Origin of the sequence: Nocardioides sp. GCM10023255 (assembly GCF_042653125.1) — a bacterium.
In the GTDB taxonomy this organism is placed as follows: domain Bacteria; phylum Actinomycetota; class Actinomycetes; order Propionibacteriales; family Nocardioidaceae; genus Nocardioides.
Genome location: NZ_JBHSHU010000013.1, coordinates 272,982 through 327,102, shown reverse-complemented (window position 1 = coordinate 327,102; position 54,121 = coordinate 272,982). Strand labels below are relative to the sequence as shown.

Genomic DNA, 54,121 nt, shown 5'->3' with positions numbered 1-54,121 from the left:
GCTCGGCGCACACGGCCTCGTACGTCGGCTCGCTCACCGGCCCCGGCGCCGCCGCCTGCCACGTGGGCCGGCGCCCCTTGCGCGCGTCGCCGTAGAGGGTGAACTGGCTGACCACCAGGATCGGGGCGCCCACGTCGGAGGCCGACTGCTCGTCGCGCAGCAGCCGCAGGTCCCAGAGCTTCCTCGCGATCCAGGCGACCGCGTCGTCCTCGTCGTCGTGGGTGACACCGAGGTAGACGAGCAGCCCAGGCTCCGAGATCGAGCCGACGATCTTCCCGTCGACGGTCACTGACGCGCGAAGAACTCGCTGGACAACGGCTCGCATCGGGAAATCCTCCGCTCGTCGACTCGATGGCGCGGGTCACACTCTGACAGGATGGGCGGGTGAGTGCCGTGCCTGCCGACCGCATCCTGATCACCGTCGCCCCCACGGGCGCCGAGACCGCCAAGGCGGACTGCCCCCAGCTGCCGACGACCCCCGAGGAGATCGCCCGGACTGCGGCCGAGTGTGAGGCCGCCGGGGCGGGCATGATCCACCTCCACGTGCGGGACGCCGAGCACCAGCCGACCCTCGACGTCGGCCTGCTCCGCGAGTGGGTGGCCGCGGTCCGCGACTCCTCCGACCTGGTGGTGCAGCTCTCCACCGGCGGCTCGGTCCACGACCCGCTGGAGAACCGGCTCAAGGTCCTCGACGCCGAGCCCGACTCGTGCAGCCTCACGATGGGGACGACCAACTTCGGCGACGATGTGTTCTCCAACCCGTGGCCGTTCGTCTGCGAGCTCTACCAGCTCAGCCAGGAGCGTCAGGTGGTGCCCGAGTTCGAGCTGTTCGACCTCGGCCAGGTGCACGCGCTGCACCGCCTCCTCGACAAGTTCGGCCTGCCGTACGGCGGCAAGGTCCACTGCGACTTCGTGATGGGCGTGCCCGGCGGCATGCCCGGCACCGCCGATGCCCTGGTCGCCGGTGTCGCCACCCTGCCCGAGGTGGTGACCTCCTGGTCGGCCACCGGCATCGGCCGGACCACCCTCCCGGTGGCCCTCGCGGCCCTGTCCAAGGGCGGCCACCTGCGGGTCGGGATGGAGGACGTGCTGACCATCAGCCGTGGCGTCCCGGTGGAGAACAACGCCCAGCTCGTGGAGCGCGCGGTCTCGCTGGCCGCGCTCGCTCAGCGCAGCCCGATGGCGGCCGCTGAGGCGCGGGGGCTCCTGGGGCTCGACCAAGCTGACTTGTAACGATCAAGTGAACTCTGGGACGGCGGTGTCCACAATGACCCCTCCGGGGTGCGCATCCCCAAAATTCGTGAAAGAGTGTCGTCTCCACCCGTCACATGAATCACATGGGGAGATCCAGTGAAGAAGTTCCTTGTCGGCCTCATCGCCGCCCTGATGGTGGCTGCGGGCTTCGTGGCCTTCTCCGGCACCGCCGCCAACGCCAAGGCATGCCCCTACGGCGGCTGCCTCCCGACCTACACCAACATCGACGCGCCCAACAAGGTCGTGAAGAACCACCGCGCCACGATCTGCGTCAAGATCACCTCTCAGGGCAGCGGCACCCCCAAGGGCAAGGTGACCGTCCGCGTCGTCCGCAGCACCGGCGGCTACCGGTTCATCGACACCAAGAACTACTCCGGTGGCAAGAAGTGCTTCACCACCACCAAGCTCCGCAAGCTCGGCGACTACAGCGTCAAGGCTCTCTTCGACCGCAAGCCCGGCTCGCGCTGGCAGGACTCGGACAACCGCGACGAGTTCACGGTCGTCCGCCACCGCTGATCGACCGATTTCTGCACGTCCGCTCCTCGGCCCCGTTCGCACCCGCGGCGGGGCCGAGAGCCATTTCTGACAGGATCTGCGCGTGGCCAACCGACGACGACTGCTCTGGGCCGTCCCGCTCCTTCTCGTGATCGCCGCCGTTGGCTATTCCGCCTGGCTCGCCTGGCAGGTCCAAGGCTCACTCACGAAAGCCGAGGACGACGCCTCGCGCCTGCGGTCGGCGCTCGACGAGCGCGACTCCGACACTCGGGACGAGGCGGTGTCCCGCCTCCGTGACCATGCCTCTGCGGCGGCGGATCGCACCGACGGCGCCTGGTGGGGCGCGTTGACCCACCTACCCGTGGTCGGTGACGACGCGACCGGTGTCCGGGCCCTGAGCCAGTCGCTGGACACCGTTGCCCGCGAGGGCGTCCAGCCGCTTGCCGAGTCGATGGACCGGCTCGACACGATCACCTCCGGCGGGCGGATCGACGTGGCGGCGGCTGGCAGCCTCCAGGCCCCGGTCGCGCAGGCGAGTCGAGCGTTCTCGCGGGCCGATGAGACGGTCGGCGACCTCGACAGCTCCGGGTACGCCGGCCCACTGCGCAGCCGATTCGACAAGTACGTCGACCTGGTGCACGAGGTGTCCCAGTCCCTCGCGTCCGCCCGCATCGCCGCTGAGGTCGTGCCGACGATGGTGGGCGCCGACGGGCCGCGCGACTACCTGCTGGTCTTCCAGAACAACGCAGAGATCCGGTCCACCGGAGGCCTGCCCGGCGCGTGGGCGCAAGTTCACGCGGAGGACGGCAAGCTGAATATCGCCTCTCAGGGTGCAGGGAGTGACTTCGGCAGAAGAGCCACCCCGGTGTTGCCGCTGTCCGCGGCCGAGCGCGAGGTCTACGGCGCCGAGCTGGGCACCTACTTCCTCGATGCGGGCTTCACACCGGACTTCCCCAGAGCCGCTCAGCTCATGTCCGCTCGTTGGGAGGAGCGTCACCCCTCCACGGCGCTGGACGGGGTGATCGCGCTGGACCCGGTGGCGATGTCCTACCTGCTCGACGGGACGGGACCGGTCCGTGTCGGCGACACCACGCTGACGCGCGACACCGTTGTAGACCAGCTTCTGAGTGAGCCCTACAAGACTCTGGATCCGGATGCGCAGGACGCGCTGTTCCAGGTGGCCGCCGGCGCGATCTTCGATGCCGCCACCGGTGACCTGGCCTCACCCGTGAAGTTCGTGCAGGGCCTCAGCCGGGCGGCTCGCGAGGGTCGCTTCCTGGTCACCGCGTTCGACCCCGACGTCCGTTCGGCGCTGGCCGGCACCCGGGTGGAGGGCGCGCTGTCCGGCGACGACGGCGACACCCCCCACGTCGACATCGGGCTCAACGACGCCACCCAGTCGAAGATGTCCTACTACCTGCGCTACTGGGCCGATGTGAAGTCGACCGGCTGCGACCAGGGGGTGCAGGCACTCTCGGCGTCGATGACCGTCAACCAGCGGATCACTCCGGCCGAGGCCGCCAAGCTTCCCGAGTCGGTCACCGGCGCCGGCGGGTACGGCTTCAAGAGAGGCCTCCAGCTGCTCCTGATTCGCCTCTACGGGCCCTATGGTGGCTCGATCGACCACCTCACTTTGAACGGCAAGTCGATGGGCAAGCACCCGCACGTGACCGAGCTGGAGGGGCGGCCTGTCACGACCGTGTTCCTCCAGCTCGACTCGCGCAAGGACATGGTCGTCAGCTGGACCATGCACACCGGCGAGGGCCAGACCGGCGACGTGAAGCTCGGGATGACCCCCAGCATTGTCCCGGGAGACAACGACTCCGTCGCCCGGTCCGCCTGCTGAGGCCGTCACAGCGGCCCGTCTCACCCGGAGCGGGTGAGGTCCAGCGACTCCGTCTGGGTGAGCGTGGTCCTGTCAGCCCCGCCTGTCGGAAGGACGAGCCGTGACCACGAAGATCGACTTCGACGAGGACGAGTGGGCCCGCATCCTCCGGGCGCCGATGATCGCCGGCCTGGCGATCACGCTGGCTGATCCGGGCGGCCCGATCGAGGCCGCCAAGGAGACGATGGCGGCGATGAAGAGTGCCACCAGCCCGCCGAGCCGCGAGCAGCTGCTCGCCGAAGTGGCGCTCGACGTTCAGGGCCTGATGCAGGCGAAGCAGAACCCGCTCAGCGGCTTCAAGCCCGACAAGGGCTCGCCTCCGGGCGACCAGGTGCTCGACGAGCTCCGCGCCGTCCAGGGGCTCGTCTCCGCCAAGGCGACGGCGGAGGAGACCACAGCCTTCGGCGAGTGGCTCGTCGCCTCGGCTCAGGCTGCGGCCGAGGCCGCCAAGGAGGGCGGCTTCATGGGCTTCCACGCGGTGCGCGTCAGCGAGCGCGAGCAGGCCATGCTCGACAAGGTGCGCGAGGCCGTAGCTGCCTGAGGCCTGATCAGTACACGATCGCCTGCACGCCGTCTAGGAGGATCTCCTCGGCGAACACTGCCGCCCCGGCGATCCGGACGCCCGGCATGACGTCGTCGAGCCCGATGGATCGCCGATCCGCGCACTGCGTGCACAGCGTCACCTGTCCGCCGGCCACGACCGACTCGAGCAGCGCGTCCAGTGGCGCTGCGAGCGGCAGTGAGAACTCCGCGGCTCGCCCCGGCAGGGCGAACCACGCGGACTCGCCGGTGAGCCACAGGCTCACCTCTGCTCCGGCAGCGACCGCCGCGGCGGCGACCGTGAACGCCTGGTTGCAGCGTTCGGGGTCCTCGGAGCCGCAGGTCACCTTGACGACGAGCTTTCGGGCCATGGCCCGAGACTAACTAGACTCCCGTTTCATGCCGTTCGAGCTCCCCGACAACCTGCACCCGGACTGTGGCCCGATCGCCTGGATGCTCGGCACCTGGCGTGGCAACGGCCACGGTGACTATCCGACCATCGAGCCGTTCCAGTTCGGCCAGGAGCTGATCTTCACCCACGACGGCCGGCCGTTCTTCCACTACATGTCCCGCGCCTGGATCGTCGACGAGCAGGGCCAGAAGGTCCGCGACGCCGCCATCGAGACCGGCTTCGTCCGCGCCCGCCCCGAGGGCCGGGTCGAGGTGGTGCTGACGCACAACACCGGCTTCGTGGAGATCTGGTACGGCCACGCCGAGGGCGGCAAGCTCGAGATCGTCACAGACGCGGTGGCGCGCACCGAGAGCGCCAAGGAGTACGTCGGCGGCAAGCGTCTCTACGGCAACGTCGAGGGCGACCTTCTCTACGCCTACGACATGGCGGCCATGGGCCAGGAGCTCCAGCCCCACCTCTGGGCGCGCCTCCAGCGCGCCTGAGGCCTCACAATGGACTCATGACCCAGGACTGGCGCGAGAAGCTCCGGGGAAGCGGCTACCGCCTGACTCCCCAGCGCGAGCTGATCCTCCGCGCCGTCGAGGAGCTGGGCCACGCGACCCCCGATGAGGTCCACGCCAAGGTCCGGGAGCAGTCCTCCGCGGTCAACGTCTCGACCGTCTACCGCACGCTCGAGGTGCTCGAGGAGCTCGGCCTGGTGCGCCACGCGCACCTCAGCGACCGGGCCCCGACCTACCACTCCGTGACTGACCATGAGCACTTCCACCTGGTCTGCCGGAATTGTCACCGCGTCGTCTCCGTTGACCCTGAGGTGTTGCAACCGCTCCGAGATCGTTTGGTCGCGGAGCATGCGTTCGTGGTCGACGTCGGTCACCTGACCGTCTTCGGCCACTGTGAGGAGTGTGAGAGCCGTGCGTAGTCCGCTGCTTGACCTGCCCGGAGCTGTTTCCGGCGACGGGATCGACGCCGACGTGGCGGCCCACTACGGCTCCTTCAACGGGGAGCAGCGAACCTTGGAGGCCGGCGAGGGCTTCGTCGACTTGTCGCATCGCGACGTGGTCCGCATCGAGGGCCCCGACCGCCTCACCTGGCTGCACTCACTGACCAGCCAGTTCTTCACCAACCTTCAGCCCAAGCAGTGGACCGGTGCGCTGATCCTCAGCCCGAATGGCCACGTCGAGCACGCCTTCTACGGCTACGACGACGGTGAGGCCTTCGTTGCGCACACCGAGCCCAGCCAGGCGGCCGCGCTCGTCGAGTTCCTCGACCGGATGCGCTTCATGATGCGCGTCGAGGTTTCCGAGGTGACCGCCGAGCTCGCCGTCACCTGGCGGCCGGCCGCGGGCTCCGACGCCCCGTACTCCGCCTACGAGTTCGTCCCGCGGAGCCAGCTGGCGTCGTACGCCGACGCGGCGGGCCCCACCTGCGGCCTGTGGGCCTTCGAGGCGCTGCGCATCGCCCGTGGCGAGCCCCGCCTCGGCATCGACACCGACCACCGCACCATTCCCAACGAGGCGGGCTGGATCGGGCCGGCCGTCCACCTCGACAAGGGCTGCTACCGCGGTCAGGAGACGGTCGCGAGGGTCCACACCCTGGGTCGCCCACCCCGCCGGCTCACGCTGCTGCACCTCGACGGCTCGGAGAACCGGCTGCCGGCCATCGGGTCCGAGCTGAAGCTCGGCGACAAGGTGGTCGGCTTCGTCGGCAGCTCTGCCCGCCACCACGAGCTGGGGCCGATCGCGCTGGCGATGGTCAAACGCAACGTGGACCTCGCAGTCCAGCTCGACGCGGACGGTCTGCCGGCCGCGCAGCAGGTCCTGGTCGACCCCGAGGTTGGACTGCACGTGCGCCCGTTGCGGTAGTAAGCCCATCGTTCGTATGTGCCGCCTAGACTCGATCAACTCCCGAGGCGACAAACGGCGGTCGCTTGATCGCCTGATGATGTCGCGATCGGGCTCGCGTCCCCGGCTAGATGTACCCGGCCAGGACGTTGGTAGCAGCGGAGATGTCTCGACGTGAGGAGAACCCCCGGTTGGGGTGTGGCTTGCCTAGGACCCACTCAAACCGGAGGTTCTCGTGTCTCACGGTAGTGCGCGGCTGACCGTTCAAGGTCGGCTGCTGATCGTTCAGCTTCACCAGCAGGGCTGGAAGAAGGCGCATATCGCCGCCGCCATGGGGGGTGTCACGAAGAGCGTGCGGACCTGGATCGACCGGTACGGCGCCGAGGGCGAGGCCGGCCTGCGCGACCGCTCCTCACGTCCGCACTCGACCCCGACCCGGACCTCGGCGGAGGTCGAGCAGCGGGTGGTCGAGGTCCGCCGCACCGAGCGCCGTGGCCGGCACCGCATCGGCGACGAGTTGGGTATCCCACCGCGCACGGTGTCGCGGAACCTGGCCCGCCACCAGATGCCCCGGCTGGCCGAGTCTGACCCGATGACCGGTGAGCTGATCCGGGCCTCGCGGGCCACCACGCACTGCACGAGAAGAGCCGTCCGGGCGAGCTGGTGCACATGGACGTCAAGAAACTAGGCAGAATCCCCGACGGGGCGGCTGGCGCGCCGAGGGGCAAACCACCCTCAACCATCGGTCCCGGCTGAACAAGACCCGGCTCGGCTACGACTTCGTGCCCTCACTTGTCGGCGACTACAGCCGGCTGGCCTACTCCGAGATCCTGCCCGACGAGAAGGGCGCTACCTGTGCGGCCTTTTGGCCCGCGCCGCCGCCTACTTCGCCGCTCATGGCACCACCCGGATCGAGCACGTCATGACCGACAACGCTTGGGCCTACAAGTCGTCCCTGCGCGAGGTGTGCGCCGAGCTCGGCGCCGGTCAGGCGTTCATCAAGCCGCACTGTCCGCGGCAGAACGGCAAGGTGTGGAGCGCCTCAACCGCACCCTGCAGGTTGAGTGGGCCTACCGCCAGGTCTTCACCAGCAACGCCCGAACGAGCAGCAGCCCTTGCCCCCTGGCTCGAGGACTACAACACTCGACGCCGCCACAGCGCACTCGGAGGCCTTCCCCCGATCAGCCGTCTGTCACCAACCTGATGGCCGGGTACAGCTGATATGTAGGCACCTTCTGTCAACAGGCAGGGTGAGACGCCCGTCCCGGCAGTCGGGGCGGGCGTCTCGTGCTTCGTCGTCGGATCAGGTGGCTGAGCGTGTCGTGGTCGACGCGCGGTCAGGCTGATATGCGCGGGTTGGTTACCGCAGGACGGGCTGTTCGGCTGGAGCGGGTCGCGTGTCTAGGGTCGAGCGTCGTTCTTCGGCGGAGGGCTGCTCATAGCTGGTTCGCGGGTCGCTCCTCGCGCTGCTGCCACTGGTCGGGTCGACGAAGCAGATCGTGGCGAGCTACTCCTCGAGCACGGCCAGGGACCAGCGCCAACCGGCGAGCTCGCGGGCGATCGCGATGTTGGCGACCACGTGACGCTTGTGTCGGGCCCGCATGGTGTTCCAGCGGTGGTGCAGTCGCCGGTTGCCGTCATCGCCGCGGGCTCGGGCGGCTGGTCCGGCCAACTCCCACCGGTCACGCATGGTCTTCCCGATCCGGTAGGTGGGTCGGTGGTGCCAAGCCGCCTCGACGAGCAGGCGGCGTAGGTGGCTGTTGCCGGTCGTGGTGATCGACCCCTGGCTCCGGGACTGGCCCGAGGAGTAGTCCGATGGCAGGAGGCCGTTGAACGAGCCGATGGTCTTGCCGGTGAACCGGTCCCAGTCACCGACCTCGACCGCCAACGCGAACCCGGTCAGGGTGCCGACCCCGCGCAGGCAGCCCAGGCGGTGCAGCAGCGGGGTCAACTCGCAATCCGCGGCCATCTGCTCGATGAGCATGTCGAGCCGGTCCCGGCGTGCCTTGACTGCGAGCACGGCGTCGTAGTCGGACTCGAACGTCGCCCGGGTCGCCGCCGTGGGCAGTTCCCGCCCGATCTGTCGCAACCAGGCGTCGTGCTTCCCGGTCCACGCCTGGCCGCCGGAGTAGACGTGCCCCTGGCGCAGCAACGGCTTCGACAGCCGGTGCCGGGCTCGCATCAGGTCACCTCGGGCGTCCTCACGGGCGCGGACCAGATCCCGAGCCGATTCCTGCTCGACACTCGGGACCACCACCGGGGTGATCTCGTCCAGGCGCAGCAGCCTGGCCAAGTGGACCGCGTCGCGGGCATCGGTCTTGACCCGATCCCCGCTGGGTCGCTGTAGCTTTGAGGGCGCCACGACTACGCATCGGATCCCGGCCGCATTCAACGACCGGGACAACCCGAACCCGGTCGGGCCGGCCTCGTAGGCCACCGCCACCGGACCCGGCAGGTCCCTGATCCACGACCGGATGTGCCCGTGTGACGGGGTCAGCCTGGCTTGCACGAGTTCGCCCGTGACGCCATCGATCGCCGCCGCCGCGACAGATCGTGCGTGCACGTCGAGCCCAACGCTCGTACGCTCGGTGAACACCGGGGCCTCCCACAACTGTTGGATAGGCCGAGCAGGCAGCCCCTACTCGGTAACCCACGACCATTTGTGAGTGAGGCCCCGGCCCGCAACCCCGTCACGGCGACCGGGTCACCTCATACCGTCTAGACGCACTCCTATCCGCACGGTGCAACAGGATCTACTTCTCGGGGGCAGTCGGCCCTGCCGCGGCTTACCTCCCTGCAAACCGGGGTCGCCCCACTCTGGGTGCCCGTTCAGAGGCGTGCGGCTTTGTCCGTCGACGTCGCCCCGCGGGTGTCGAAGAAGAGTTGGGCGCTCTCCGCGAGCTCATCGACAGGGTAATACTTGTGGTTTTGCACGAGGATGACCAGGTCGGCCGCCGCATTGGCGGACTGAAGGTCTTCTACTGGGGTCAGTATGTGTTCCCCGACAAGCCACTTGGTGACATAGGGGTCGTGAAATTGGACGGACGCGCCCATCTTCTTCAAGTGCCGAGCCAGGTCGACCGCTGGGGACTCTCGTTGGTCAGCGATATCGGGCTTATATGTTACGCCAAGGAGTAGAACAGTCGCTCCATTCAGGGCTTTCCCTGCGTTGTTGAGGAGGTCCTGGCCCCGCCTAACTACGTACGCTGGCATCGTCGCGTTGATCTCCTGGGCGAGTTCCACGAACCGGAACGGATAGCCAAGTCGGCTACGGACGTTGTGGCTTAGGTAGTTGGGGTCGATCGGAATGCAGTGACCTCCCACACCCGGGCCCGGATAGAAAGCCTGAAAGCCGAAAGGCTTTGTCTTCGCGAGATCGATGACATTCCACAGGTCGATGTCGAGCTCGTGGCAGAAGCGTGCCATCTCGTTCATAAGCGCAATGTTGATGTGACGGAAGGTGTTCTCGAGAAGTTTGGCAGTCTCTGCCTCGCGGGTGCCCCGCGCCGGAACCACGACATCGATGAAGCGACGGTAGAAGGTCGCCGCTCTTTTAGTGCATTGAGTCGTGATTCCTCCGACGATCTTCGGGGTGTTCTTGACGTTGTACGTCGGATTTCCGGGGTCGACGCGCTCCGGAGAGAATGCAACGTTTACGTCGACTCCCACACGGAGCCCACTCTTCTCCAAGAGCGGTACGACGAGTTCCTCCGTCGTACCGGGGTAGGTGGTTGACTCGAGAACGACGAGACTCCCAGCCTTGAGGTTCTCAGCGATCATCGACGTGGCCGCCTTTACGGCACCTAGGTCCGGGCCGCCGTCCTCGGACAGGGGAGTAGGCACGCAGATGACGATGGTGTCAGCGGTGCGTAGGGCGGAGGCGTCGCACGTTGCTGTGAACCCGCCGGCGAGCATCGCAGAGATGTCATCGTCGCTGAGGTCGTCGATGTGGGAGATACCGCCGTTGAGATCGGCTACGACCCGCTCGTTGACGTCAAGACCGCGAACTGTGAGGCCGGCGCGCGTGGCCTCTAGAGCGAGGGGCAGTCCGACGTAGCCGAGACCCAAGACAACAAGATCATTCACAAGCAGATGCTCCGTCGACATCGTGGTGAGGCGGACGCGCCTGCGCCGCCGCTATCGCTTGCATCCTAACTGCGATGCTGACGGACGCCGGCCATTCGTTAGGCAGTCTTCGTCTCCGGACGGTGGGCGAGTTTGCGCCGAGCTGACTCGCGCTTGCCCGTGGACGAGGGGGCAACCCGGATGGGAGCCAAGCCCGACGGGCTCGGCTCCCATGGTGACGACGCGAGCCAGCCCGCCACTGCTACCGGGAACGCTGTAGGTTAGGCCGTCGCCGAGCATCCAGGAAGCAGAGGCCATCAGTGACGACATCAGCAAACGGTACAGGCGTTGGCGACATCACTGACGTTGTTCGCAGAGGGATGTGCGTTGGTTGCGGCGGCTGCTCAGTCGCGACCCAAGGTGCGATCCCCGTCACACTCCGGCCCTTCGGGCACTACGAGGCGGACCTCAACGGAGTGAACGCGGAACAGCGAGCGGCGGGCTCGCGAGTATGTCCGCTCTCTGATCATTCGAAGAACGAGAACGTGCTCGCCGAGGAGCGCTTCGGCACCCCCGAGCGTGCTCATCCGGTGACCGGCGGATACAGACGCATCTTCGCGGGGCGCGTGGCCGACTCGGTTCAGGTTATGGACTCGTCGTCTGGGGGAACGACGAGTTGGCTCGCTCGTCAGATGTTGCGAGACGGGTCGGTGGACGGTGTGATCCAAGTTGGCCCGTCCTCGGATGGTCGTTTGTTCGCCTATTCGGTGGCGCGCACGCCCGGGGAAGTGAATGTCGGGAGAAAGTCGAAGTACTACCCGGTGAGTTTTGCAGATGCCTTCACTGGTGTACGCGGCGACGGTCGACGTTATGCATTCATTGGGGTCCCCTGTCAGGTGCGCGCGGCACGCGCTGTCTGTGATGAGGACGAGGTGCTGGGCGAGCAGATCGTGCGTTTTATCGGTCTCGTCTGCGGGCACTTAAAGTCGAGCGCCTACGCCGAGTCCCTGTCATGGCAACTCGACATCGAGCCGCACGAGCTCTCTTCCGTCGATTTCCGGGTTAAAGTGCCAGGGCGAGGGGCGAAGTCATACAACTTCGAGGCAGTCGCGACCGATGGTCGGCGATCTTCTTCCCCGATGGGCCCGCTCGTGGGTGGTAGTTGGGGCCATGCTGCGTTTCAGCTCGGCGCTTGCGACTTCTGCGATGACATCTTCGCCGAAACCGCGGACGTCACACTCGGTGACGCTTGGCTACCTGAGTATGAGGCGGATTCGCGAGGCACCAACATTATCCTCACTCGATCCGCGGAAGCGGACGCCACCGTGGAGGCAGGAATCGCTGCCGGTGAGCTAGAGGTCGAAGATCTTTCTCCGCAGCGTGCCGCGGTGAGCCAAGCGGGCAATCAGCGGCATCGGCGAGAGGGACTCGCCGTGCGGCTCGCGGATGATCTCTCGCGAGGTCTCTGGGTGCCGACCAAGCGCGTGGAAGCTGGATATGAGGGCGTTTCCGCGGAGCGGATCGCCGTTATTCGATCACGCCGAAAACTGGGTGCCATGAGCCATGTGCTGTTCCAAGACGCAAAAGACAGCGGGAACCTCGACGCCTACCTCCGCCCGATGCGAGCCCTGATATCGAAGCACACCAAGCTCGCCCGGCGAGAGAAGGCTGCAGCGATCTATGGATCGGGTCGCCGTGGCCAGGTGAGGTGGCTGCTGGCTCGAGCTCTAGCGCGAGTAGCACGGAGCTCCGACTCGTGAGCGTCCAGCGGTGGCGACGCTCGGGGCCCGGGGCACCCAGGATCTTCATCAGTCTGGCCGGAGAGTTTCCGAACGTTGGGGATGGAGTCATCCGTCGACTGAGTCAAGAGTGGGTCCGCGAGGCGGGGCCTTTGGATGTCTATGTAGGCGAGGCCCCCGCTTCGTGGATAACCCAGGTAGGTGTCACCGAAGAGGATCGGCTCCACCAAGGTTCGGGCGCCTATGGCTCTTGGCTCTTCCGCTGCCTCACGTCCCGGGGGCGTCCGACCCTGATCCTTGAGCCGGGCGAGGTGAGCCTGACGCGCTGGCACTTCCCGCGCCAGGTCCTCATGCTCCTCGTTGTCGTGGGATTGCGGCTGCGCGGCGGCACCCTTTTGCTCCCGCCGCGCGCGGTGACGCGCCGCCGCGAAGCGACCCCTTGGGCACCGACAGTTGCCATCCATCGCACGCTTTGTCGCTTGGCGCAGGTCTGTTTGTGGCGCGATGAGTTCAGCCGCAAGCTGATTGGCGAGGGGGAGGTCGTGCCTGACATCGCTTTCTCGGCGTCCTCGCCGGCTTCCGGGCTGCCGGTCGACCAGCGAACTGATCTGGTGGTGAGCCTTCGCGGCAAGCGATCTGAACCCTCTCCGGGCTGGTTTTCGACTGTCGCACGCTTCGCCGACGAGTCCGGTTTGAGGATCTGCACCCTCGCGCAGGTCGCCGGAGACGTCTCGCGCGCGCAGGAGGTCGCCGCGCGATTCCCCGGGGCCGTGATGCATCCGTGGGATGACGACCACCTAACACAGGAGGGTGTTGCGATGTCCGCCTACTCGCGCGCACGTATCGTCATCTCAGATCGTCTCCACGTACTCATACTCGCCTCTATTTGCGGAGCGATTCCCGTCGAGATCGTCTCGGAGCCCGCGACGAAAGTGCGGACTCACTTCGAAACGATCGGTTATCGGGGGGCCAGCCACGACTTCCAAGGTGACGAGGATTCCGCGCTCAACTTCTTGCGCCGGACGATGGCACGTCAGGACGAGCTCTCGTCAGCGCTGGTCTCTGCTCGCGTCGCGCTTCTTGAAGCCCGCGAGTCTTTCACGAAGCACTTGCGAACCCGCGCGACGCAGTGACGCCAGCACACCTAACCGCTCGCAGAGTTTCCGGGCTCCGTGTGAGTCGACGCTCCGCCTCTGTGGTGGCCGGGCAAGCGTCCGGGCAATTGGTCATGCTTGCGGTGCTACCTATCCTTACGCGCGCTTTTCAACCATCACAACTCGGTCTCTACCAGATCGCGCTCTCTGTCGCGCTCGTTGCGCAGCCGTTCGCGACAACGCGCATTGAGTACGTGCTCCCCGTGCAGAAGTCGCCGTTATCAGTAACCCGCTTAGTGCGTCGCGCAACCATGATGTCGCTGGGCACCTGCCTGCTGCTCACGCTAAGCGGAGCAGTGTTCTGGCTCATCGGCCGCCAAGCGGGTGCCACGACGGCGGTCATGACGGCCACCTTGCTAGCGGTATATGCGTGGACGGCGGTTGATAACGCGCTTCTGGTGCGTGCTCGGGATTACCGGCGGCTAGCGACTCGCAATCTTCTGGGCGGCCTCACGTCAGGAGGGATGCAGCTTGTTGTGGCTCTTTGGGTGCCAAATGTCGCGGCCCTTGCGCTGGCGATGTTTGCGGGCCGCGGGTTCGCCCTTCTGCTCACGCGCAGGTCAACGTCGTCTCTCCTGGCTTTGGGCGACGGCGTCGACACGAACGAGTACACAGCGCGTCGAGCGGTCACGACCGTGGCGCTTGGAACGGTCAGTACTACAGTCCTGCAGGCGCTTACCCTCGTAACCGCGTCGACGCTTGGCCAGGCGGCGGCTGGTCTCGTGGGCACGACGCAGCGAGTCGCGGGGGCTCCGGCGTCGTTTGTCAGCCAAGGCCTGGCCCAACTCGTTCAAGGTCGGTTCTCTCCCGTCTTCACTGGCGGCTCACAGACAGCTTTCCATCGAACCCTGCTCAGGACTCTGATCCCCTTGACCGCATTGGCGGGCGTCATCGCTCTAGGTTTGGCAGTCGGCGGTCCGTTGCTGGTGGAGCCCGTGCTCGGACCCGAGTGGGGCGCCGCCGGCCCGCTGTTGGCGATCGTCGCGGTGCCGACAGCCTTACAGATGATGATGGGGGCGCTGAACCCCCTCTTTGTCATGGCAGGGGGCGAGTCGACCCTGCTTGTTCAGCAATTGATTCGGCTAGTGTTGAGCGTGGGTGGGGCCGCGGGAGCAGCAATCCTCACCCGGGACCTCACCGCAGTAGTAGCCACTTTCGCTGTCGCCACGACCGCCGCGTACGTGGCGAATATATTGCTGCTCGCGCGGCTGGCACGCCGGTACGACGCTGCGAGGACTAGTGACCTCAGCACTTAGTGCCTGAGTGCGCCTCGCTGACCGATAGGCCGGGCGGGGTTTCCAGCAACGACGGTGTAGGGATCAACGTCGCGGGTCACGACTGACCCCGCTCCGACAATCGAGCCCTTGCCGACGGAGACACCTGGCAGAACGATGACTCTTGTGCCAATCCATACATCGTCGCCGATAGTAACCTGATCGGCTTCGTCGAAGCCTTGGTCGATCATGGGTATCTCCGCGTCCTGCCACCTATGATTTCGTGACAGGACGACAACCTCCGGGCCCATCATCACGTCCCGACCGATGGCGACCGGACCGTGAAGACGGCAGTTGACGCCGATCCCGGACCGGTCTCCTAGCGTGATGCCATGACCCCTGCCGATGTACGCGCCTTGCTCAATGTTGGTGTCGGTGCCCACGCCATCGAGCACGAGTCGGCCGAGCCAGCCGCGGATCGCGCGGCTCAGTTTCCCAACGACTGGAGTCGTCGACGACGGTAGTCGCACTCCAATGACGTAAAAGCAAGCAAGAGCGGCGGCGCGCCTCAACTCGATCACTTGGTCCTTCCTCTGGTTAACGCTTTGTGGAACTCATCCGACGACAACTGGCTTCCCGCGCGCTCAGCTTCCCTACGCTGACGAATGAGAGCTGGTGCTCCGAGGAGGAAGAACGGAAGAAGAGTCCAGCTCAAGCCGTCGATAGACATGAGATTTGCGTCTGCTTCAGTGAATCCGAGAACGACGAATGCCGAAGCGTATACGAGCCGGGCACCTCGCCCCTGGTCTGAGGCGGTCACACCCTTCGCCAGGCCCGCAAGAAGCAGCACGAGCGCGAGCATGCCGCCGCTGAAGATCGCTAGCAGGTAGAAGCTGTGCGGGTAATGGTGCGAGACCGCTGGCAGGCTGCCATATCCCGACCACCGGGTGATTCCAAGACCTATCAGTTCGTGACCGGCGAGCGTCTCTCGGCCTTGAATCCAGACCCCGCCCCTGTTGCTGAATGAGTCCCACTTCGCGTTGTAGACCAGCCACAGGCCAACCCCTGCTGCCGCGGGCATGGCCATCCAACCTGCCCACCTCGGGGGTGTTCTCGGACGACCGTCGCCATAGAAGAGATGGACGAGCAGCGCAACAGCGAGGGCGATTTGGGCTGATCGACTGCCGGCAGCCACGAGCACCAGTCCCGCCGTCGCGTATAGAGGGAGCGTCACTCGCCTCCCGAGGCCCGTTCCAAGCGCAAGCGCTATCGTGGCTGCGGCCAGCAGTGCGTAGTAGTTCTCGGAAGCGAACGGACCTTCAAGTAGGGCACCAAGTGCGCCACACTTGAACTGATCGCATGCACGAAAGGGTTCGGGGCTAGCCAATACGAGGGCGCTAGCCAACCCCAAGGTGGCTGCAACGCCCAGGGCGGCGATATCCCTGCGTGGCTGACGGACAGACCAGGCCATCAGGACGCAAAGCCACATAACTCCGGGCGCAAGTCGCAATAGAAGGACGTTCCCAGCGGAGTAATTGTTGTAAAAGTCGGAGAGGAACATGACGAGCCACGCCGACCAAACGAGAGCGACGCCCTGCACAGTCGCGCGCGTGGGTTTGGGTGCTGAGCCACGGCCTAAGAGGATTGCGAACAGCGCGCACGCCGCAGTGAAGCCGACGATGGTGAGCTGGAGAATGGTTTCGGATCCGAGGATGCCGGCTTCCTGGAAGACGCCCAACATCAGGATTCCGAGAACCATCCAGTCAGAAGGTCCAGCCTCCCGTCGCCTAGCAGCAAGTGCGCTGAGCGACACGAAAAAGACCAGAAGGCCACCGGCCGCGACGATGAGCGCGACGGCGTCGAGCATCAGGAACTGCCTCGCGCGTTGGAAGCGGCCGCCCGTAGCTGACGACTAGCCTGATAGAGCGTGGGGTATCGGGAGGATGCCAATTTGATGAGCGAACCGCGTCCGGCGGTACGAGGGTCAGATCGAGCAACACGGAAGAGTTGTTGCCATTTCATCTGCTCTGCAGACTCTCGCGCGACGTCCGCAGATGCAGCACGGTTGCTGAAGAGTCGCGCGGCCGTGACCGCGCGCGCAATGTGCAGGTGCTCGTAGTCGTATCTTAGTAGATCCACTGGATTTACGGCGCCGGGGAATTGGCGTGCCACGGTGTGAACGACATCGTGAGATTTCGAGAACAGGTTGATGTCAGGGTCGCGCGAGTTGGTAATTGAGCCCTCGCGCACAAGGTGCTCATAGAGCACCTCGGATATGGTTGTCACACGTCGCGCAGCAGCGAGTACCGGAACCAGGCCTCCGAAGTCGGACTGCGATCGCTGGATTGGGAACATTGGAACGGGCAAGATGTCGCGGCGAAGCAACTTGGACCAAAGGTAGCCCTGCAATCTCCCGCGAAGGACCAGAGTTAACGCCTCGTGGCCGTCCATCGTCACATCGCGCGCAACTCCATCGATATTGACTCTGCGACCGGTTTGGTCGTCGATGCGAACTGCCCGGCAGACAACTACGTCGGCGTCTGTCTCTTCAGCTCTCGCCACTAGGCGCGGCAAGATGTCACCGGCCCACCGATCGTCCCAGTCCACGAACCAGACGTAGCGCTCTCTCGCTAAGGCGAGCGCCTCGTTACGCGCATGCGCAACGCCACGGTTCTGCGGAAGAATGACCAACTGGACTCGCTCGAGTCCATCCAGCCCCCGTGCCAAGGCCTGCGCTGTGCCGTCCTTCGAGCCGTCGTCCACAACGATGACTTGCGACGCCGCGGCCGCTAGGTCGCGCACCTTCGCCACGACCGCGTCGAAGGCGGCTGGCCCGACCTCGTGCACGGGCAGGATGACGGTTACGGGAAGCGGGTCTATCGACCGCCTCGCGATTCCGTCTGAAGAGTTTAGGTCCAGATGGCGCCGCCAAGTGCCGAAGATCAGCCCAGGATCGAGTTCTTGTCGACGCCTGTCGACCGCGGCCTGTCGCTCAGTATCGGTTACATCTTGAAAACGCTCAATTGCGTTCGCCAGTGACCTAGCGTCCTTGCCGTAGATCGTCCCTGGGACGTAGCGGTTTAGCATCCAACGCGCGACGCCGTGCTCACGACTGATTACCGGCAAGTTGGCTTCTGCGGCTTCGAGGTAGACGTAGCCGAATGTCTCGCCGCGAGATGCGTGCACCAGCACGTCGTGGGAACGCATGAGTTGTGAGACCGTAGCGTTCGAGACCTCTCCGAGGAAGTCGACACGTTCCGAGACACCCAGCGCTTGCGCGCGCTTCTTCAATGACTGACTCTCGGGGCCATCCCCGACCACCGTGAGGCGAACATCAGTGCTCAGGAGTGCGAGCGCCTCGATGATCTCACGTTGGTTCTTGTTCGCGTTCAGTGTGCCGACCGCAAGTAGGCGCTTTAGGGAGCCATGACGCGGCTCCCCCGGGTCAAGGTCGGGCGCCGTGACCCACGCGTTTGGGATCGTCTTCACATCCGTCCCGGTTGGTAGCCGACGCCGAAGAGCATGCGCAAGCGGTTCACTTACCGCGACGACAGTAGGCACCCGACGGTATGCAAGGAGCCTTAGGCGATGCAGCACCCGTCCACGAGGACTGTTCGTAGTCTCTGGCGCGAGCGAGTGTTCCCAAACGGTGACCCCCTGGCGCCGTCGCGTCGCAATGAGAAAGGGTAGGGCCGCCCACAGTCCGACCAAGAGCACGCGGTCGTATCTGTCCCAGGGAACTCGTCGGAGTCGGCCCACCGTCATCACACGCTTCCAGCCGTACCGTGGCCCACCGAGGACCTGGACGTCCTGTAGCGGGAGCGTGGCCCCGCGGGCGGCGCCGACGCAGATGACGTCTACTTGCGCAGATCGACGTAACTCCTCGATGAGCCGCAACGCAGCGCGCTCCATGCCCCGAACAGGCATCATCTCGGACATCACCACGACTGTGCGCGAGAGCGCGGTTGCCTCAGCGGACACGGCGCATCACTTGCTGCAGCATGGTGCGCGTCAGGAGGCCAGACAAGCCTACGAGGAGGCTTGGAACCGTGGGTCGCCGCGCGGTTCGCAGCATTTCCCGTACTGTTCGGCGAACGCCTTGTGGACTGCGGGCTTGAAGCGCATATCGCAGCGGCTGACCCGCAAGAAAGTCGACGAGGACGTGTGGCTTTGCCCCGAGGGCCTCGACTGCCCACTCCAATGACGAGGCCCAGTCCGCTGTGGCAGAGATGCTTCCTGCGCTGCCGACGCGCACGGTCACGAGATCGTCCTCCATCTGCACAAGTTGAGTCCCAGGCTCGGCACATGCTCGCACGAGCCAATCCCAGTCCTGGTGTCGGCGCAGGTCTTCACGCCACGGGACTTTGCATGCGAGTTCGCGTGAGACCAGCAGTGTGGGTACAGGCAACGTTGCGCGCCCCGCTCCGGGGCGCCTCCGCACAAAGAGATACTCCTCGGGCGTTATAGACCCGTCATAAACGCGACTCGGCAGCCCGCCGAATCGATGACCTGTCGACACGTCGAGTTGGCCGAACCGAGTGGATACGAGGGCGTGCCTTCCCAAAGCCTCGATCTCCCCGGCGACGGCGACCTGCCCTGCCAACTTTCCGGGTGCCCAGAAGTCGTCGTCATCGAGGAATGCTACGTAGCGACCGGAGGCCGCTCGAGTTCCCATGTTGCGTGCGACATTGGCCCGTCGTCCTCCTCCGGTGTACAGGACTAGGTCAGCAAGCCCGTCGCTCACGCGGGCGTTAGATGAGTCCGCCTGGAGGTCGAACACCACGATCACTTCCACCGACACGCCGACTTGCTCACGTGCTGATTTGAGGGCTTGAACGAGCTCGGGACGCCCCACCGTGGGTACGACGACCGAGACATCAGGACTGCGCTTCTCGAGCGGCATCAGAAGGCTCCTTCACCAGTCGCCGCGTCCGAGGCGTGGCGGTTCGAAAAGCTCTTCAAGCGACTCGCGGGGCTCTCTGCGCTCGCGTAGGTGTACTTCTCGGCGACTGAGCGAGGGGTGGTGAGGACCCTGCGGCGCACCTTGACCGGCTTGTGCATCGGTCCGTGAACCGGCGTGCTGCAGTTGCCGCCAACCTTGAACCGGAAGCGGATGCAGGCGGCACGACGGATGCCAACATGCGAACCCGCGGCGGTTTCGTCCCGCAACTGCATGGGGCGGCAGATGCACGAACTGTTGTCGATCGTCACGCTGGTGCCGACATCCGCGCTGTCCACGAGGCGCGTAGCCATCCGAGACCCCCGGTCGAGAAGAACTGACTGTCTTGGGAAGCATGCCTCATAACGACCTTGCCCCCAGAATTGGGGGCACCAGTCATGAGACGACGAAGGGGCGCGACCGTGTGGTCGCGCCCCTCCAAAGAATGATGTGTCAACTACCGCTGTTGATCATGCCGGCACCGACGGTTACGCCGGTTGCCTCGTCGATCAGGATGAACGAGCCGGTGGTGCGGTTCTTCGAGTACGGGTCGCACAGCAGCGGCACGGTGGTGCGCAGCTGGACGCGGCCGATCTCGTTGAGGCCGAGCTCCTTGGTCTCCTGGTCGCGGTGCAGGGTGTTGACGTCCAGGCGGTACTGGATGTCCTTCACCAGCGTGCGGGCGGTGCGCGTGGTGTGCTTGATGGCGAGCTTCTGGCGCGGGCGCAGCGGCTCGTTGGTCATCCAGCAGATCATCGCGTCGATGTCCTGGGAGGGCTTGGGGGCGTTCTTCACGCGGGCGATCATGTCGCCGCGGGAGACGTCCACGTCGTCCTCGAGACGGACAGTCACCGACATGGGCGGGTAGGCCTCGGAGATCTCCTGGTTGAACAGGTCGATGCCCGCGATCGTCGACGTCATCCCCGAGGGCAGCACGACGACCTCGTCGCCGGGCTTGAGGACGCCGCCGGCGACCTGTCCGCCGTACCCGCGGTAGTCGTGGTGCTCGTCCGACTTCGGGCGCACGACGTACTGCACCGGGAAGCGGACGTCGACCAGGTCGCGGTCGGAGGCCACGTGGACGTGCTCGAGGTGGTGCATCAGCGTGGGACCGGAGTACCAGCTCATGTTCTCCGAGCGGTTGACGACGTTGTCGCCGTTCAGCGCGGAGATCGGGATGACCTCAAGGTCGGGGATGTTCAGCTTGGTGGCGAACTGGGTGAACTCGGTGTGGATCTTCTCGTAGACCTCCTGGGAGAAGTCGACGAGGTCCATCTTGTTCACCGCGAGCACCAGGTGGGGGACCCGCAGCAGCGAGAGGATCACCGCGTGCCGGCGGGACTGCTCGGTCAGGCCCTGGCGGGCGTCGACGAGCACCAGGCCGAGGTCGGCGGTGGAGGCGCCGGTGACCATGTTGCGGGTGTACTGCACGTGGCCCGGGGTGTCCGCGATGATGAACTTGCGGTTCGGGGTCGCGAAGTAGCGGTAGGCCACGTCGATCGTGATGCCCTGCTCGCGCTCCGAGCGCAGACCGTCGGTCAGCAGCGCCAGATCGGTGTAGTCGTAGCCCTTGCCCTGGCTGGTCGCCTCGACGGCCTCGAGCTGGTCCTCGAAGATCGACTTCGAGTCCAGCAGCAGGCGCCCGATGAGGGTCGACTTGCCGTCGTCCACGGAGCCGGCCGTCGCGAAGCGCAGCAGGTCCATGTTGGACGTGACGTTCTCGACGGCCTGCTCGCCGGCGGTGGGGTTCGCAGTGTTGGTTTCCTGGGGGGCCATCAGAAGTAGCCTTCCTTCTTGCGGTCTTCCATGGCTGCCTCGGAGAACTTGTCGTCGCCGCGGGTGGCGCCACGCTCGGTCACGCGGGCGACCGCGATCTCCTCGATGATCTCCTCGACAGTGCTGGCCGTGGACTCCACGCAGCCGGTCAGGGTGATGTCACCGCAGGTGCGGAAGCGGACCGTGCGCTCCTCCGCGACCTCGCCCTCGCGGCAGGGGTTCAGCGGGGTCTCGGTCATCAGCATCCCGCCGCGCTCGAAGACCCGGCGCTGGTGGGCGAAGTAGATCGAGGGGATCTCGATGCCCTCGCGGGCGATGTAGGCCCACACGTCGAGCTCGGTCCAGTTCGAGATCGGGAAGATCCGCATGTGCTCGCCCTCGTGCAGGCGGCCGTTGTAGAGGCTCCACAGCTCGGGGCGCTGATTCTTCGGGTCCCACTGGCCGAACTCGTCGCGGTGGGAGTAGACGCGCTCCTTGGCGCGGGCCTTCTCCTCGTCGCGGCGGCCGCCACCGAAGGCGGCGGTGAAGCCGTTCTCCTCGATGGCGTTGAGCAGAGTGCCGATCTGGAGGCGGTTGCGGCTGGTCTTGCCGTCGTCGACGACGATGCCGTTGGCGATCGCGTCGTCGATGCTGGCGACCACGAGCTTCACGCCGAGTCGGTTGACCCAGTTGTCACGGGTCTCCATCACCTCGGGGAAGTCCAGGCCGGTGTCGACCTGCATGATCGGGAACGGGATCTTCGCGGGGTAGAAGGCCTTCTCCGCCAGGCGGAGCATCACGATGGAGTCCTTGCCGCCGGAGAACATCAGGACGGGCTTCTCGAACTCGGCGGCGACCTCACGGAAGATGTGGATCGACTCCGCCTCCAGCTGGTCGAGCTGACTCAGCTGGTAGTCGGCATGCGTTTGGGTCATGACAGAAAGGGGACCTCTCCTCGGGACAGCAGGCCTCATCGTAGCCACGGTCGAGTCAGAGCGGCGAACCATGCGGCAAACGGGAGTGATCCGGGTCACTGAGTCGCTTCGGCTGCCATGTCGTGGATCTTTCGATCGATCCACAAGATGGCCCTTAGACTCCGCGAGTGCGTATCTCAGTGTTCGGTTGTGGCTACCTCGGGGCGGTCCACGCGGCCTGCATGGCAAAGCTCGGCCATCAGGTCGTCGGGGTCGACGTCGTGCCGGAACAGGTGGCATCCCTCTCGAAGGGCGAGCCGCCCTTCCATGAGCCCGGTCTACCCGAGCTGCTCGGCGAGGCCCTTGCCTCCGAGCGACTCTCGTTCACCACGGACGCCGCGGAGGCCGCCGATGCGGTGGTCCACTTCCTGTGCGTGGGCACCCCGCAGAAGCGCGGCGAGAACGCTGCCGACCTTCGCTACGTTCACTCGGCGGTTGATGCCCTGCTCCCGATGCTCAAACCCGGTGACGTCGTCGTCGGCAAGTCGACCGTGCCGGTGGGCACTGCCGAGGTCGTGGCCGAGCGGATCCGGGAGGTGCAGCCCGAGGCGGAGCTGATCTGGAACCCCGAGTTCCTCCGTGAGGGGTTCGCGGTCAAGGACACGCTGCACCCCGACCGCTTCGTCTACGGCGTCTCCGACACCGAGCAGGGCCGCCGGGCTGCCGAGCGCCTCGACGAGGTCTACGCGGTCGCCCTCGGTGAGGGCACGCCCAAGATCGAGACCGACCTGGCGACGGCGCAGCTCGTCAAGGTCGCGGCCAACTCGTTCCTCGCCACGAAGATCTCCTTCATCAACGCGATGGCGGAGCTCTGCGAGGCCACTGGCGCGGACGTGACCCTCCTCGCGGACGCGATCGGCCACGATGCCCGGATCGGCCGCCGCTTCCTCAACGCCGGCGTCGGATTCGGTGGCGGCTGCCTCCCCAAGGACATCCGCGCGTTCATGGCGCGGGCGGGTGAGCTCGGCGTCGACCAGGCGCTGACCTTCCTCAGGGAGGTCGACTCCATCAACATGCGCCGTCGCGTCCGGATGGTCGACCTGGCCAGGGAGGTGTGCGGCGGCTCGATCGTCGGCCGGCGGATCGCCGTGCTGGGTGCTGCCTTCAAGCCCGACAGCGACGACATCCGCGACTCTCCGGCGCTCAACGTGGCCGCTCAGATGCAGCTGCAGGGCGCGACCGTGACGGTGACCGACCCGCAGGCCATCGAGAACGCCGCGAAGAAGTGGCCCGAGCTGTCGTTCGCCGAGACGGTCGAGGACACGATCGCAGGCGCCGAGGCCGTGCTGCTGCTGACGGAGTGGCCGGAGTACGTCTCTCTCGATCCCGCCACCACGGCGAAGCTCGTGGCCCTGCCGCGGATCATCGACGGTCGCAACTGCCTGGACCCGTCGGCCTGGCGCGCGGCAGGCTGGACATACCGGGCTCTCGGCAGGCCCTGACGGGCTGTACCCGGCTGGCGGCGAGGCCGCCAGCTGGCAAGCACGTCGCGGTCAGTCGCGCCGGCCGTCCAGGTTCGGAGACCTTGGCTGCTCGGGTGTCGAGGGTGGTTCGTCCTCGAGCCGGGGCCGGCCCTGCCAGTCTGGCCGCTCCAGCTCCGCGACCGTGGGGGCGCCGAACATCGGCAGCCCCTCGAACTTGCGGAGCAGGCCCCAGATCAGCGGGACCAGCACGATCATGACCAGGCCGATGACCGCGATCAGGATGGGGTGGGTCTCGTCCTCACCGGCGCCGAGCGGGGCCCAGCCCGCCTTGTCGAGCAGCGCGACGCCCGACATGGTCAGCACGATCACGATCCCGCGGCGGATGTAGGACTGCGGGACCTTCGGAGCGATCTTCGAGCCCAGGATCGTGCCGGGCACCGAGCCGAGGATCAGCGGGATGGTCAGCTCCAGGTCCAGACCGTGCAGGGCGATGTTGGAGATTGCGGCGGCCAGCACCAGCGGCACCGCCTGCACCAGGTCGGTGCCGACCAGCTTCACCGCCGACAGGCCGGGGTAGAGCATGAGCAGCGCGACCATGATCACCGAGCCGGAGCCGACGCTGGTGATGCCCACCAGCAGGCCGCCCAGCGCGCCGACCAGGAAGGTCGGCAGCGGGCGGATGTGGGGATTCGGGTCGCCCTGCGGGCCGTGGGCCAGCTCGCGGCGCAGGTTCACGTAGAGGCGGATGGCGTACGTCGCCGCGGCCAGCAGCAGCGCGAAGCCGATGCACTCCTTGAGGACCGTGTCGATGTTGTCCGGATCGGTGACCGCCGCCACCAGGTGTGGACCGAGCAGCGCGAACGGCACCGATCCGAGGATCAGCCACTTCGCGAGCTGCAGGTTGGGGGAGCCCTCGCGCGAGTGCACGATCGCCCCGCCGGTCTTGTAGACCGCGGCCGCCGTCAGGTCGGCGGTCACCACGGTTGCGGCGTCACCCACGCCGAGGAAGATCAGGGCCGGCGTCATCAGGGCGCCCCCGCCCATCCCGGTGAGACCGACCACGATCCCGACGATGAATCCCGCCGCGAGGATCGAGAAGAAGGTGGTCGTGATCAGGTCATTCATGGGTGTGCACCTTACTTCTAGCCAAGTAGTGCAGTTAAAACGGCGCGCAGCCGATCGGTCAGGAGCTGGGCGGCGGCCTCGGCCGCCTGCGCACCACGCCCGTACGGGTCGGGTACGTCGAGTTCCGGGTCGGCCGAGCCGCGTCGCTCGCCGATCGCCTTGAGCAGGTCGCGGCCGGTGAGCCCGTCGGGGGCCAGCTGGACCGCCTCGGCGAACTGGCCGAGCGTGAACACCTTGCGGAACGCGCCCGGGTGGTCGTCGAGGATGAAGGTGCGGTGCGCCGCCTCCGCGGTGAGCACCAGGTCGGCCTGCTCGACCATCGCGCCGGTCAGCGGCCGGCTCGCGAAGCCGTCGGCGGTGATGCCGTGGGCGCCGAGCGTGGCGGCCATGACCGGGTCCATCTCCCGGGCCCGGAAGCCGTGGGTGCCGGCCGAGGCGAACTCCACGCCGTCGTGGTCGCCCGCGTGGTGGCGGGCCACCAGTTCCATGTAGGGAGAGCGGCAGATGTTGGCGGTGCAGACGAAGAGGACGCGGAGGCGGTCGGGTGCGGGGGCCTCGACGACGCTCGCCCGCGCTCGCTCCTCGACCACCGGGGCCGGGTCAAAAGGGGCGGTGGTGGGCTCCTCGCCGGTGAGGTCGAGGTAGCCCTCCTCGCGCAGCGCGACCAGCACGTCGTCGAGAGCGTCCTCGATCGTGCGGCCCGTGGTGTCGACGCGCACGTCGGCGTCCTCGGGCTCCTCGTAGGGCGAGGAGATGCCGGTGAACTCGGGGATCTCGCCGCGGCGCGCCTTGGCATACAGCCCCTTGCGGTCTCGGCGCTCGCACTCCTCCAGCGGGGTGGCGACGTGGACCAGGAAGAACGCCCCGCCGGCCTCCTCGACCATCGCGCGCACCTGCTGGCGGGTCTCGTCGAACGGGGCGATCGGGCTGCAGACCGCGACCCCGCCGTGGCGGGAGATCTCGGCGGCCACCCAGCCGATCCGTCGGATGTTGGTCTCCCGGTCCTCCTTGGAGAAGGTCAGGCCGGCGGAGAGGTGACGGCGTACGACGTCGCCGTCCAGCGTGGTGACCGTGCGCTCGCCGTGCTCGAGCAGCCGGTCCATCAGAGCGCGGGCGAGTGTGGACTTGCCGCTGCCGGAGAGGCCGGTGAAGAAGAGGACGAGGCCCTGCCGGTCCGGAGCCGGTCGGTCGAAGTCGACGATCTCGGCGATGTCGGCCGGGTAGGCGGACAGGTCGCCGTCGTCCGTGGCGTCCGACGGGAGCGCGAGCACGGGGTTGGCGCCGGCGTAGTTGGCGACCACCCGGAGGCCCAGCGCGTGGTCGGTCTCGGCGTCGCCGTGGGCGGCGAGCGGGACGGCGACCACGACCGCGTCCGGCAGGTGCTGCGCCGCGGCCAGGCTGGCGCGCAGCAGCGCGACGGGGGAGAGGGCAGGGGTGCCGGCGCCGACCAGGGCGAGCAGGGCCAGCGGACCGGCAGGGGCGAGCGCCTCGAGCTGGGCCGAGGTCAGGGCGTCGGTGACCGGCACGAAGGTGCGGCCGGCGTGTTGCTCCTGCGCCTGGGCGGGCGTCAGGTAGTGGCTGCGGAACGGGCCGAACTGGGCGTGGGTCAGCGGCTCCACCGCGCCCGACGGCAGCTGCACCCGGGCCAGCGGCAGGCCCTCGGGGTCGACCAGCTCCACGGCCCCCGCTGCCTCCGCCTGCTCCGCGACACCGGCCGGGAGGGTCAGCGTGACCGGGCTGCCGGGCTCGTTGAACGCGCTGGTCGGGGCGAACGCGCCCCCCACCAGCAGCTCGAGGTCGTCGAGCTCGCGGGGGAGGGGGCAGTGCTGGGGTACGGCAGGGGTCGACACGGGCGTCATCCTCTCACCCGGGCATGGCTAGTCTGCGGACCATGTCGTCTCCCGTCGCTTCCCCTGTCGTGGTGGCCGAGATCGTCCGTTCCGGGTTCGTCGAGGGCCACCACTACGGGTCGGTGGTCGCGCTGGACAAGGCCGGTGACCCCGACTGGGGCGTCGGCGCCACCGAGGTGCCGATCCTGCCCCGGTCGTGCAACAAGCCGGTCCAGGCGCTCGCCATGGTCCGGCTCGGTCTGGACCTGCCGCCGCATCTCCTGGCTCTCTCCTGTGCCTCGCACTCGGGTGAGGACTTCCACGTCGCTGGCGCCCGCCAGATCCTCGACTCGGTCGGGCTGGACGAGACCGCGTTGCAGACCCCCGCTGACTACCCGCTGGACGATGCCACCCGCGACGAGCTGATCCGCTCGGGTGGGGAGAAATCACCCATCCTGATGAACTGCTCGGGCAAGCACTCGGCGATGCTCGCCACGTGCGTGGTGAACGGGTGGGACATCGCGACCTACCGCGACCCCGAGCACCCGCTCCAGCGCGCGATCGCCGCGACCTTCGCCGAGCTGACCGGGGAGCCGGTCGCGGTCACGGCCGTGGACGGGTGCGGTGCGCCCCTGCTGTCGACCTCGCTGGTCGGGCTGGGGCGGGCGTTCCGGGCCCTCGCGGTCGCCGAGGGCGGCCCCGAGAGGCGGGTGGCCGACGCGATCCGGCAGCACCCGTCGTACGTCTCCGGCTCGCAGCGCGACGAGCGGGCGCTCCTGGAGGCGATCCCCGGCGCGATCGGCAAGGCCGGGGCGGAGTCCTGCTACGCCGTCGCGCTCCCGGACGGCCGGGCGTGGGCGCTCAAGACCGACGACGGCGCGCCGCGGGTGCGCCCGGTGCTGATGGCCGAGGCGCTGCGCCGCTCGGGTGTGCTCGAGGAGGCCGGCGTCGACGCCGAGGCGGTACGACGCACGGGCGTCCACCAACTGCTGGGCGGCGGTGCCCCGGTGGGGGAGATCCGCGCCTGCTACTGAGCGTGCGCGGGGGCGCCTGATGGGCGGCTCCTGATGGTCGCCGGGCTGGTGCTGGCGGCCCTGGTGGTCTTCGCCGCGGTGTGCCCGATGCTGGGCCGCATCGGCGCGGTGCTGCTCGCCCTCATGTCGGTGCTGTGGCTGCTCGTCAACCGGTCCATGGAGGGCGTCGTCATCGTGCCGGTCACACGGCTCCACGGGCTGACCAGCGCCGACCTGGCCGGCCTGGCGGGGATAGCGGTCGCGGTGTGGGTGTGGCTCGCTGCGGGGCGTCCTCGCCGCGACTGAGTCCCGCCGATTCTTCACCCACCGCGGGCGGCGAGGGCCTTGTGTTTCGAACGCATGTTCGAGAGAATGGGTCATGGCCGTCCATCCGATCCGCATCCCCGACATCGTCGGGGCGGTCGGTGCGGCGACCGAGGCGGTGGGTGCTGCGCAGGCGGTGCCCACCTCGGCCGTCTCGGACGAGGACCTCGCGGTGGTGACCGAGCAGCTCGCGAGTCTCGAGGCGAGGGTGTCGGCCCTGCGGCACGAGCTGCTCCTCGTCGCGGATGAGCGCGAGCTGGCCGCCAAGGAGGCCGCTGCCGGGACCGATGCCTGGGCGGCTCGACTCACCGGCGACACCCGTGAGCTCCTGGCCGGCGGGCTGCACACGGCGCGGTTGCTGCGCGAGAAGTACGCCGTGACGAGGGGCGCGTTCGCCTCCGGCCGGATCAACCTCCAGCAGGCCAAGGTGATCGTCAATGCGGCCGAGCAGGCTCCGCCGGAGGCGAGTCCTGCGCAGGTGGCGGCGGCCGAGGCGTGGCTGGTCACGAAGGCGACCGGGGACGGCAACCGGCACGGCCGGCCGATGGACGTCAGGCAGCTGCGGCGCAGCGCACGCCGGATGTTCGACGTGGTCGATCGCGGCCTGGCCGACGCTCACGAGCAGATCCTCCTCGGTCGCCGGGAGCGCACGGCGGAGCGCGAGACGTTCCTGGCGCTGCACGACAACGGCGATGGCACCTTCTCAGGCAGGTTCACGATCCCCGAGCTCCACGGCAACCTGTTCCGTCACGCCCTCCAGCGACTGTCCGCGCCGAGGCGGCTGGGCCGCAGCAAGGCGACCGGGGCGACGGAGGTGGACGAGTCCGTGCAGGACCTGAACGTCTACGAAGCCCACGGGCTCGCGTTGCTCGAGCTGCTCGAGCACCTGCCGACCGACGGTCATGCGGCCAACGGCGTGACCCTGATCGTGAAGGTCGGTCTCGACCAGCTGCGCACTGACCTCGGCGCCGCCGGCCTCGAGACGGGCGCGGACATCACCGCCGGCGAGGCTCGTCGGCTGGCCTGCAATGCCGGCATCGTGCCCGCGGTTCTCGATGGCGCCTCCCGACCCCTCGACCTCGGGCGCACCAGACGCCTCTTCGGTCCTGCTCAGCGACAGGCGCTCTCGTTGGTGCACGACTCCTGCGCCATCGAGACGTGTCAGCGGCCCTTCGCCTGGACGGAGGCCCACCACTCTCTCGAGGCATGGGCGACCGGAGGGCGCACCGACCTGGCCAACGCCCTGCCGCTCTGCGGCTACCACCACCGGCGGGCGCACGACGAGGCGTTCAGGCTCGAGCGGGGTCACGGTGGCTGGCGACTGAGGCCGCGCAGATAGTGCTGGCAACCGTCAGTTGCGACGGCAGACCATGAGCGGGTTGCCGTCGGGGTCCTCGAACTGCACGAACGAGACGCTGCCGATGTCCTCGATGTCGGAGGTCAGCGGTACGTCGAGCGCGCGCAGGTGCCGGACGGTCGCGTCCAGCGCCAGCCGGGTCTCGCCCTCGGTGGAGATGTCGAGGATGGTCCCGCCGTGGACGCCATCGCGAGCTCGACGCCCAGCAGTGCGGCGTACCAGGCGGCGGAGGTCGGCAGGTCGCGCACCGGGATGAAGACCTGGCCGACAGCTCGCTGGATCGGACTCTGCATGCGTCGGATCGCAGGTCACGCTCGTTTGCTAGCAACGAGTCATTGTCAGAAGTCCTTATTTCATTGGGACTTCCGGCCCGATGTGAACGGGCTCACCCCGTCCCTGCTTGCATTTGCTAACTCTTGCTAGCACTGTGGAGGCATGGCCAAGGGAAAGGTCGGCAAGACCGTCGAGTCACTCGGTGACTACCTGAGGGAGCAGCGGATCGCAGCGCGCTTGTCCCTCCGGCAGCTCGCCGAGCAGGCCGGCGTCTCCAATCCCTACCTGAGCCAGATCGAGCGTGGTCTGCGCAAGCCCTCGGCCGACGTCCTGCAGCAGATCGCCAAGGCGCTGCGGATCTCCGCGGAGCAGCTCTACATCCGCGCCGGGATCCTCAGCCCCGAGGACGGCGTCGGCGGCTCGGTCGAGCTGGCCGTGCTCAACGACACCGGTCTCACCGAGCGGCAGAAGCAGTCGCTGCTGGACGTCTACGCCTCGTTCCTGGCGCTCAACAACGCCAGCACGGCGAGCGACACCACCCTCCCCACCGAGAACAAGGAGTGATCGACATGGCCAAGGCCAAGTTCGAGATCAAGGACATCAAGATCGACGCCACCCGCCCCCTCTACGTCGGCGTGGGTGTCACCGACCTCGCCGTCGAGTACGTCCGCGGCGCCGTCGCCGGCGTGCAGACACGCGTGGCCGGCGTGCAGAAGACCGTCACCGACATCGACGTCAAGCCGCAGGCCCTGCGCGAGCAGGCCGTCACCGTGGTGAACTCCCGCGTCGAGGCGCTGTCCAAGGACGCCAAGGCCCGCCGCGCCGCCATTGAGGCGCGCGTCGCCGAGCTCCAGTCCGAGGCCAAGGAGCTGCCCTCCAAGGTGCAGGCGATCGTGAACGAGAACGTCGCCACCGTCACCAGCGCCTACGGCGACCTCGCCAAGCGCGGCGAGACCCTGGTCGGCCGGATCCGCAAGCAGGAGTCCACCAAGGCCACGACCACCGCGGCGAAGACCACCACCGCCAAGGCCAAGACCACCACGACGCAGGCCAAGAAGACCACCAAGTCGGCGGCCAAGAAGACCACGTCGGGCGCGAAGTCCACCGCCAAGAAGGCCGCGACGACCGCGAAGAAGTCGCCGGCCAAGAGCAGCGCGAAGGCGACCGCCACCGCGGCCAAGACCACCGCGTCGAACGCCACCACCGCGGCGACCGAGGCCGCCGAGAAGGTCGGCGACTGAAGAGCTCCGGCTCCTGAGGGATCCGACGACGGGCAGCTGAGCCTGTTCTAGGACCCGCCACCACGGCCCCCTTCTCCCTGCGGAGCGGGGGGTCGTGTCGTTCGGGCCCGCGCCTGCGCGGCCGTCGTAGTCGACCACGTCCCCGACGGCGCGACCGCGCAGCTGGTGTGGCAGGAGGAGGAGGAGCCCGAGGAGGACCCGGGCGTCATCTACGTCGTGCTCGAGGTCGACGACCAGACCGTCGCCGTCGAGGAGAGTGGGAACGTCCTGATGACCGACGACCCCCGCGACCTCGACCTGCGCGTCAGCGTCGACGAGCTGCTCTGCTGGGCGCGGGGGCCTAGCCGCTGACCGACTCCAGAACCGTGGCGAGCTCCACGGGTCGGCTGACCATCGGCCAGTGCCAGGTCGGCAGCTCGACGTACGTCCAGTCGCCGTCGACCATGTGCGCGAACGCCGGCGCGTGGGGTGCCATCTGCTGCACCTGCTCGAGGTTGAAGCTGCACAGCACGCCCGTCCGCGGCAGGCGCTCCCAGGCGCCGATGAGCCCGACCGGCTGGGTGGCGGTGCGCCACGGCTGCGGCTGCGAGCCTGCGACCAACGCGGCCACGGCATCGTCGTCGACGTCGGGCGCTTCCGCGGCGAGCGCGGCCCAGGGCGGTGGCGGGAGCTTCCAGCCTTCGCCGCGGGCCGTGACCAGGTCCTGGTTGGCCGCCCGCGCGTCTGGTCCCTCGAAGTCGGCCTGCGCCATGCCGTCCGGCAGGGGACCGGAGTCGATGTAGACCAGCCGCGCCACACGCTCAGGCGCCCGGTCTGCCGCGCCGGTCGTCACGAGGGCGCCGTAGCTGTGGCCGACGAGCACGACCTCGTGCACGACGTGGCCGCGCTCGATCAAGAAGTCTGCGACGTCGCGCCAGATCGAGGCGCCGAGCCAGAAGCCGGGGACGAGGACGTAGGTGGTGGTGTGCATGACCGTGACGCTACGGTGCTTTGTGGACAGTTCCCGCCCGGTATTCCGCCGCAGTTTTCCAGCCAGCCCTCGAGGAGAACCGTGACCCGACCCACCGCACGCGTGCTCGCGATGCTGGAGCTGCTCCAGGCGGGCGGGCAGCGCACCGTCGGCGACCTCGCGGCGCGGCTGGGGGTCGACGAGCGGACCGTCCGGCGCTACTCCGAGCACCTTGCCGACCTCGGCATCCCGGTCCAGGCGCAGCGGGGCAGGTACGGCGGCTACCGGCTCTCACCGGGCTACAAGCTGCCCCCGCTGATGCTCACCGACGACGAGGCCGTCGCCGTCGTCTTGGGCCTGCGGGCCGCGGAACGCGCGGGGCTCGCCACCACCGAACATGCGGCGACGGCGAGCGCGCTGGCGAAGGTGTCGCGTGTGCTGCCGCAGGCCCTGCGCCAGCGGCTCGACAGCCTGCTGTCGACCGCGCACTTCACGACCCCGGCGCGCGCCAGCGCTCCCGCCGGCGCCGACACGCTGCTCGATCTCGCCGGGGCAGCGCAAGCGCGGCGCACCGTCGTGATCGCCTACACCGCCTGGGACGGGCGGGAGTCGCAGCGTGAGCTCGACGTCTACGGCCTGGTCTTCCACTCCGGCCGGTGGTACGCCACCGGACACGATCACGGCCGTGATGACGTGCGGACATTCCGCCTGGATCGCATCGCCTCGGTCAGTCAGGGCGACGGCTCCTACGTCGTGCCAGCCGACTTCGACGCGACGACGCGGGTCGTGTCCGGCATCGCCGCGGTCGGGTGGTCCCACGAGGTCGCCGTCGTGCTGCGGACAACTCTCGTGGAAGCGGCCGAGCGACTGCCCCCGAGCGTGGGACGGCTGAGCGAGCACGTTGACGGGGTGCTCCTCGAGACGCGCGCCGAGCGTCTCGACGGCATGGCCTGCCTGCTGGCCGGGCTCGGCTGGGACTTCGAGGTGATCACTCCCCCCGCTCTGCGCGATGAGGTCCTCGCCCTGTCCGACCGCCTCCGAGTCAGCGCGGCGCGCGGCACCGACGCCGGCACCAAGCCTGGTTCGCGGAGTCCGTGAGCGACGCCACGTGGCCGCACATCCCCAGCTCGTCACTGCGACGACCCGTCGCAGATCGATGGATCCGGTCAACGGCTCGCAGCCTCGGACCGCGAAGACGCACTCACCCGGTCAGTGCGCGGTGAGGGATTCCCACTCGTCCCGGAACTCGGGGTGCCCGACGTACCCCGCCGCGAGGAGCAGGAGCAGCCCGCAACCGCCTGGGGCGTGACGGCTCCCGCAGTGCTCCAGGATCAGCAGCCTGCGTTCCCGGCACGCCGTCAGCGCGCCGACCATCACGTCGTGGACGACCGGGCCCAGCCGCTGACTCCGGTCGTCGTGGAGGTAGGAGCGCGCGACAGCCTCGTCCTCCGCGACCCGGGCGAGCAGGAAGTCGCGCAGGTCGGACGTGTCGCCGTGCTCGATCACGTCTGTGGTGTCCCAGGCTGTCATGGCGCTCACTGCTCCCCGGTCTGCGTTGCTGCCCAGCGACGCTAGGGCCAGAACGCGGGCCCGGGACGAGATCGTCGGGAGACGGGCCGAAGGTCCCGGGCGCGGGGTCCAGAGGTCCCAAGACCACCGGGCACGGCCTAGGCTGGTCAGGTGACAGTCTTCGATCTGGAGGTCGGCTTCTCGCTCGCGGTGGGGCTGCTGCTCCTGTGCGTGAAGGTCTTCGCCTTCGTGAACAGCCTGCTCTGGTCGGGCCCGGCCTACCAGGCGGCGGGCAAGCTCACCAAGCCCGCCTGGTCGATCATCCTCGGGCTCGGGATGGTGCTTCAGATCCTCCGGCCGGCGGCGACGATCGACCTGCTGAACCTGGCCTTCACGATCGCGGCTTTCGTCTACCTCGCCGATGTCCGTCCCGCGCTGGCTTCCCTGACCCGCCGTCGCTAGGCGTGGCCTCATCCGACTTGTACGAGTAGCCGTACCCGTAGCCATAGCCGTACCCGTAGGTGCGGCTGCCGCGGCGCGACGGGGCCAGGTTGATCACGATGCCGACCACCTTGGCGTCGACCGCCTCGATACGCTCGATCGCGTGCCGCAGCTGGTCGCGGGTGGTCTTGCCGTGCCTTACCACGACCAGCGCGCCGTCAGCCTGTGCGGACAGCAGCGCCGCATCGGTCACCGGCAGCAGCGGCGGGGCGTCGAGGATGACGACGTCGTAGGAGTCGCGCAGCTCGCCGAGCATCTTCTCCATGGCGTGGGACTGGAGCAGCTCGGACGGGTTCGGCGGGATCGGACCGCTGGAGATCACGTCGAGCCCGGTCTCGCCGTAGGGCTGGATGGCGTCGGACAGGGCGACCTTGCCGATCAGCACGCTCGTCGTGCCGACCGCGCCGTCCAGGCCGAGCCGCTTGGCGATGAGCGGGCGGCGTAGGTCGCACTCGACGAGCGCGACCCTCTGGCCGGCCAGTGCCAGGGTGATGGCGAGGTTGACCGCGGTCGTCGACTTGCCCTCGCTCGGCAGCGAGCTTGAGACCACGAAGACCCGCTGGTCACGGTCGACCTCGACGAACTGCATGTTGGTGCGCAGCACCCGGAAGGCCTCGGCCCACGGCGTGACGTCGCTGAGCACCTCGGCGGGGGAGCGCTTCACAGCGGTTGCGTCGGCGCCGATGTGGCCCAGGATCGGGGTGTCGGTCACCTGCGCAACGTCCTCGGCGTTGGCGACCGTGGTGTCGAGCAACTCGCGCAGCACTGCCACTCCGACGCCGAGCAGGAGGCCGAGCACCAAGGCAAGGCCCAGGTTTCGGACCGGCTGGGGGCTGACGGGAAGGTCGGATACCTGGGCGTTGTCTACGATCGAGGCCTTGACGAACGGAACGTTCTTGTTGTCCGGGGTCTCGAGCTGGGCGACGAGGCTCTTGAGTTGCTCTGCGTAGGCTTGGGCGATGTCGCGGGCGAGCACCGGATCGGGGTCGGTCGCGGTGATCTGCAGGATCACGGTGTCCGGGTCGACCATGGCCGTGACTTCCTCACGCAGGTCGTCCGGGTTGATCGAACCGCCGAGGTCGTCGGCGACCTTCTCGGCGAGCGGGCGGTCCTTGACCAGCGAGGCGTACGACGTGATCCGCTGGGTGGCGAACAGGTTGCCCTGATAGGCCTGCGACGAGTCCGACGGGCTCGTGGAGACGAAGATCCGGGTGGAGGAGGCGTACTGCGGAGTCGTTTGCCAGGTCAGGACCGAGGCGGCCGCGAGCGTCAGGAAGAGGCAGAGGACGACGACCTTCCACCGTCGACGGAGCGTGCGCCAGTAGTCCTTGAGTTCCACGTGTGTCCCGTCTGCGTCGCGATCTAGGCCCCATGCGCGGCGTGGCGCGGCATCACTCTATCTGGGTATGGACAGGTGGTCAGGATTCGCCCGGCTACCATGGAGTACGGATGCGGAGGTCGCGTCCTCAATCAGGGGGCTACCCGTCTATGGCACGCGATTTCGAAGTCCGACCCTGGGGCACGTGGGAGGTCCTGGACTCGGGTGACGGCTGGAAGGTGAAGCGGATCGAGGTCCGTCCCGGCCATCGGCTCTCGCTGCAGACGCACGCGCACCGCGCCGAGCACTGGGTCGTCGTCGCCGGCGTCGCGACCTGCGCCATCGACGACCGGACCGTGGTCGCCCGCCCCGGCGAGTTCGTCGCCGTCCCGATCGGCGCCGCCCACCGCATCACCAACACCCACGACGAGGACTTGGTCATCATCGAGGTCCAGCGAGGCTCCTACACGGGTGAGGACGACATCGTCCGGCTCGAGGACGACTACGGCCGCAACGAGCACCTGCGCCGCTGAGCCAGCGCTCCCTCAGCCCTCCAGGTCGGCGTCCACCATCCGTCCCACCAGCTCCTCGAAGCCGACGGTCGGCACCCAGCCGAGCAGCTCGCGCGCCCGCGTCGCGTCTCCGACCAGGTCGGTCGGGTCCGCAGGCCGGACGAACTCGGGGTCGACGCTGACCAGGCCTTCCCAGTCCTCGATCCCGGCCCGGGCGAACGCCGTGGCGACGAAGTCGCGCACCGTGTGGCCGACGCCGGTGGCGACCACGTAGTCGCGCGGCGCCTCGGCGCGGGCGGCCCGCACCATCGCGTCGACGTAGTCCGGGGCCCAGCCCCAGTCGCGCCGGGCGTCGAGGTTGCCGATGACCAGCCCGTCGGCCTCCCCACGGGCGATCGCGGCCACGCCGCTGGTGATCTTGCGGGTCACGAAGTGGGTGGGCCGACGCGGGGACTCGTGGTTGTAGAGGATCGCGCTCACCGCGTGCAGCCCGCGGCGCCGGTGCACGTCGACCATCAGGTGGGCGTAGGCCTTCGCGGCGCCGTAGGGGTTCACCGGCCGGACCGGCGTCGACTCGTCCTGCGGGCTGGCCGGCGGCTCCCCGAAGATCTCCGCGCTCGAGGCCTGCACGAAGCGGACCGGGCGGCCGGACTTCTCCTGCGCCTCCCACGCCGAGCCCATCAGCGAGCCGGCCGCCAGCGCGTTGACCCGGGCCGTGAGCTCGGGCTCGGTCCACGAGCGGGCGACCGAGGACAGCCCGGCCAGGTTGTAGACCTCGTCCGGCGCCAGGTCCACGACCAGCGCCCGCACCCGCTCGGTGCGGGTCAGGTCGCCGACGTGCAGCTCCACGCCGTCCAGGCCGAGCGCCGCGAGGTCCGGCAGCGGCTCGTCTGCGTGCGCGAGCGCGTGCACCTCGACGCCCTCGGCGAGCAGCCGCTCGGCGAGGTAGCCGCCGTCCTGGCCGCCGATCCCGGTGACGAACGCCCGAGTCACAGTCTCGTCACCAGCCCTGCCGGGTCGCCTCGAGGTCGGCCTCGACCATGAGCGCCACCAGCTCGGGGAACGACACCCGCGGCTTCCAGCCCAGCACCTCCCGCGCCTTGCTCGCGTCGCCGATCAGGTGGTCGACCTCCGCGGGCCGCATGAACCGCTCGTCCTGGCGGACGTAGGGCGCCCAGTCCTCGATCCCGACGTGGTGGAAGGCCGCGTCGAGGAAGTCGCGGATCGAGTGCGCCTCGCCGGTGGCGATCACGTAGTCGTCGCCCTGCGGCTGCTGCAGCATCAGCCACATCGCCTCGACGTAGTCGCCGGCGAAGCCCCAGTCGCGCTCGGCGTCGAGGTTGCCGAGCACCAGCTCGTCCTGCAGGCCCAGCTTGATCCGGGCCACGGCCTGGCTGATCTTGCGGGTCACGAACTCCGGCCCGCGGCGCGGCGACTCGTGGTTGAAGAGGATCCCCGAGGAGGCGTGCATCCCGTAGGACTCGCGGTAGTTGATGGTCATGTGGTGGCCGAAGACCTTGCTCACGCCGTACGGCGACCGCGGCCAGAGCAGGGTCCGCTCGTGCTGCGGCGACTCCTGCACCTTGCCGAACATCTCCGAGCTCGACGCCTGGTAGAAGCGCACGCCGTCCGGCCGGGCCCCCGCTCGGTAGCCCCCGTCGGCGTAGCCACGGTGCAGGCGCAGCGCCTCCAGCACGTTCAGCACGCCCTTGGCGGTGACGTCGGTGGTCAGGTGGGCGTTCTCCCAGGAGTAGGCCACGAACGAGACCGCGCCGAGGTTGTAGACCTCGTCGGGGTCGGACTCGCGCAGCGCCCGCAGCAGGCTGGACATGTCGGTGAGGTCGCCGTTGTGGAGGCGTACGTCGGGGAGCAGCCGCTCCACCAGCTCGCGCTTGGGGTTGTTCTGGCCCCGGATGAGCCCGTGCACGTCGTACCCCTTGGTGAGCAGCAGCTCGGCGAGGTAGAGGCCGTCCTGGCCGGTGATGCCGGTGATGAGCGCGGTGGGCATACGGGGGATTGTGCCCGACACGCCTCTCCGAACCCGGTGTCGCTCCCGCTCAGTAGGCGCCGCGGGAGCCGAAGACGGCTCCGAAGGTGCGGGCCAGGATGGAGAGGTCCTGCATCATCGACCAGTTGTCCACGTAGTAGAGGTCGAGCCGGATGGCCTCGCTGATGGTGAGGTCGTTGCGGCCGGACACCTGCCACAGGCCGGTCATGCCGGGGCGCACCCGCAGCCGTCGGGACATGCCGCCCGAGTAGAGGGCGACCTCGCGCGCGACCTGGGGACGCGGGCCGATCAGGCTCATGTCGCCCTTGAGGACGTTGAACAGCTGGGGCAGCTCGTCGACGGAGTAGCGGCGCAGCCACTTGCCGGGCGGCGTGATGCGGGGGTCGTCCTTCATCTTGAAGAGCAGCGCGCTCTCGCCGAGCTGACGCTGGAGCTCGGCGACCTTGGCCTCGGCGTCGACCACCATGGTCCGGAACTTCAGGCAGGCGAACTCCTCGCCGTTGCGCCCGATCCGGGTCTGGCGGAACAGGACCGGGCCACGGTCGTGGGTCTTGATGCGCAGCGCCGTGAACACCAGCAGCGGACTGAACGCGCAGATCAGCAGGAAGGAGCCGCACACGTCGAAGAGCCGCTTGGCCCATCGGGACGCGTCCGTCGCGGTGGGTGGGTCGATGTGGATCAGGGGGAGCCCGCCGACCGGGTGCACCCGCACCCGTTCGCTGGAGATGTCGGTGACGCTCGGCGCCACGACCACCTGCACGTTCTCGTGCTCGAGGTCCCAGACGATCTTCTGCATCTGGGCCGCCGAGCTGAGTGCGCCGCCGGCGAAGAAGATCACCTCGACGCCGGACCGCCGGGCGAGGTCGGTCGCCTCGTCGGCGTTGCCCAGGACCGGGATCCCGGTGGCGGTCTCCTCGGTGAGCTCGTGCTCCGGCGTGAGCGCGCCGACGATGTTGTAGCCGAGCCACGGCTCGCGACGCAGGACGGCCGCGATCTCGTCGATGTGGACGACCGAGCCGGCGATCAGCACACGCTGGAGGAGGACGCCGCGCCGGCGGGCGCTGTGTAGGACCCGCCTCAGGACGAAGCGTCCGAGCACCAGCGTGGGCAGCCCGACCACGAACGCGAGCACGAAGAAGCCACGGGAGAGCTGGAACTTGGCGAGGTAGCAGCCGATGCCCACGACGCCGGCTGTGACCAGCGTGGCGTTGACGACCCGCTTGTACTCCTCCGTGCCGGCTCCGAAGATGGTGCGCTGATAGCCGCCGAGCATGGCGACGGCCAGGACCCACGCCAGAAGGATGAGCGGCCCCGCCAGACCGAGGCTGTCGACCACGTTCGTCGAGCTCTGGAAGACGGAGAGTCGCTGCCGGCCGAGGGCCGCGATGGTCCCGACGCCGGCGATGACGGCCAGGTCCACGGTCAGAGCGGTCGCGGGGAGGGCGCGCAGGGCGCGACTAGGGGTGCTGCTGCCGAGCCGTTGCCGGCTGTCCGAGAGAAGAGTCATGGAGTTGTGTCCAGTCCAGGTGCCCTGACGGGGGAGGGGCGGGTGGGGCGGGGATGGCTCCGTTGTCATCGAGCCCTCATCTTGTCCCATCGACACCCCCCGTGACATGGAAACTTCCTTTGTTTACAGAGTCAACCGTCCGCGTCACCCCGTGGTCACACGCCCGACATGTGATACGCGATCAGTGCCCTCTCGCGCAGGGCTTCCCGGCAGCTTCACCCCTGGGGGTGGCTTGCTGACGGCTCGGAGCGGCAAGCGCGGCCGAGGCGCGAGCCGGTCGTCCGACGACGTCCCGGTGGGGACGTCGCTGAGCCCGGAGAATCGTACGACGAAAGGCCCGTAGGTCAGGCAACGCCGAGCGTCGGGTCCGGGGAGGCAGGAGCGGTGACGGCGCTGCGCTCGAAGAGGTCCCACGCGTCGGGATCCTCGGGGTGGAGGCCGTGAGCCTCGCACCAGTCCTCGAAGGGGGTGGTCAGGCCCGAGTCCCGGCTCTCGCGCACGTCATCCCAGTGGATGAGTCCCATGGTCACTCTCTTCCCGTCACGACGCCTGCGGCGACGTGGCTCGAACCGGGCCCCAGCGGCAGGCCTTGTGGTGCGGTACAGGGAGCTGTGCTTTCCGAGACGATGCTCAAGGCATCGGCGGTCGAAACGTGTTCTTGAGTTGTGGCTAGACCAGGCTGGTCCCGACCATGTCACGGGAAGGTGAAGAAAACCTCAAGATGGCCTCAAGGCAGATGCACGAGGTCTAGCGTCGTGGTCAACACACGGGGGACGGTGTGGGCGAGCACTCGGGCTCGCCGCCCGAGATGACTCCGGGTGCCAGGGTCCAGCCGCAGGGCCCGCGGACCGGAGAAGGTGATGCCGTCATGGCACTCCCTCGCAAGATCGTCACCCTGCACTCGCCGGTCCCCAAGCAGATCCTCGACGACCTGCTGACCTGCATCGAGCAGTCGCTCGATCGGACCGGGGCCTCCCGGGTCTGGATCGACGGCCGCTTCTGCCCCGAGCTCGTGGTCATGGCCGAGTTCGCCGACGTCCCCGCGGACGGCTCGGTCCTCGACGGGGACGAGTCCTGCGGGGAGGTGCTGCCGGACCTCCCGGCGCCTCGCCAGGGGTGAGTGTCCCTGCTCACTTCTGGGGAGAACGGTGTGGCGGACGACGCGTCGACGCCACTTCGGTGGTAATCCGGCGTAAGGGTTACTCTTCCGTTTACTCTTACGACGGCTTCTCGGGTAATCCCCCGTTTCCCCCGAACGACCCGGCTGTCCGTCCCCTGACGCGTCGAACCCGGAAGGCCGCCCCGTGGCGAACACCCGCAAGATCCTCACCCTGCACTCCCCGATCGGGCCGCACGTCGTCGACGAGCTGCTGACCGCGATCGAGAAGGCCCTGCACCGCGTCGGCGCGGAGCGGGTGTGGATCGACCCCCGCTCCAGCCACGACCTCACCATCCTGGCCGACCTCCCCGAGCTCAGCGCGGCGTCGCTCGCCGACGTCCCGGACCCGCGGTCGATCGACGACGCCATCTCGGACAGCGTCGTCTCCTGAGGCCCTGCGCCTCGTGACCGGGTCAGCCGTCGGGCTGACCCGGTAGCTGGTCCACCGAGGTGGCCGGCGATGCCAGCGCCACCAGCCCACACGCCACCAGCACGCCGCCGCACACCTCCTCGCTGATCGCGGTGGCGCCGACCTCGTGGCCGGCCAGGAGCGCTCGCAGCAGCAGCCCCACGCCGCTGCCGAGGAGCGCCACCACCGACGCCAGGTGACGGCCGGGCTGGCCCACGAGGATCCGCAGCGCCCCTCCGGCAGTCGCGATCGCGAAGCCGAGCGCCCACAGACCGTTGGTCTGCGCCTCGCTTCCCGTGGGGTAGATCTCCCACTGCGCCACCAGCAGGAACGCCGCGACCACCAGCGCCACCAGGGCCCCGAGCGCGGCCAGCGGCGGCCGTGGTGCCCGGTGGGTGCGCCGGATCAGCGCCTCCCGCCGGCGGTCCACCCGCCGCGAGGTCCGTCGCACCTGCGGGTCGTCGATCATGACCGCTCCTCCCGGCGTGCCTCGGCCAGGTCGGCGGCGGCGAACGCCACCGCCAGCGCGGCGCTGGTCAGCACCAGTCGTCGGCGGTGCGGCCCGAACGCGGCCAGGCCCACCATCGACGCGGCGTGGACCAGGTCGACCGCCGCGTCGGCCTCCGGCACCCATGCCCGGTGCAACCAGCGGCCGCCCAGCGACTGGACGACGTACCGGCCGCCGAGGACGCGCACCGTACGCCGCACCCCGACTCCGTCCCGCGACCCGGTCAGGCGGACCGGCAGGCCCGGCCGGGCGAGCGCCACCACGCCGAGGGCCAGGCGGGCGGCGTCCGGGCGCCTCACGGCTTCCTCCACCGGGTCAGCGCGAGCGCGCCGGCGGCCACGGCGACCGCCGCGGCGCCGAGCGTCCCGTGGTGCTGGGAGGCCCACAGCTGCGGGGACCTGCCCCAGGACCTGTCGTCGAAGAGGCCGTGCGCGCCGAAGTCGTGGCCGTCGGGGCCGTCGGCCGGCTCCCAGAGGTTCGCCGGCTGGTCCGGCGGCTTGGGCTGCCCCGTCTGCTGGGCCCCGAAGCCGGTGCGGGCCAGGTAGCGGTCGAGCAGGCCCGGGGCGACGGCGTTCGCCAGCAGCGTGGCCGCGGTGGTCTCGCCGACCCAGTACTCCCGCCGCCGCGGGTGGTCCGCGGCGTACACGACGCCTCGCGCGGCCACCTCGGGCTGGTAGATCGGCGGCACCGGCTGGGCCTGGTGCGGCAGCCGGGACAGCACCCAGGAGAACTGCGGGGTGTTGACCGCCGGCATCTGCACCATCGTGACGTGCACGTTGCTGCGGTCGTGCAGCAGCTCGGTGCGCAGCGACTCGTGGAAGCCCTGGAGGGCGTGCTTGGAGCCGCAGTACGCCGACTGCAGCGGGATGCCCCGGTAGGCCAGCGTCGAGCCGACCTGCACGATCGTGCCGCGGTCCCGCGGCAGCATCCGCCGCAGCGCCGACCGGGTGCCGTTGACGTAGCCGTGGTAGCTCACGTCGGTCACCCGCTGGAACTCCTCGGGCTCGATGTCGACGAACCGTGCGAACACCGAGGTGAAGGCGACGTTGACCCACACGTCGATCTCGCCGAGCACCTCCTCGACCTCGTCGGCCGCCTTCTCGACGGCCCGGTGGTCGGCCATGTCGACGCTGACCGTCAGGGCCTGCGCCCCGGCCTGCTCGACCTCCGCAGCCACCGCGTCCAGGCCGGTGGTGCCGCGGGCGAGCAGCGCCACCGAGTCCCCGCGCGCCGCGAACATCCGGGCGGTGGCCCGCCCGATCCCTCCCGTCGCGCCGGTCACGACGACGACGCGTCGGCGTTCGTCCGATGTCATGCGTTCCTCCCTCTCTCGTGTCTCCTCGTCTGCTGCACCTGTCGCACTACCTGCTCCGCGCCCAGAACCCGCGCGACGGGACCCCCGCCTCGCCGAGCCGCTGCGCGGTCTCGAGGAGCACCGCGTGCACGAACGCCTGCGGCAGGTTGCCGCGCAGCTGCCGCTGCACCACGTCGTACTCCTCGGTGAAGAGGCCGGGCGGCCCGAGGGCGCCCCGGTTGCGCTCGAACCACCTCAGCGCCGCGGCGACGTCGCCCTGCTGGAGCGCGGCGAGCGAGAGGTGGAAGCCGCTGAGGACGAACGCCCCCTCGGAGTCGTGGAACGGCACATGGGGGTCCTGCCGGAAGCGGTAGACGTAGCCGTCGTCGGTCAGCTCCTCCACGACCGCGCGGCAGGTCAGCACGTGCCGGGGGTCGTCGGCCGGGACCGCGCCGCGGATGCCGGGCAGCAGCAGCGCGGCGTCCACGCCGGCGTCGTCGGGGGAGCGCTGCCAGCGGCCGTCGGGGTGCCGGCAGTCGCGGTCGACCGAGGCGACCAGCCGGTCGGCGAGCTGCTGCCAGTCAGCAGCGACCCGGCCGGTGCGCCGGTCGGCCACCGCACGCAGCCCGGCCGCGCACATCAGGCGGGAGTGCGCCCAGCGCCGGTCCTCGAGCTCCCAGATCCCGGCGTCGGGGTCGTCCTGCCGCGCGACGACGGCCTCGACGAGCGCCTCGACCGCCTTCTCGCCGACCCCGTCCAGCCGCCCCGCGCGGTCCGCGGCGGCGAGGAGCAGCAGTGCCTCGCCGAGGGCGTCGAGCTGGAACTGGGCGTTCGCGCGGTTGCCGACCCGGACCGGTGCGCCGGGGTAGCCGGGCAGCGTCAGCCGCCGCTCGTCGGGCACCGGCTCGCCGTCGACGGTGTACGCCGGCCGCAGCCGCGGGCCGTCCTCGAGGACTCGCTCGGAGACGAACCGGACCGCGGCGTCGAGCAGCTCGTGGCCGCCGACCGCGGCGGCGGCCTGGCCGGCGTAGCACTGGTCGCGGATCCAGGCGTAGCGGTAGTCGTAGTTGCGGCCCTGGTCGGCGCGCTCCGGGAGCGCGGTCGTGGCCGCGGCGACCATGGCGCCCGTGGCGCCGGTCAGGCCGCGCAGCACGGCGTACGAGTGGTGGGACTCCCCGGGCGCGGCCGACGCGTCGAGGTCGGGTACGGCGTCGCGCCAGGCGCGCTCGGTGGTGGCCCAGGCGGCGGCCGCGTCGGGGGGTGCGTCGGGCAGCGGGTCGCGGCTGATCTCGAGGACCAGGTCGTGGTGGCCGCCCTCCGGCACGTCGAGGTGGACGCTGATGCGCCCGTCGTCGAGCCGCGCATGCTCCGGGACGCCCGACCAGCGGTAGCGCAGGTCGCCGGTGCGGCCCTCCCACACGCCGGCCGCGCTGCGGCGCACCGTCATCGGGCGGGCGCCGAACTCGGCGCGGCACTCCAGGGTGGCGCGGACGTGTCCGTCGCCGAGGGTGGCCTCGACCCGGCGCAGCAGCACCACCCGGTCGCGGTCGCCCGGCAGGGCCAGCGCATCGCGGCACTCGAGCACGGCGTTCGTCGCCACCCACCGGCCGCGCCAGATGAGGGTGTCCTGGTCGTAGTGGCCGCCCCAGACGAATCGGTCGCTGGTGGGGGTGACGGCGTAGCTGCCGGCACCACCGAGGAGGCTGGAGAACACCGCGTCGTCGTGCCACCGCGGGGCGCACAGGAATGCGACGTCACCGCGCGGGCCGACCAGGGCGCCGCGCTCGCCGTCCGCGAGGAGCGCGTACTGCCGCAGCGGGACGGGTGGGAACGGCGCCTTCACCGGGCGGGGGAGCAGGTCGGCCGGGCCATGGGGTGGTTTCCTCCTGTCGTCGGGTCTGCTGTCGTGCTGGGTGCGTACCCGGACCGGAAGAAAGTATGCGCTAGGGCATATATGCTCAAGCGCAAAGTGATGAGGAGTCGTGCGCGTGATGAAGCGTGACGAGCTGGTCGAGGAGTTCCTGCGCGCCAGCCGTGCCCTGGTGGGCCTGTCGGTGCAGTCGGTGGCGGCCGCGCCGGTCGAGGTGACGCTGGTCCAGCACCGGCTGCTGGTGCTGCTGGCCGCCCGGGGCGAGCAGACGGTCGGGGACATCGCGGCCGAGCTGGGCGTGAACCCCTCCAACGCCACCCGGCACTGCGACCGGCTCCAGCGGCTCGGCCTGGTCGAGCGCCGGCGGTCCGAGCAGGACGGCCGGGTCGTCCAGATCGCCCTGACCGGCGCGGGGCGCGAGGTGGTCGAGGCGGTGTCGGCCCGGAGGCGCGATCAGGTGCGTCAGGTGCTCGACGGCATGGCCGTCGAGGACGTCGAGGCGGTCCTCGCCGGGCTGCGCGCGTTCAGCGACGCGGCGCACGAATCTGCGGAGCGGGACTGGGTCACCGTGCTCGGATGACGCCGAGGAGCGAGCGCCGCCGGCGCCCGTGGTGGGTCAGGCGGTGACGCCGGCGCCTTCGCGCGCCGTGCTGATCGCCTGGTAGCTCTCCCACGCGCCGAACTTCTCGGGGTGGATGCCCTGGGAGGTGCACCAGTCCTCGAAGGGCGTGGTGAGGGGCTCACCCTCGTCGGCCCTCAGGGCCTCGGACCACGATCTGCTCATGTCGCCACGATCGACGGCGGTGGCGCCTTCCTGAGTCGAATCGCCCTCGGCCTCACCGAAAGTGGGTACGGCATCCATCGTCAACGAGATCTCCGAGGGTCGGCAACAAGGTCGAGCCCCCCGCTCGGGGGCACCATGCCCGCCTGCCGGCGCACGAAACCTCCGCCGGCCGACGGATCCTGGTCAGCCCTTCGGGTAGGCGTCCCCGGCGGCCTGGCGCGCCTCCCAGGCGCTGCGCACCATCTCGTGCAGGTCGTGGCGCATCTCCCAGCCGAGGTCGCGCGCGGCCAGCTCGCCGCTCGCCACGATCCGGGCCGGGTCGCCGGGACGACGGTCCTTGATCGTGGGCTCGAAGTCGACCCCGGTCACCTCGCGGATCGCGTCCATGATCTGGCGCACCGAGACGCCCTCGCCGCTGCCGAGGTTGTAGACCCGCTCGAGCGGCTCGCCCTCCACCAGCCGACGGGCGGCGGCCACGTGCGCCAGGGCCAGGTCGGAGACGTGGATGTAGTCGCGCACGCAGGTGCCGTCCGGCGTCGGGTAGTCGTCGCCGTTGATGTGCGGCGTCGCGCCCCGGTAGAGCGCGTCGAACACCAGCGGGAACAGGTTGTGCGGGCTCGCGTCGAAGAGCTCGGTGGAGCCCGACCCCACCACGTTGAAGTAGCGCAGCGAGGTGTGGCGCAGCCCGTGGGCGCGCTCCACGTCCCGGAGCAGCCACTCGCCGATCAGCTTGCTCTCGCCGTACGGCGACTCCGGGCCGGTGGCGGTCTCCTCGGTGACCAGGTCGACGTCGGGGGTGCCGTACGTCGCGGCGCTGGAGGAGAACACCAGCTTGTCGATGCCCCGCGCCTGCATGGCGTCGAGCAGGATCACCGTGGCCGAGACGTTCTGCTCGTAGGTGTGCAGCGGGCGGGAGACCGACACCCCGGCGTACTTGAACCCGGCGATGTGGATGACGCCCTCGACCCCGTGGTCGTCGAGCGCCGACTCCACCGCGGCGCGGTCCAGCAGGGTGGCCCGCACGAACGGCACGCCCTCGGGCACGAACGCCTCGAACCCGGAGGAGAGGTCGTCGAGCACGACCGGCTTCATGCCCGCCTCCGCCAGCGAGCGGACCACGTGCGCCCCGATGTAGCCGGCTCCACCAGTCACCAACCAGGTCACGTCAGACTCCTATCGCACGCATCGGGACCGCAGACGGGTCAGGATAGGGGATCGGGCCGCGGGCCCCGGCGACGCGCGGTGTGGGTGCCCGCCCACGGCCCGGTCGCCGTTAGGGTGGTCCGGTTGTGAACCGCCGAATCATGCTGCCGCTGCTCGCCCTCGTCCTGCTGGTCGGGGGCGTGGTCGGCGAGGTCGTCTGGTCGCAGGACGTCGTGGGCGCCGGCGACGTCAGCCTCGTGGCCGACGGCGACACGTTGTCCGCCGGCCGGGTCGACCCCCAGCTCGACCCCCGGGCCGAGCCGGCCGGGCCGCTCGAGGGGCGCCGGATCGTGATCGACCCCGGTCACCAGCTCGGCAACCACAACTACCCGGACGAGATCAACCGGCCGGTGCCGGCCGGCGGGTTCGAGAAGCCGTGCAACACCACCGGGACGGCCACCAACGGCGGCTACCCCGAGGCGACCTTCGCGTGGCGGGTGTCGAAGCTGGTCAAGGCCCGGCTGGTCCGCCTCGGCGCCACGGTCAGGCTCACCCGGCACAGCAACCGCCAGGACCGTTGGGGTCCGTGCGTGGACGCGCGGGGCCGGGCCGGCAACAAGGCCCCCGCCGACCTCAAGATCAGCATCCACGGCGACGGCAGCACCTCCTCGGGCGCGCGCGGCTTCCACGTGATCGCGCCCACCGACCGCAGGCCCTGGACCCACGACATCTACAGGTCCTCGCGCCGGCTCGCCCGCGAGTCGCGGGCCGCGCTGCGCTCGGCCGGGGTGCCGGTCGCCAACTACATCGCCGGCGGCGACGGGCTGGACTTCCGCTCCGACCTCGGCACGCTCAACCTCTCCGACATCCCGACCGTGATGGTCGAGCTCGGCAACATGCGCAACCGCGCCGACGCCCGCCGGATGACCACCTCCGCCGGCCGGGACGCCTATGCGCGGGCGCTGGTGCGGGGCGTGCGTCACTACCTGCGCTGATCCGGCGGACCGTCGGCCGGGCAGTTCGCCCGCGGGCCGAGCCTGTTCAGGTTTGAAGGCCGGGGGACCGGCGCCGAACTGCCTCCGTTCGTGCTCAGGGTGCCGGGTGTGAGAGGCAGGCGCGGGGGCCGAGGGCGACCAGGTCGGTGAGCACGGCCCGCACGTAGTCGGGGTCGAACATCACCTCCTTCCAGGTGAACCGGACGACGATCCAGCCCGCACGGGCGAACCCGGTGTAGCGGCGTACGTCGCGGCCGAAGGAGTCGCTGTCGGCGTGGAACTCGAACGACTCGGCCTCGATCACGAGCCCGAGCCGACGGTCCATGAGGTCGGCCCGGCCGATGTCGCCGACCCATTGCTGCGGCTCGACCGTGAGCCCTGGGACCTCGAGGGCGATGGCGCGGAGCACGGACTCGAAGGGGTTCGCTGCGCGTGCGTCCGCGGCCTCGATGACCCGGATCGCCCTGCCGCGACCGGTGCGGGGTGAGGCGTGCGCTGCCGCGAGGAGCTCGCCACGGTCCACGCCGGCCCGGAGCGCGGAGTCGGCCACCGCGAGGGCGGCGTCGAAGTCGTAGGTCCGGGCACAGTCGATGACGGTCTGCACGGGGCAGGTGACCCCGTCGCGGACACGGGCGGCCGGCAGGTCTGCCCAGTGCAGCTCCACGTCGTCGGCCGCCAGCCCGTGACGCCGCCGGGGCACGGTGATCGTCGGCCGGGCCGGTGGCAGCTTCACCTTCCACTGCCAGTGCTGGGCCGCACTGAGGTGCGAGACGGTCCCGCCGAGCCGCACCGCCGCGCACCTCGCGCCGTCGGCGGTCGGTAGAGCCAGGCGCGAGCGACCCAGCTCGATGAGGTCTCCGGCGTCAACGGCCGCGCGGAGCCGTCGGCGGGTGGTCAGGGCGAGCAGCTCGCGCCTGGTCGCGATGCCGCCCAGCCGGGTGAGGGCTTCGGCAGCAGCCAGGCAGTCCTTCTCGGTGGTCACACCGGACTACTGCCCCGCAACGGTCGAACGGTGATTCGGTTGGCCACAGGCACGAGCGGAGGCAGTTGGCCGGTGAGAGGGCCAGACCGTCGCAAGGCCCCCGGGCGTGCCGGCCGAACTGCCTCCTCCGGCGCACCGGGACGAGAAGGGGCCGGTCGCGCGTGCGACCGGCCCCTGGGTTCAGCGACCCCGGATCAGGAGATGACGGCGTCGATCGTCTTCTTCAGCGCACTCGGCTGGGAGGGCTTGCGCGGCGCCTTCTTGCGGGCCTCGGCCATGTCCGCGCCGAGCTCCTGGAGGACCTTGCGGCCGAGCGCCTCCCGCACCTGCGGGAACCACTCGTTCTCCTCCTCCTCGATGTGGTGGCGGACGTTCTCGATGAGCACCGTCGTCTTGGCGGTGAAGCGCTCGTCGGTCGGCTGCATGGCCGAGAGCTCCACGACCAGCACGTCGGCGACGTGGTGCTCCTCGTAGGACTCGAGGACGTCGTCCTCCAGCGCCGGGACGAGCTCGCGGACGCGCGGGTACATCACCTCGTTCTCGATGTAGGTGTGCACGGTCAGCAGCTCGATCATCTTCTCGACGAGCCGGCCCTTGGTCTTGTGGGCGTCCTCGCCGGCGTTCTCGAAGTCCTTGAAGGTGCTGAGGATCTGCTTGTGGTCGTCCTTGAGCATCACGATGGCGTCAGTCGACATGGTCGTTCTCCTTGGTGGTGGGGTCGTGGTGGGCCCGCGATCGGCGGGCCCGGAGGTAGGCGGGCTCGCGGAGCCGGCGTACTGCCGTGAACTGGCGGAGCCCGGCGAGCTGGTGCCGGACGGGGTCGAACGAGATCTCGGGATCGGCACCGGGGCGGCTCGACAGGCGGAGCACCCCGAAGACCTGCCACTCGCCGGCCGGCCTGGCCCAGGACAGCTCGTAGGTCTCGGCGCCGACGCCGACCGCGCCGAGCAGCAGCGCACCGGAGTCGGTGTCGTAGGGGAGGAGCGTCGTCAGTGGCCGACCGCGGGGCCGTCGGCTCGCAGTGAGCACGAATCGGCTGACCCGGCCCCGGCCGGTCGTGGCGAGGAGAATGTCCCCGTCGCCCTCCTCAGTGTGCACCCGGACCGCAAGGCCGTGGATGTCCGGCCAGCGGCGGGGCAGGCCGATCGCGCGCGAGCGGCGTACGACGACGTCGTCCTTGCCCGGCTCGTCGAGCCACGCGACACCGGTCCGCACCGGCGAGCCGCTGCGGAAGATCCGGCCGTGGACGACCTCGCCCGCGGGGTGGAGCGGCTTGCGGGCGGGGCGCACCGCGGCGACCGCACGGGTGGCCGTCGCCAGGACCGCGCCGCCGGCGGACGCGGTCGCTCGCGGGAGCTCACGTAGGGCAGGCACAGATGCCTCCTCGGCCGATCGGGGGTGGGCCTTGGCCGTACCCGCCTCGGCTGCGCCCAACCTCACCCGGTCGAGGGAGGCGGGGCGGGCGAACGTCACCCGGTCGGGTGAGTTTCGGGCGCCGGCGGCCCGGCTACGTCATCAGCAGGTTGACGGCGGGCCTCGGGATCTCGCCCTTACGCAGTGTGTGGGACCCCGAGGTCTGCCGGCCAGCAGGGGCCGGGACGGGTCAGGGGAGCTCGTCGACCTGCGGGTCGAGGATACGGACCCGGTCGGGCGCGAACCCGTGCTCGAGCCCCCACGCCACCGCCTGGGACCGCCGGGAGATCCCGATCTTGCGATAGGCCGTCTTGAGGTGGGTCTTCACCGTGTTGATGCTCAGGTAGACCCGGTCGGCGATCTCCTGGTTGGTCAGCCCCTGGGTGAGCAGCGCGAAGACCTCCGCCTCGCGGGCGGAGAGACCGAGGTCCCGGCCGGGCCAGCCACCCACGTCCGGGTTGCTCTGGGCGTCCTCGGGCGGGGTCACGACCTTGCCCGCGTGCACGGCCTCGAGGGCCGCGACCATCTCGGCGGCGGGCATGCCCTTCCAGAGGTACCCGACCGCGCCCGCCGAGATCGCGCCCTCGACCAGCTCGCGCTGGAGGTTCCAGGTGAAGACCACGACCTTCGGGCGGCCGTCACGGGTCAGCCGGCCCACGTCGATGTGGCCGCCCTGCTCCTGGCCGAAGGTGTCGTAGAGGACGATGTCGACGTCGCTGACCGTCTGTGCGTTGGAGTCGAGCTCGACGACCTCGACCCGCTCGGCGTACGGCGCGAGCATCACGGCCACGCCGGCGACCACGAGCTCGTAGTCGTCGTTGACGGCGATACGGATCGGTGACTGGTCGGGTGCCATGACGGCGAGCCTAGACAAGGGCGGGCGGCGCGTCGCACCCCTGTCGTGGCTCGCTTCCCGGTTCGGTACCGGCCGGTAGGTTCGCCCGCATGGCACTGGACCCGGAGCTCAAGACCCTGCTCGACTTCGTCAACGCGGCAGAGAAGAAGATGCACGAGGGGACACCCGAGGAGGCGCGTGCGGCGTTCCGCACGCTCAACGTCGACTTCGTGAAGCCCGACGACGTCGTGCCGGTCGGGTCGGTCGAGGAGCTGACCGTGGCCGGCCGCCCCGCGCGGGTCTACCGGCCGGAGGGCGACGCGGCCACCCCGACGCTGGTCTACCTGCACGGCGGGGGCTACGTCCTCGGCGACCTCGACACCCACGACCAGACCTGCCGACGGATCTGTCGCGGCGCAGGGACGACCGTGCTCGCGATCGACTACCGGCTCGCGCCCGAGCACCCCTTCCCAGCCGGCGTCGAGGACGCGATCGCCGCGACCCGCTGGGCCGCCGAGCACCTGCCCGGCACCCGCCTCGCGGTCGGCGGGGACAGCGCCGGCGGCAACCTGGCCGCGGTCGTGGCCCAGACCCTGCGCGAGGAGGTCGCGGCGCAGGTGCTGCTCTACCCGGCCGTCGACAAGTTCGGTGACTACCCCTCACGGGCCGAGAACGGCCAGGGCTACTTCCTCGACGAGCCGACCATGGTGTGGTTCCTCCAGCAGTACGTCGGCAGCGTCACCGACCTCGACCCCGCCGACCCCCGGCTCTCCCCGATCCTCGGCGACCTGACCGGGGTGGCGCCGGCGCTGGTGGTGACCGCCGAGCTCGACCCGCTCCGCGACGAGGGCGAGGCGTACGCCGAGAAGCTCGCGGCCGCCGGCGTGCCGGTCGACCGGGTCACCTGCGACGGCATGATCCACGGCTTCATGGAGATGGGGCCGTGGAGCGCGGGCGCGGCCGCGGCGGTCGAGGACGTGATCGGCCGGATCCGCCGGCTGCTGCACGACTGACCCGCCCGGGCGGGCGCGGGTCAGGGCAGGGCGACGTACGGCGCGAGGAACGACCGCGCAGACGGCGTGTCCAGCCGGTAGTCGACGTTGGTCGACCGGCAGATCGCGTCACCGGTGATCGTGGTCGCGGCGACGGTGTTCGACGTGCCGAGGAAGTTCGGGCCGCCGGAGTCGCCGTAGCAGGTGCCGCCGTTGCCGGTGGCGGCGTTCATCGAGATCCGCAGCCACGAGGGGTTGATGGCGTTGAGGGTGCCGGTCGCGACGTTGCGGACGTCGTCGTAGAGGTACTGGTGACCGCCGGGCTCGTTGGTGACCTCGTAGGCGCCGTACCCGACCGACGTGAACTTCTGGTCCTTGGGCAGCGACGACAGCGAGCCGGCGCCCGGGAGGCGGGCCGGGGTGATGCCCTTGACCGGCTTGTCGAGCACGACCACCGCGATGTCGTGCGGGTCGCTCTGGGTGCCGGGGTAGCCGGGGTCGCCGTGGAAGGTGCCGGAGTACGTCGGGTCGCCGTCCTGGTAGGCCGGCGAGAACGTCACCCGCACCCGGCCGTCGCCGCCCTCGTCGCAGTGCGCCGCGGTGAGGAACACGGTCGGGCTGATCAGCGTGCCGGAGCAGTAGGTCCACGTGCCGTCCGAGTAGGCCTGTGGGGCGACCAGGCCACCGACGTTCGGGTGCCGGTTGCCGTCGGGGCTGCCGTTGGTGACCGCCGCGGCCGGGGCGGCGAGGGCCAGGGCGGCGAGGGCCGTGAGGCCGAGGGTGAGGCGTCGCAGCATGCGGAGACCTTTCCGAGAGCGGGGCTCGTGGCCCACGGGGTACGACGCCCGATCCGCGCCGTCCGGCCATGCTGCCACCGCGACGTCCACCGCGGGAGGGGGCGGAGCGGACGACTTGTCGCCGCACTAGCCTGAGCAGGCCGCGCCGCCGACCTCCAGGAGCCACCGTGACCCTTCCCGACCTGCTCGCCGGCAAGACCGTCTCCGTCCTCGGCGGCACCGGGCCCCAGGGACGGGGGCTGGCCCGGCGGTTCGCCGCCGCGGGCCTCCCCGTCGTGATCGGCAGCCGCAGCGCCGAGCGGGCCGGCGAGACCGCGGCCGAGCTCGCCGCGGCCTCCTCCGGCGACGTCACCGGGCAGGACAACGCGGGCGCCGCCGCGGCCGGCGACGTCGTCGTGGTCGCGGTCCCGTGGGACGGGCACGGCGAGCTGCTGAAGGGCCTCGCCGGCGAGCTGGCCGGCAAGGTCGTCGTCGACTGCGTCAACCCGCTCGGCTTCGACAAGCAGGGCGCCTACGCCCTCCAGGTGGAGGAGGGGTCGGCGGCCCAGCAGGCCGCCGCGCTGCTCCCCGACAGCACCGTGGTCGGCGCCTTCCACAACGTCAGCGCCGTCCTCCTCGACGACCCCGAGGTCGAGAGCGTCGACACCGACGTGCTCGTCCTCGGCGAGGTCCGGGAGGCAACCGACCTCGTGCAGGCGCTCGCCGACACGATCCCCGGCGTCCGCGGTGTGTACGGCGGCCGGCTGCGCAACGCCCACCAGGTCGAGGCGCTGACCGCCAACCTGATCAGCATCAACCGCCGCTACAAGGCCCACTCCGGCCTGCGGGTCACCGACGTCTGACCCGGGCCGAGGGCGAAGGTCCCTCCGGCCGGGGCCGTCCGGGATTCTCGGCGGGAGGGGTGCCCGACGTACACTTGAGGTGCCGAGAACTTCTCACACGCGGGGATGTCCTTCCCCGACGTATCCGGCGTCCCTCCACCCCCGGTCACTGACCGGAGACGGGCCACCGATGACCCCTGCCGGCACCCTCGTCCTCGATCGCGCTGCCGACCTCGACGTCGACACCAGTCCTGAGCCCGCGGCGCCCCCGTCCATGCGGTCGATCATGGGCCGCCTCGCGGCGAGCCTGCTGGTCGCCGTCGTGGTCCCCGGCGTCGTCTTCTACCTGGCGCTCGTGCTCTACGGCATCACCGCGGCCCTGCTGGCCGCGCTCGCCTGGACCTACGGCGCCATCGTCTGGCGCTGGGCCACCAGGCGCCCGATGTCCGGGATGCTCGCGCTGACCGTCACGATCATGACCGGGAAGACGATCTTCACGCTCATGACCGGCAACACGTTCGTCTACTTCGCCCAGCCGGTGGCCACCGACGCCCTGGTCGGCGCGGCGTTCCTGCTGTCCCTGGCCACCGCCCGCCCGGTGGTCGCCCGGCTGGCCGCGGACTTCTACCCGCTGACCCACGAGGTCGCGTCCCGTCCGGCGATCCGCAAGCTGTTCTGGCACCTGACCCTGCTCTGGGCGTTCGTGGTGCTGCTCAAGGGCGTGGCCACCCTGTGGCTGCTGATGACCCAGTCGATGGTCGACTTCGTGCTGCTCAAGAACGCCGCGATGGCCGGGCTCACCGTCCTCGGTGTGGCCGTCACCGTCGCGGCCGCCGCCGCCGTCGCCCGCAAGGAGGGCCTGCTCGGCGGCAGCCGCGTGCCGGTGCCGGTCGCGTAGTCGCCGCGTCAGAGGCTGCCGCCGTGCGCGGCGACCGTGCCCCGGATCCAGGCCAGCGCCTCGG

61 protein-coding genes and 1 pseudogene (2 of these 62 only partly in view) are annotated in these 54,121 nt (G+C 69.4%); 29 read left to right on the top strand and 33 right to left on the bottom strand.

Going from position 1 to position 54,121, the window contains the following annotated elements; all coding sequences use genetic code 11:
* Positions 1-325 carry the 5' portion of a D-aminoacyl-tRNA deacylase gene (dtd, locus tag ACFO9I_RS22595; RefSeq protein WP_379185055.1) on the bottom strand. The gene continues 104 nt to the left of window position 1, outside the view, so 325 of the gene's 429 nt are visible here — the first part of the coding sequence; it begins with the start codon at positions 323-325; its stop codon lies off the left edge, out of view.
* A gap of 59 nt (positions 326-384) precedes the next feature.
* On the opposite strand from dtd, the gene ACFO9I_RS22590 reads away from it, so the two are divergent.
* The 4 genes from ACFO9I_RS22590 to ACFO9I_RS22575 all read left to right on the top strand — a co-directional run bounded on the left by ACFO9I_RS22590 (position 385) and on the right by ACFO9I_RS22575 (position 4,175).
* Positions 385-1,233: a 3-keto-5-aminohexanoate cleavage protein gene (locus tag ACFO9I_RS22590; RefSeq protein WP_379185053.1), complete on the top strand. Its 849-nt coding sequence runs from the start codon at positions 385-387 to the stop codon at positions 1,231-1,233.
* Between the two features lie 117 nt (positions 1,234-1,350).
* A complete protein-coding gene (locus ACFO9I_RS22585) occupies positions 1,351-1,770 on the top strand; it encodes a hypothetical protein (RefSeq protein WP_379185052.1) in 420 nt (139 codons plus the stop codon).
* Positions 1,771-2,095: 325 nt separating this feature from the next.
* Positions 2,096-3,595, top strand: coding sequence for a DUF4012 domain-containing protein (locus tag ACFO9I_RS22580; RefSeq protein ID WP_379185050.1), 1,500 nt, complete (start codon positions 2,096-2,098; stop codon positions 3,593-3,595).
* Between the two features lie 100 nt (positions 3,596-3,695).
* Positions 3,696-4,175, top strand: a complete 480-nt coding sequence (locus ACFO9I_RS22575; protein WP_379185049.1) for a hypothetical protein — start codon at positions 3,696-3,698, stop codon at positions 4,173-4,175.
* A gap of 7 nt (positions 4,176-4,182) precedes the next feature.
* Here ACFO9I_RS22575 and ACFO9I_RS22570 read toward each other — a convergent pair whose 3' ends face one another.
* Entirely contained in the window at positions 4,183-4,545 is a 363-nt protein-coding gene (locus ACFO9I_RS22570; RefSeq protein ID WP_379185047.1) for a DsrE family protein, read from the bottom strand.
* Between the two features lie 28 nt (positions 4,546-4,573).
* Here ACFO9I_RS22570 and ACFO9I_RS22565 point away from each other — a divergent pair, with 28 nt between their 5' ends.
* The 5 genes from ACFO9I_RS22565 (at position 4,574) to ACFO9I_RS22545 (ending at position 7,631) form a co-directional block, all read left to right on the top strand.
* Positions 4,574-5,068, top strand: coding sequence for an FABP family protein (locus tag ACFO9I_RS22565; RefSeq protein ID WP_379185045.1), 495 nt, complete (start codon positions 4,574-4,576; stop codon positions 5,066-5,068).
* A gap of 17 nt (positions 5,069-5,085) precedes the next feature.
* Positions 5,086-5,505: a Fur family transcriptional regulator gene (locus tag ACFO9I_RS22560; RefSeq protein WP_379185043.1), complete on the top strand. Its 420-nt coding sequence runs from the start codon at positions 5,086-5,088 to the stop codon at positions 5,503-5,505.
* Positions 5,498-6,448 (top strand): YgfZ/GcvT domain-containing protein, encoded by a 951-nt coding sequence (locus tag ACFO9I_RS22555; RefSeq protein WP_379185042.1) that lies wholly within the window; start codon positions 5,498-5,500, stop codon positions 6,446-6,448. Before ACFO9I_RS22560 ends, ACFO9I_RS22555 begins: the two co-directional genes overlap by 8 nt.
* 214 nt (positions 6,449-6,662) lie before the next feature.
* Positions 6,663-7,115 (top strand): helix-turn-helix domain-containing protein, encoded by a 453-nt coding sequence (locus ACFO9I_RS22550; protein ID WP_379185040.1) that lies wholly within the window; start codon positions 6,663-6,665, stop codon positions 7,113-7,115.
* A 234-nt stretch (positions 7,116-7,349) separates the two neighbouring features.
* Positions 7,350-7,631 carry an integrase core domain-containing protein gene (locus tag ACFO9I_RS22545; RefSeq protein ID WP_379185038.1) on the top strand — a complete coding sequence of 94 codons (282 nt, stop codon included), beginning with the start codon at positions 7,350-7,352 and terminating at the stop codon, positions 7,629-7,631.
* Between the two features lie 303 nt (positions 7,632-7,934).
* Here the strand turns inward: ACFO9I_RS22545 and ACFO9I_RS22540 are convergent, their stop codons facing one another.
* A complete protein-coding gene (locus ACFO9I_RS22540) occupies positions 7,935-8,990 on the bottom strand; it encodes an IS110 family transposase (protein ID WP_379185037.1) in 1,056 nt (351 codons plus the stop codon).
* 266 nt (positions 8,991-9,256) lie between these two features.
* Positions 9,257-10,534 (bottom strand): nucleotide sugar dehydrogenase, encoded by a 1,278-nt coding sequence (locus ACFO9I_RS22535; RefSeq protein WP_379185035.1) that lies wholly within the window; start codon positions 10,532-10,534, stop codon positions 9,257-9,259.
* Between the two features lie 503 nt (positions 10,535-11,037).
* Between ACFO9I_RS22535 and ACFO9I_RS22530 the strand changes: the two genes are divergently transcribed.
* The 3 genes from ACFO9I_RS22530 to ACFO9I_RS22520 all read left to right on the top strand — a co-directional run bounded on the left by ACFO9I_RS22530 (position 11,038) and on the right by ACFO9I_RS22520 (position 14,641).
* Positions 11,038-12,252, top strand: coding sequence for a Coenzyme F420 hydrogenase/dehydrogenase, beta subunit C-terminal domain (locus ACFO9I_RS22530; protein ID WP_379185033.1), 1,215 nt, complete (start codon positions 11,038-11,040; stop codon positions 12,250-12,252).
* A 290-nt stretch (positions 12,253-12,542) separates the two neighbouring features.
* A complete protein-coding gene (locus tag ACFO9I_RS22525) occupies positions 12,543-13,364 on the top strand; it encodes a polysaccharide pyruvyl transferase family protein (protein ID WP_379185031.1) in 822 nt (273 codons plus the stop codon).
* 95 nt (positions 13,365-13,459) lie between these two features.
* Positions 13,460-14,641 carry a lipopolysaccharide biosynthesis protein gene (locus tag ACFO9I_RS22520; RefSeq protein ID WP_379185092.1) on the top strand — a complete coding sequence of 394 codons (1,182 nt, stop codon included), beginning with the start codon at positions 13,460-13,462 and terminating at the stop codon, positions 14,639-14,641.
* Between the two features lie 14 nt (positions 14,642-14,655).
* Here the strand turns inward: ACFO9I_RS22520 and ACFO9I_RS22515 are convergent.
* The 7 genes and pseudogenes from ACFO9I_RS22515 to cysD form a co-directional block, all read right to left on the bottom strand.
* Positions 14,656-14,811, bottom strand: a pseudogene (locus ACFO9I_RS22515) (DapH/DapD/GlmU-related protein); the annotation flags it as partial.
* Positions 14,812-15,176: 365 nt separating this feature from the next.
* Entirely contained in the window at positions 15,177-16,466 is a 1,290-nt protein-coding gene (locus ACFO9I_RS22510; RefSeq protein WP_379185029.1) for a hypothetical protein, read from the bottom strand.
* The gene (locus ACFO9I_RS22505; protein ID WP_379185090.1) at positions 16,466-18,511 is read right to left on the bottom strand and encodes a glycosyltransferase; all 2,046 of its coding nucleotides are present in this window, start codon (positions 18,509-18,511) and stop codon (positions 16,466-16,468) included. The genes ACFO9I_RS22510 and ACFO9I_RS22505 overlap by 1 nt, the downstream gene beginning before the upstream one ends.
* A 58-nt stretch (positions 18,512-18,569) precedes the next feature.
* Positions 18,570-19,502 (bottom strand): glycosyltransferase, encoded by a 933-nt coding sequence (locus ACFO9I_RS22500; RefSeq protein ID WP_379185027.1) that lies wholly within the window; start codon positions 19,500-19,502, stop codon positions 18,570-18,572.
* Positions 19,502-19,852, bottom strand: coding sequence for a hypothetical protein (locus tag ACFO9I_RS22495; protein ID WP_379185026.1), 351 nt, complete (start codon positions 19,850-19,852; stop codon positions 19,502-19,504). The genes ACFO9I_RS22500 and ACFO9I_RS22495 overlap by 1 nt, the downstream gene beginning before the upstream one ends.
* Positions 19,853-19,991: 139 nt before the next feature.
* Positions 19,992-21,314, bottom strand: coding sequence for a sulfate adenylyltransferase subunit CysN (gene cysN / locus ACFO9I_RS22490; protein WP_379185025.1), 1,323 nt, complete (start codon positions 21,312-21,314; stop codon positions 19,992-19,994).
* The gene (gene cysD, locus ACFO9I_RS22485; RefSeq protein ID WP_379185024.1) at positions 21,314-22,228 is read right to left on the bottom strand and encodes a sulfate adenylyltransferase subunit CysD; all 915 of its coding nucleotides are present in this window, start codon (positions 22,226-22,228) and stop codon (positions 21,314-21,316) included. Before cysD ends, cysN begins: the two co-directional genes overlap by 1 nt.
* 167 nt (positions 22,229-22,395) lie before the next feature.
* Here cysD and ACFO9I_RS22480 point away from each other — a divergent pair, with 167 nt between their 5' ends.
* Positions 22,396-23,709, top strand: coding sequence for a UDP-glucose dehydrogenase family protein (locus ACFO9I_RS22480; RefSeq protein WP_379185022.1), 1,314 nt, complete (start codon positions 22,396-22,398; stop codon positions 23,707-23,709).
* A 51-nt stretch (positions 23,710-23,760) separates the two neighbouring features.
* Here ACFO9I_RS22480 and ACFO9I_RS22475 read toward each other — a convergent pair whose 3' ends face one another.
* Together ACFO9I_RS22475 and cysC are read right to left on the bottom strand one after the other, a co-directional pair.
* Entirely contained in the window at positions 23,761-24,816 is a 1,056-nt protein-coding gene (locus ACFO9I_RS22475; protein WP_379185020.1) for a sulfite exporter TauE/SafE family protein, read from the bottom strand.
* Positions 24,817-24,833: 17 nt separating this feature from the next.
* Positions 24,834-26,666, bottom strand: coding sequence for an adenylyl-sulfate kinase (cysC, locus tag ACFO9I_RS22470; RefSeq protein WP_379185018.1), 1,833 nt, complete (start codon positions 26,664-26,666; stop codon positions 24,834-24,836).
* A 41-nt stretch (positions 26,667-26,707) separates the two neighbouring features.
* Between cysC and ACFO9I_RS22465 the strand changes: the two genes are divergently transcribed.
* The 3 genes from ACFO9I_RS22465 to ACFO9I_RS22455 all read left to right on the top strand — a co-directional run bounded on the left by ACFO9I_RS22465 (position 26,708) and on the right by ACFO9I_RS22455 (position 29,321).
* Positions 26,708-27,679, top strand: a complete 972-nt coding sequence (locus ACFO9I_RS22465) for an asparaginase (protein ID WP_379185016.1) — start codon at positions 26,708-26,710, stop codon at positions 27,677-27,679.
* 33 nt (positions 27,680-27,712) lie between these two features.
* Positions 27,713-27,964 (top strand): hypothetical protein, encoded by a 252-nt coding sequence (locus ACFO9I_RS22460; protein ID WP_379185014.1) that lies wholly within the window; start codon positions 27,713-27,715, stop codon positions 27,962-27,964.
* 73 nt (positions 27,965-28,037) lie between these two features.
* On the top strand, positions 28,038-29,321 hold the full coding sequence (locus ACFO9I_RS22455; RefSeq protein ID WP_379185012.1) for an HNH endonuclease signature motif containing protein: 1,284 nt from the start codon (positions 28,038-28,040) through the stop codon (positions 29,319-29,321).
* A gap of 12 nt (positions 29,322-29,333) precedes the next feature.
* Here ACFO9I_RS22455 and ACFO9I_RS22450 read toward each other — a convergent pair whose 3' ends face one another.
* A complete protein-coding gene (locus ACFO9I_RS22450) occupies positions 29,334-29,651 on the bottom strand; it encodes a VOC family protein (RefSeq protein WP_379185010.1) in 318 nt (105 codons plus the stop codon).
* A 123-nt stretch (positions 29,652-29,774) separates the two neighbouring features.
* On the opposite strand from ACFO9I_RS22450, the gene ACFO9I_RS22445 reads away from it, so the two are divergent.
* The 3 genes from ACFO9I_RS22445 to ACFO9I_RS22435 all read left to right on the top strand — a co-directional run bounded on the left by ACFO9I_RS22445 (position 29,775) and on the right by ACFO9I_RS22435 (position 31,204).
* Positions 29,775-30,176, top strand: a complete 402-nt coding sequence (locus ACFO9I_RS22445; protein WP_379185008.1) for a helix-turn-helix domain-containing protein — start codon at positions 29,775-29,777, stop codon at positions 30,174-30,176.
* 5 nt (positions 30,177-30,181) lie between these two features.
* Complete coding sequence (locus ACFO9I_RS22440) at positions 30,182-30,853, top strand: hypothetical protein (protein ID WP_379185006.1); 672 nt, start codon at positions 30,182-30,184, stop codon at positions 30,851-30,853.
* 165 nt (positions 30,854-31,018) lie between these two features.
* Positions 31,019-31,204 carry a hypothetical protein gene (locus ACFO9I_RS22435; RefSeq protein WP_379185004.1) on the top strand — a complete coding sequence of 62 codons (186 nt, stop codon included), beginning with the start codon at positions 31,019-31,021 and terminating at the stop codon, positions 31,202-31,204.
* Here the strand turns inward: ACFO9I_RS22435 and ACFO9I_RS22430 are convergent.
* Complete coding sequence (locus ACFO9I_RS22430) at positions 31,194-31,823, bottom strand: alpha/beta fold hydrolase (protein WP_379185002.1); 630 nt, start codon at positions 31,821-31,823, stop codon at positions 31,194-31,196. The genes ACFO9I_RS22435 and ACFO9I_RS22430 overlap by 11 nt on opposite strands.
* Before the next feature lie 81 nt (positions 31,824-31,904).
* On the opposite strand from ACFO9I_RS22430, the gene ACFO9I_RS22425 reads away from it, so the two are divergent.
* Positions 31,905-32,900: a helix-turn-helix transcriptional regulator gene (locus ACFO9I_RS22425; protein ID WP_379185000.1), complete on the top strand. Its 996-nt coding sequence runs from the start codon at positions 31,905-31,907 to the stop codon at positions 32,898-32,900.
* Between the two features lie 111 nt (positions 32,901-33,011).
* Here the strand turns inward: ACFO9I_RS22425 and ACFO9I_RS22420 are convergent, their stop codons facing one another.
* On the bottom strand, positions 33,012-33,332 hold the full coding sequence (locus ACFO9I_RS22420) for a DUF6221 family protein (protein ID WP_379184998.1): 321 nt from the start codon (positions 33,330-33,332) through the stop codon (positions 33,012-33,014).
* Between the two features lie 150 nt (positions 33,333-33,482).
* On the opposite strand from ACFO9I_RS22420, the gene ACFO9I_RS22415 reads away from it, so the two are divergent.
* A complete protein-coding gene (locus ACFO9I_RS22415; RefSeq protein WP_379184996.1) occupies positions 33,483-33,773 on the top strand; it encodes a DUF2516 family protein in 291 nt (96 codons plus the stop codon).
* Here ACFO9I_RS22415 and ACFO9I_RS22410 read toward each other — a convergent pair.
* Complete coding sequence (locus ACFO9I_RS22410) at positions 33,703-35,151, bottom strand: polysaccharide biosynthesis tyrosine autokinase (RefSeq protein ID WP_379184994.1); 1,449 nt, start codon at positions 35,149-35,151, stop codon at positions 33,703-33,705. The two genes, ACFO9I_RS22415 and ACFO9I_RS22410, sit on opposite strands and share 71 nt — an antisense overlap.
* A 149-nt stretch (positions 35,152-35,300) precedes the next feature.
* On the opposite strand from ACFO9I_RS22410, the gene ACFO9I_RS22405 reads away from it, so the two are divergent.
* On the top strand, positions 35,301-35,663 hold the full coding sequence (locus ACFO9I_RS22405) for a phosphomannose isomerase type II C-terminal cupin domain (protein WP_379184992.1): 363 nt from the start codon (positions 35,301-35,303) through the stop codon (positions 35,661-35,663).
* A gap of 12 nt (positions 35,664-35,675) precedes the next feature.
* On the opposite strand, the gene ACFO9I_RS22400 is transcribed toward ACFO9I_RS22405, so the two are convergent.
* The 4 genes from ACFO9I_RS22400 to ACFO9I_RS22385 form a co-directional block, all read right to left on the bottom strand.
* Positions 35,676-36,635: a GDP-mannose 4,6-dehydratase gene (locus ACFO9I_RS22400; RefSeq protein WP_379184990.1), complete on the bottom strand. Its 960-nt coding sequence runs from the start codon at positions 36,633-36,635 to the stop codon at positions 35,676-35,678.
* A gap of 7 nt (positions 36,636-36,642) precedes the next feature.
* Positions 36,643-37,650, bottom strand: coding sequence for a GDP-mannose 4,6-dehydratase (locus tag ACFO9I_RS22395; protein WP_379184988.1), 1,008 nt, complete (start codon positions 37,648-37,650; stop codon positions 36,643-36,645).
* A 49-nt stretch (positions 37,651-37,699) separates the two neighbouring features.
* A complete protein-coding gene (locus tag ACFO9I_RS22390; protein ID WP_379184986.1) occupies positions 37,700-39,157 on the bottom strand; it encodes a sugar transferase in 1,458 nt (485 codons plus the stop codon).
* 344 nt (positions 39,158-39,501) lie between these two features.
* On the bottom strand, positions 39,502-39,681 hold the full coding sequence (locus tag ACFO9I_RS22385) for a hypothetical protein (RefSeq protein WP_379184984.1): 180 nt from the start codon (positions 39,679-39,681) through the stop codon (positions 39,502-39,504).
* A 344-nt stretch (positions 39,682-40,025) separates the two neighbouring features.
* Between ACFO9I_RS22385 and ACFO9I_RS22380 the strand changes: the two genes are divergently transcribed.
* Positions 40,026-40,277 (top strand): hypothetical protein, encoded by a 252-nt coding sequence (locus ACFO9I_RS22380; protein ID WP_379184982.1) that lies wholly within the window; start codon positions 40,026-40,028, stop codon positions 40,275-40,277.
* Between the two features lie 184 nt (positions 40,278-40,461).
* Positions 40,462-40,707: a hypothetical protein gene (locus ACFO9I_RS22375; protein WP_379184981.1), complete on the top strand. Its 246-nt coding sequence runs from the start codon at positions 40,462-40,464 to the stop codon at positions 40,705-40,707.
* A 22-nt stretch (positions 40,708-40,729) separates the two neighbouring features.
* Here the strand turns inward: ACFO9I_RS22375 and ACFO9I_RS22370 are convergent, their stop codons facing one another.
* From ACFO9I_RS22370 to ACFO9I_RS22355, 4 genes are read right to left on the bottom strand one after another with little or no spacing between them, the layout of a single operon-like run.
* Complete coding sequence (locus ACFO9I_RS22370) at positions 40,730-41,194, bottom strand: hypothetical protein (RefSeq protein WP_379184979.1); 465 nt, start codon at positions 41,192-41,194, stop codon at positions 40,730-40,732.
* Positions 41,191-41,532: a hypothetical protein gene (locus ACFO9I_RS22365; RefSeq protein ID WP_379184977.1), complete on the bottom strand. Its 342-nt coding sequence runs from the start codon at positions 41,530-41,532 to the stop codon at positions 41,191-41,193. Before ACFO9I_RS22365 ends, ACFO9I_RS22370 begins: the two co-directional genes overlap by 4 nt.
* Entirely contained in the window at positions 41,529-42,548 is a 1,020-nt protein-coding gene (locus ACFO9I_RS22360) for an SDR family oxidoreductase (protein ID WP_379184975.1), read from the bottom strand. Before ACFO9I_RS22360 ends, ACFO9I_RS22365 begins: the two co-directional genes overlap by 4 nt.
* Positions 42,549-42,594: 46 nt before the next feature.
* Positions 42,595-44,370: a glycoside hydrolase family 15 protein gene (locus ACFO9I_RS22355; RefSeq protein WP_379184973.1), complete on the bottom strand. Its 1,776-nt coding sequence runs from the start codon at positions 44,368-44,370 to the stop codon at positions 42,595-42,597.
* A gap of 148 nt (positions 44,371-44,518) precedes the next feature.
* On the opposite strand from ACFO9I_RS22355, the gene ACFO9I_RS22350 reads away from it, so the two are divergent.
* Positions 44,519-44,977, top strand: a complete 459-nt coding sequence (locus ACFO9I_RS22350) for a MarR family winged helix-turn-helix transcriptional regulator (RefSeq protein WP_379185088.1) — start codon at positions 44,519-44,521, stop codon at positions 44,975-44,977.
* A gap of 36 nt (positions 44,978-45,013) precedes the next feature.
* Here the strand turns inward: ACFO9I_RS22350 and ACFO9I_RS22345 are convergent, their stop codons facing one another.
* Together ACFO9I_RS22345 and galE are read right to left on the bottom strand one after the other, a co-directional pair.
* Complete coding sequence (locus ACFO9I_RS22345; protein ID WP_379184971.1) at positions 45,014-45,181, bottom strand: hypothetical protein; 168 nt, start codon at positions 45,179-45,181, stop codon at positions 45,014-45,016.
* Positions 45,182-45,364: 183 nt separating this feature from the next.
* Positions 45,365-46,345 carry a UDP-glucose 4-epimerase GalE gene (galE, locus tag ACFO9I_RS22340; RefSeq protein WP_379184969.1) on the bottom strand — a complete coding sequence of 327 codons (981 nt, stop codon included), beginning with the start codon at positions 46,343-46,345 and terminating at the stop codon, positions 45,365-45,367.
* Positions 46,346-46,470: 125 nt separating this feature from the next.
* On the opposite strand from galE, the gene ACFO9I_RS22335 reads away from it, so the two are divergent.
* Positions 46,471-47,319: an N-acetylmuramoyl-L-alanine amidase family protein gene (locus tag ACFO9I_RS22335; protein ID WP_379184967.1), complete on the top strand. Its 849-nt coding sequence runs from the start codon at positions 46,471-46,473 to the stop codon at positions 47,317-47,319.
* 94 nt (positions 47,320-47,413) lie between these two features.
* Here the strand turns inward: ACFO9I_RS22335 and ACFO9I_RS22330 are convergent, their stop codons facing one another.
* From ACFO9I_RS22330 to ACFO9I_RS22315, 4 genes are all read right to left on the bottom strand, one after another.
* On the bottom strand, positions 47,414-48,301 hold the full coding sequence (locus ACFO9I_RS22330) for a hypothetical protein (RefSeq protein WP_379184965.1): 888 nt from the start codon (positions 48,299-48,301) through the stop codon (positions 47,414-47,416).
* A 194-nt stretch (positions 48,302-48,495) separates the two neighbouring features.
* Positions 48,496-48,996 carry a hemerythrin domain-containing protein gene (locus tag ACFO9I_RS22325; protein WP_379184963.1) on the bottom strand — a complete coding sequence of 167 codons (501 nt, stop codon included), beginning with the start codon at positions 48,994-48,996 and terminating at the stop codon, positions 48,496-48,498.
* A complete protein-coding gene (locus ACFO9I_RS22320; RefSeq protein WP_379184961.1) occupies positions 48,986-49,675 on the bottom strand; it encodes a hypothetical protein in 690 nt (229 codons plus the stop codon). The genes ACFO9I_RS22325 and ACFO9I_RS22320 overlap by 11 nt, the downstream gene beginning before the upstream one ends.
* A gap of 229 nt (positions 49,676-49,904) precedes the next feature.
* Complete coding sequence (locus tag ACFO9I_RS22315; protein WP_379184959.1) at positions 49,905-50,570, bottom strand: LuxR C-terminal-related transcriptional regulator; 666 nt, start codon at positions 50,568-50,570, stop codon at positions 49,905-49,907.
* An 89-nt stretch (positions 50,571-50,659) separates the two neighbouring features.
* Between ACFO9I_RS22315 and ACFO9I_RS22310 the strand changes: the two genes are divergently transcribed.
* A complete protein-coding gene (locus tag ACFO9I_RS22310) occupies positions 50,660-51,562 on the top strand; it encodes an alpha/beta hydrolase (RefSeq protein WP_379184957.1) in 903 nt (300 codons plus the stop codon).
* A 20-nt stretch (positions 51,563-51,582) separates the two neighbouring features.
* Here ACFO9I_RS22310 and ACFO9I_RS22305 read toward each other — a convergent pair whose 3' ends face one another.
* On the bottom strand, positions 51,583-52,338 hold the full coding sequence (locus ACFO9I_RS22305; RefSeq protein ID WP_379184955.1) for a trypsin-like serine protease: 756 nt from the start codon (positions 52,336-52,338) through the stop codon (positions 51,583-51,585).
* 167 nt (positions 52,339-52,505) lie between these two features.
* Between ACFO9I_RS22305 and npdG the strand changes: the two genes are divergently transcribed.
* On the top strand, positions 52,506-53,180 hold the full coding sequence (npdG, locus tag ACFO9I_RS22300; RefSeq protein WP_379184953.1) for an NADPH-dependent F420 reductase: 675 nt from the start codon (positions 52,506-52,508) through the stop codon (positions 53,178-53,180).
* Positions 53,181-53,349: 169 nt separating this feature from the next.
* Positions 53,350-54,057: a VC0807 family protein gene (locus ACFO9I_RS22295; RefSeq protein WP_379184951.1), complete on the top strand. Its 708-nt coding sequence runs from the start codon at positions 53,350-53,352 to the stop codon at positions 54,055-54,057.
* Between the two features lie 8 nt (positions 54,058-54,065).
* Here ACFO9I_RS22295 and ACFO9I_RS22290 read toward each other — a convergent pair whose 3' ends face one another.
* A protein-coding gene (locus tag ACFO9I_RS22290) for a trypsin-like serine protease (protein ID WP_379184949.1) crosses the window boundary here: on the bottom strand, positions 54,066-54,121 show its 3' end. 832 nt of this gene lie beyond the right edge of the window; 56 of the gene's 888 nt are visible here — the last part of the coding sequence; its start codon lies beyond the right edge, outside the window; it ends in the stop codon at positions 54,066-54,068.

Coding starts and splice junctions, on each gene's coding strand:
- ACFO9I_RS22570 (WP_379185047.1), bottom strand. CDS start 4,545: ATGGCCCGAAAGCTCGTCGTCAAGGTGACCTGCGGCTCCGAGGACCCC.
- ACFO9I_RS22565 (WP_379185045.1), top strand. CDS start 4,574: ATGCCGTTCGAGCTCCCCGACAACCTGCACCCGGACTGTGGCCCGATC.
- ACFO9I_RS22560 (WP_379185043.1), top strand. CDS start 5,086: ATGACCCAGGACTGGCGCGAGAAGCTCCGGGGAAGCGGCTACCGCCTG.
- ACFO9I_RS22545 (WP_379185038.1), top strand. CDS start 7,350: ATGACCGACAACGCTTGGGCCTACAAGTCGTCCCTGCGCGAGGTGTGC.
- ACFO9I_RS22535 (WP_379185035.1), bottom strand. CDS start 10,534: ATGTCGACGGAGCATCTGCTTGTGAATGATCTTGTTGTCTTGGGTCTC.
- ACFO9I_RS22520 (WP_379185092.1), top strand. CDS start 13,460: ATGCTTGCGGTGCTACCTATCCTTACGCGCGCTTTTCAACCATCACAA.
- ACFO9I_RS22510 (WP_379185029.1), bottom strand. CDS start 16,466: ATGCTCGACGCCGTCGCGCTCATCGTCGCGGCCGGTGGCCTTCTGGTC.
- ACFO9I_RS22505 (WP_379185090.1), bottom strand. CDS start 18,511: ATGGAGCGCGCTGCGTTGCGGCTCATCGAGGAGTTACGTCGATCTGCG.
- ACFO9I_RS22500 (WP_379185027.1), bottom strand. CDS start 19,502: ATGCCGCTCGAGAAGCGCAGTCCTGATGTCTCGGTCGTCGTACCCACG.
- ACFO9I_RS22495 (WP_379185026.1), bottom strand. CDS start 19,852: ATGGCTACGCGCCTCGTGGACAGCGCGGATGTCGGCACCAGCGTGACG.
- cysN (WP_379185025.1), bottom strand. CDS start 21,314: ATGGCCCCCCAGGAAACCAACACTGCGAACCCCACCGCCGGCGAGCAG.
- cysD (WP_379185024.1), bottom strand. CDS start 22,228: ATGACCCAAACGCATGCCGACTACCAGCTGAGTCAGCTCGACCAGCTG.
- ACFO9I_RS22475 (WP_379185020.1), bottom strand. CDS start 24,816: ATGAATGACCTGATCACGACCACCTTCTTCTCGATCCTCGCGGCGGGA.
- ACFO9I_RS22465 (WP_379185016.1), top strand. CDS start 26,708: ATGTCGTCTCCCGTCGCTTCCCCTGTCGTGGTGGCCGAGATCGTCCGT.
- ACFO9I_RS22460 (WP_379185014.1), top strand. CDS start 27,713: ATGGTCGCCGGGCTGGTGCTGGCGGCCCTGGTGGTCTTCGCCGCGGTG.
- ACFO9I_RS22455 (WP_379185012.1), top strand. CDS start 28,038: ATGGCCGTCCATCCGATCCGCATCCCCGACATCGTCGGGGCGGTCGGT.
- ACFO9I_RS22445 (WP_379185008.1), top strand. CDS start 29,775: ATGGCCAAGGGAAAGGTCGGCAAGACCGTCGAGTCACTCGGTGACTAC.
- ACFO9I_RS22440 (WP_379185006.1), top strand. CDS start 30,182: ATGGCCAAGGCCAAGTTCGAGATCAAGGACATCAAGATCGACGCCACC.
- ACFO9I_RS22430 (WP_379185002.1), bottom strand. CDS start 31,823: ATGCACACCACCACCTACGTCCTCGTCCCCGGCTTCTGGCTCGGCGCC.
- ACFO9I_RS22420 (WP_379184998.1), bottom strand. CDS start 33,332: ATGACAGCCTGGGACACCACAGACGTGATCGAGCACGGCGACACGTCC.
- ACFO9I_RS22405 (WP_379184992.1), top strand. CDS start 35,301: ATGGCACGCGATTTCGAAGTCCGACCCTGGGGCACGTGGGAGGTCCTG.
- ACFO9I_RS22395 (WP_379184988.1), bottom strand. CDS start 37,650: ATGCCCACCGCGCTCATCACCGGCATCACCGGCCAGGACGGCCTCTAC.
- ACFO9I_RS22390 (WP_379184986.1), bottom strand. CDS start 39,157: ATGACTCTTCTCTCGGACAGCCGGCAACGGCTCGGCAGCAGCACCCCT.
- ACFO9I_RS22385 (WP_379184984.1), bottom strand. CDS start 39,681: ATGGGACTCATCCACTGGGATGACGTGCGCGAGAGCCGGGACTCGGGC.
- ACFO9I_RS22380 (WP_379184982.1), top strand. CDS start 40,026: ATGGCACTCCCTCGCAAGATCGTCACCCTGCACTCGCCGGTCCCCAAG.
- ACFO9I_RS22370 (WP_379184979.1), bottom strand. CDS start 41,194: ATGATCGACGACCCGCAGGTGCGACGGACCTCGCGGCGGGTGGACCGC.
- ACFO9I_RS22360 (WP_379184975.1), bottom strand. CDS start 42,548: ATGACATCGGACGAACGCCGACGCGTCGTCGTCGTGACCGGCGCGACG.
- ACFO9I_RS22350 (WP_379185088.1), top strand. CDS start 44,519: ATGAAGCGTGACGAGCTGGTCGAGGAGTTCCTGCGCGCCAGCCGTGCC.
- ACFO9I_RS22345 (WP_379184971.1), bottom strand. CDS start 45,181: ATGAGCAGATCGTGGTCCGAGGCCCTGAGGGCCGACGAGGGTGAGCCC.
- ACFO9I_RS22325 (WP_379184963.1), bottom strand. CDS start 48,996: ATGTCGACTGACGCCATCGTGATGCTCAAGGACGACCACAAGCAGATC.
- ACFO9I_RS22315 (WP_379184959.1), bottom strand. CDS start 50,570: ATGGCACCCGACCAGTCACCGATCCGTATCGCCGTCAACGACGACTAC.
- ACFO9I_RS22310 (WP_379184957.1), top strand. CDS start 50,660: ATGGCACTGGACCCGGAGCTCAAGACCCTGCTCGACTTCGTCAACGCG.
- ACFO9I_RS22305 (WP_379184955.1), bottom strand. CDS start 52,338: ATGCTGCGACGCCTCACCCTCGGCCTCACGGCCCTCGCCGCCCTGGCC.
- ACFO9I_RS22295 (WP_379184951.1), top strand. CDS start 53,350: ATGACCCCTGCCGGCACCCTCGTCCTCGATCGCGCTGCCGACCTCGAC.